General features: G+C 28.3%; 52 protein-coding genes. 13 read left to right on the top strand and 39 right to left on the bottom strand.

Annotated elements, in window-relative coordinates; translation table 11 throughout:
- Positions 1-502: GNAT family N-acetyltransferase (locus tag ACRCYC_RS12430; protein WP_438619462.1), on the top strand; the 502-nt coding region annotated here is incomplete at its 5' end.
- A gap of 130 nt (positions 503-632) precedes the next feature.
- Here ACRCYC_RS12430 and ACRCYC_RS12425 read toward each other — a convergent pair.
- Positions 633-1,397 (bottom strand): nucleoside phosphorylase, encoded by a 765-nt coding sequence (locus ACRCYC_RS12425; RefSeq protein ID WP_438619461.1) that lies wholly within the window; start codon positions 1,395-1,397, stop codon positions 633-635.
- A 168-nt stretch (positions 1,398-1,565) separates the two neighbouring features.
- Between ACRCYC_RS12425 and ACRCYC_RS12420 the strand changes: the two genes are divergently transcribed.
- The 3 genes from ACRCYC_RS12420 to ACRCYC_RS12410 all read left to right on the top strand — a co-directional run bounded on the left by ACRCYC_RS12420 (position 1,566) and on the right by ACRCYC_RS12410 (position 3,367).
- Entirely contained in the window at positions 1,566-2,102 is a 537-nt protein-coding gene (locus ACRCYC_RS12420) for a GNAT family N-acetyltransferase (protein ID WP_438619460.1), read from the top strand.
- 41 nt (positions 2,103-2,143) lie between these two features.
- Positions 2,144-2,605 (top strand): GNAT family N-acetyltransferase, encoded by a 462-nt coding sequence (locus ACRCYC_RS12415; protein WP_438619459.1) that lies wholly within the window; start codon positions 2,144-2,146, stop codon positions 2,603-2,605.
- 243 nt (positions 2,606-2,848) lie between these two features.
- Entirely contained in the window at positions 2,849-3,367 is a 519-nt protein-coding gene (locus tag ACRCYC_RS12410) for a VanZ family protein (RefSeq protein WP_438619458.1), read from the top strand.
- Between the two features lie 31 nt (positions 3,368-3,398).
- Here ACRCYC_RS12410 and ACRCYC_RS12405 read toward each other — a convergent pair whose 3' ends face one another.
- Together ACRCYC_RS12405 and ACRCYC_RS12400 are read right to left on the bottom strand one after the other, a co-directional pair.
- Positions 3,399-3,914, bottom strand: a complete 516-nt coding sequence (locus ACRCYC_RS12405) for a GNAT family N-acetyltransferase (RefSeq protein WP_438619457.1) — start codon at positions 3,912-3,914, stop codon at positions 3,399-3,401.
- Positions 3,915-4,101: 187 nt separating this feature from the next.
- Positions 4,102-5,139 carry an L-threonylcarbamoyladenylate synthase gene (locus tag ACRCYC_RS12400; protein ID WP_438619456.1) on the bottom strand — a complete coding sequence of 346 codons (1,038 nt, stop codon included), beginning with the start codon at positions 5,137-5,139 and terminating at the stop codon, positions 4,102-4,104.
- A 375-nt stretch (positions 5,140-5,514) separates the two neighbouring features.
- On the opposite strand from ACRCYC_RS12400, the gene ACRCYC_RS12395 reads away from it, so the two are divergent.
- Positions 5,515-5,733, top strand: a complete 219-nt coding sequence (locus tag ACRCYC_RS12395; RefSeq protein ID WP_438619455.1) for a hypothetical protein — start codon at positions 5,515-5,517, stop codon at positions 5,731-5,733.
- Between the two features lie 55 nt (positions 5,734-5,788).
- Here the strand turns inward: ACRCYC_RS12395 and ACRCYC_RS12390 are convergent, their stop codons facing one another.
- The 5 genes from ACRCYC_RS12390 to ACRCYC_RS12370 all read right to left on the bottom strand — a co-directional run bounded on the left by ACRCYC_RS12390 (position 5,789) and on the right by ACRCYC_RS12370 (position 8,412).
- A complete protein-coding gene (locus ACRCYC_RS12390) occupies positions 5,789-6,376 on the bottom strand; it encodes a hypothetical protein (RefSeq protein ID WP_438619454.1) in 588 nt (195 codons plus the stop codon).
- 72 nt (positions 6,377-6,448) lie between these two features.
- Positions 6,449-6,673 carry a hypothetical protein gene (locus ACRCYC_RS12385; RefSeq protein WP_438619453.1) on the bottom strand — a complete coding sequence of 75 codons (225 nt, stop codon included), beginning with the start codon at positions 6,671-6,673 and terminating at the stop codon, positions 6,449-6,451.
- A gap of 87 nt (positions 6,674-6,760) precedes the next feature.
- The gene (locus ACRCYC_RS12380; protein ID WP_438619452.1) at positions 6,761-6,931 is read right to left on the bottom strand and encodes a hypothetical protein; all 171 of its coding nucleotides are present in this window, start codon (positions 6,929-6,931) and stop codon (positions 6,761-6,763) included.
- Positions 6,932-7,000: 69 nt separating this feature from the next.
- Positions 7,001-7,819: a class I SAM-dependent methyltransferase gene (locus tag ACRCYC_RS12375; RefSeq protein WP_438619451.1), complete on the bottom strand. Its 819-nt coding sequence runs from the start codon at positions 7,817-7,819 to the stop codon at positions 7,001-7,003.
- 149 nt (positions 7,820-7,968) lie between these two features.
- Entirely contained in the window at positions 7,969-8,412 is a 444-nt protein-coding gene (locus tag ACRCYC_RS12370) for a GNAT family N-acetyltransferase (protein ID WP_438619450.1), read from the bottom strand.
- Positions 8,413-8,644: 232 nt separating this feature from the next.
- Here ACRCYC_RS12370 and ACRCYC_RS12365 point away from each other — a divergent pair, with 232 nt between their 5' ends.
- From ACRCYC_RS12365 to ACRCYC_RS12355, 3 genes are all read left to right on the top strand, one after another.
- Positions 8,645-9,427 (top strand): hypothetical protein, encoded by a 783-nt coding sequence (locus tag ACRCYC_RS12365; protein WP_438619449.1) that lies wholly within the window; start codon positions 8,645-8,647, stop codon positions 9,425-9,427.
- Between the two features lie 221 nt (positions 9,428-9,648).
- On the top strand, positions 9,649-9,894 hold the full coding sequence (locus tag ACRCYC_RS12360; RefSeq protein WP_438619448.1) for a hypothetical protein: 246 nt from the start codon (positions 9,649-9,651) through the stop codon (positions 9,892-9,894).
- A gap of 393 nt (positions 9,895-10,287) precedes the next feature.
- Entirely contained in the window at positions 10,288-10,863 is a 576-nt protein-coding gene (locus tag ACRCYC_RS12355; protein WP_438619447.1) for a hypothetical protein, read from the top strand.
- Between the two features lie 326 nt (positions 10,864-11,189).
- On the opposite strand, the gene ACRCYC_RS12350 is transcribed toward ACRCYC_RS12355, so the two are convergent.
- The 12 genes from ACRCYC_RS12350 to ACRCYC_RS12295 all read right to left on the bottom strand — a co-directional run bounded on the left by ACRCYC_RS12350 (position 11,190) and on the right by ACRCYC_RS12295 (position 25,663).
- Positions 11,190-12,569: a peptide MFS transporter gene (locus ACRCYC_RS12350; protein ID WP_438619446.1), complete on the bottom strand. Its 1,380-nt coding sequence runs from the start codon at positions 12,567-12,569 to the stop codon at positions 11,190-11,192.
- A 507-nt stretch (positions 12,570-13,076) separates the two neighbouring features.
- Complete coding sequence (locus tag ACRCYC_RS12345; RefSeq protein WP_438619445.1) at positions 13,077-13,832, bottom strand: hypothetical protein; 756 nt, start codon at positions 13,830-13,832, stop codon at positions 13,077-13,079.
- A 130-nt stretch (positions 13,833-13,962) separates the two neighbouring features.
- Positions 13,963-15,273 (bottom strand): DEAD/DEAH box helicase, encoded by a 1,311-nt coding sequence (locus ACRCYC_RS12340; protein ID WP_438619444.1) that lies wholly within the window; start codon positions 15,271-15,273, stop codon positions 13,963-13,965.
- Between the two features lie 774 nt (positions 15,274-16,047).
- Complete coding sequence (locus ACRCYC_RS12335; protein WP_438619443.1) at positions 16,048-17,121, bottom strand: hypothetical protein; 1,074 nt, start codon at positions 17,119-17,121, stop codon at positions 16,048-16,050.
- A gap of 313 nt (positions 17,122-17,434) precedes the next feature.
- Positions 17,435-18,991: a Na+/H+ antiporter NhaC family protein gene (locus ACRCYC_RS12330; RefSeq protein WP_438619442.1), complete on the bottom strand. Its 1,557-nt coding sequence runs from the start codon at positions 18,989-18,991 to the stop codon at positions 17,435-17,437.
- Between the two features lie 72 nt (positions 18,992-19,063).
- On the bottom strand, positions 19,064-20,179 hold the full coding sequence (locus ACRCYC_RS12325; protein ID WP_438619441.1) for an ATP-NAD kinase family protein: 1,116 nt from the start codon (positions 20,177-20,179) through the stop codon (positions 19,064-19,066).
- A 184-nt stretch (positions 20,180-20,363) separates the two neighbouring features.
- Complete coding sequence (gene gcvPB, locus ACRCYC_RS12320) at positions 20,364-21,926, bottom strand: aminomethyl-transferring glycine dehydrogenase subunit GcvPB (protein WP_438619440.1); 1,563 nt, start codon at positions 21,924-21,926, stop codon at positions 20,364-20,366.
- A gap of 22 nt (positions 21,927-21,948) precedes the next feature.
- On the bottom strand, positions 21,949-23,346 hold the full coding sequence (gcvPA, locus tag ACRCYC_RS12315; protein ID WP_438619439.1) for an aminomethyl-transferring glycine dehydrogenase subunit GcvPA: 1,398 nt from the start codon (positions 23,344-23,346) through the stop codon (positions 21,949-21,951).
- A 30-nt stretch (positions 23,347-23,376) separates the two neighbouring features.
- A complete protein-coding gene (locus ACRCYC_RS12310; RefSeq protein WP_438619438.1) occupies positions 23,377-24,156 on the bottom strand; it encodes an SDR family NAD(P)-dependent oxidoreductase in 780 nt (259 codons plus the stop codon).
- 281 nt (positions 24,157-24,437) lie between these two features.
- The gene (locus ACRCYC_RS12305) at positions 24,438-24,962 is read right to left on the bottom strand and encodes a dihydrofolate reductase family protein (RefSeq protein ID WP_438619437.1); all 525 of its coding nucleotides are present in this window, start codon (positions 24,960-24,962) and stop codon (positions 24,438-24,440) included.
- Between the two features lie 24 nt (positions 24,963-24,986).
- Positions 24,987-25,154, bottom strand: coding sequence for a hypothetical protein (locus ACRCYC_RS12300; protein WP_438619436.1), 168 nt, complete (start codon positions 25,152-25,154; stop codon positions 24,987-24,989).
- Positions 25,155-25,327: 173 nt separating this feature from the next.
- Complete coding sequence (locus ACRCYC_RS12295) at positions 25,328-25,663, bottom strand: hypothetical protein (RefSeq protein ID WP_438619435.1); 336 nt, start codon at positions 25,661-25,663, stop codon at positions 25,328-25,330.
- 250 nt (positions 25,664-25,913) lie between these two features.
- Here ACRCYC_RS12295 and ACRCYC_RS12290 point away from each other — a divergent pair, with 250 nt between their 5' ends.
- Complete coding sequence (locus ACRCYC_RS12290) at positions 25,914-26,240, top strand: PadR family transcriptional regulator (protein WP_438619434.1); 327 nt, start codon at positions 25,914-25,916, stop codon at positions 26,238-26,240.
- Positions 26,224-26,889: a hypothetical protein gene (locus ACRCYC_RS12285; RefSeq protein ID WP_438619433.1), complete on the top strand. Its 666-nt coding sequence runs from the start codon at positions 26,224-26,226 to the stop codon at positions 26,887-26,889. The genes ACRCYC_RS12290 and ACRCYC_RS12285 overlap by 17 nt, the downstream gene beginning before the upstream one ends.
- A gap of 121 nt (positions 26,890-27,010) precedes the next feature.
- Here the strand turns inward: ACRCYC_RS12285 and ACRCYC_RS12280 are convergent, their stop codons facing one another.
- The 10 genes from ACRCYC_RS12280 to ACRCYC_RS12235 all read right to left on the bottom strand — a co-directional run bounded on the left by ACRCYC_RS12280 (position 27,011) and on the right by ACRCYC_RS12235 (position 38,707).
- Complete coding sequence (locus ACRCYC_RS12280; protein ID WP_438619432.1) at positions 27,011-27,412, bottom strand: DUF1667 domain-containing protein; 402 nt, start codon at positions 27,410-27,412, stop codon at positions 27,011-27,013.
- A 2-nt stretch (positions 27,413-27,414) separates the two neighbouring features.
- Positions 27,415-28,659 carry an NAD(P)/FAD-dependent oxidoreductase gene (locus ACRCYC_RS12275; RefSeq protein ID WP_438619431.1) on the bottom strand — a complete coding sequence of 415 codons (1,245 nt, stop codon included), beginning with the start codon at positions 28,657-28,659 and terminating at the stop codon, positions 27,415-27,417.
- Positions 28,649-30,109 carry an NAD(P)/FAD-dependent oxidoreductase gene (locus ACRCYC_RS12270; protein ID WP_438619430.1) on the bottom strand — a complete coding sequence of 487 codons (1,461 nt, stop codon included), beginning with the start codon at positions 30,107-30,109 and terminating at the stop codon, positions 28,649-28,651. The genes ACRCYC_RS12275 and ACRCYC_RS12270 overlap by 11 nt, the downstream gene beginning before the upstream one ends.
- Positions 30,110-30,244: 135 nt before the next feature.
- Complete coding sequence (gene glpK, locus ACRCYC_RS12265) at positions 30,245-31,789, bottom strand: glycerol kinase GlpK (RefSeq protein ID WP_438619429.1); 1,545 nt, start codon at positions 31,787-31,789, stop codon at positions 30,245-30,247.
- Between the two features lie 51 nt (positions 31,790-31,840).
- Entirely contained in the window at positions 31,841-32,611 is a 771-nt protein-coding gene (locus tag ACRCYC_RS12260) for an MIP/aquaporin family protein (RefSeq protein WP_438619428.1), read from the bottom strand.
- Between the two features lie 202 nt (positions 32,612-32,813).
- Complete coding sequence (locus tag ACRCYC_RS12255) at positions 32,814-33,365, bottom strand: glycerol-3-phosphate responsive antiterminator (RefSeq protein WP_438619427.1); 552 nt, start codon at positions 33,363-33,365, stop codon at positions 32,814-32,816.
- Positions 33,366-33,548: 183 nt separating this feature from the next.
- Positions 33,549-35,408 carry a molecular chaperone HtpG gene (htpG, locus tag ACRCYC_RS12250; RefSeq protein ID WP_438619426.1) on the bottom strand — a complete coding sequence of 620 codons (1,860 nt, stop codon included), beginning with the start codon at positions 35,406-35,408 and terminating at the stop codon, positions 33,549-33,551.
- Positions 35,409-35,583: 175 nt separating this feature from the next.
- Positions 35,584-37,320, bottom strand: coding sequence for a methyl-accepting chemotaxis protein (locus ACRCYC_RS12245; RefSeq protein WP_438619425.1), 1,737 nt, complete (start codon positions 37,318-37,320; stop codon positions 35,584-35,586).
- A 308-nt stretch (positions 37,321-37,628) separates the two neighbouring features.
- Positions 37,629-38,414 carry a 5'-methylthioadenosine/adenosylhomocysteine nucleosidase gene (locus ACRCYC_RS12240; protein ID WP_438619424.1) on the bottom strand — a complete coding sequence of 262 codons (786 nt, stop codon included), beginning with the start codon at positions 38,412-38,414 and terminating at the stop codon, positions 37,629-37,631.
- Positions 38,415-38,536: 122 nt separating this feature from the next.
- Complete coding sequence (locus tag ACRCYC_RS12235; protein WP_438619423.1) at positions 38,537-38,707, bottom strand: hypothetical protein; 171 nt, start codon at positions 38,705-38,707, stop codon at positions 38,537-38,539.
- Between the two features lie 139 nt (positions 38,708-38,846).
- Between ACRCYC_RS12235 and ACRCYC_RS12230 the strand changes: the two genes are divergently transcribed.
- Positions 38,847-39,128: a hypothetical protein gene (locus ACRCYC_RS12230; RefSeq protein ID WP_438619422.1), complete on the top strand. Its 282-nt coding sequence runs from the start codon at positions 38,847-38,849 to the stop codon at positions 39,126-39,128.
- A 163-nt stretch (positions 39,129-39,291) separates the two neighbouring features.
- Here ACRCYC_RS12230 and ACRCYC_RS12225 read toward each other — a convergent pair whose 3' ends face one another.
- From ACRCYC_RS12225 to ACRCYC_RS12210, 4 genes are all read right to left on the bottom strand, one after another.
- A complete protein-coding gene (locus tag ACRCYC_RS12225; RefSeq protein WP_438619421.1) occupies positions 39,292-40,947 on the bottom strand; it encodes an ABC transporter substrate-binding protein in 1,656 nt (551 codons plus the stop codon).
- Between the two features lie 147 nt (positions 40,948-41,094).
- Positions 41,095-42,396: an alpha-glucosidase/alpha-galactosidase gene (locus tag ACRCYC_RS12220; RefSeq protein WP_438619420.1), complete on the bottom strand. Its 1,302-nt coding sequence runs from the start codon at positions 42,394-42,396 to the stop codon at positions 41,095-41,097.
- 218 nt (positions 42,397-42,614) lie between these two features.
- Complete coding sequence (locus ACRCYC_RS12215) at positions 42,615-43,085, bottom strand: MarR family winged helix-turn-helix transcriptional regulator (protein WP_438619419.1); 471 nt, start codon at positions 43,083-43,085, stop codon at positions 42,615-42,617.
- Between the two features lie 334 nt (positions 43,086-43,419).
- Complete coding sequence (locus ACRCYC_RS12210) at positions 43,420-43,815, bottom strand: HsmA family protein (RefSeq protein ID WP_438619418.1); 396 nt, start codon at positions 43,813-43,815, stop codon at positions 43,420-43,422.
- Between the two features lie 187 nt (positions 43,816-44,002).
- Between ACRCYC_RS12210 and ACRCYC_RS12205 the strand changes: the two genes are divergently transcribed.
- Positions 44,003-44,665 (top strand): TetR/AcrR family transcriptional regulator, encoded by a 663-nt coding sequence (locus ACRCYC_RS12205; protein ID WP_438619417.1) that lies wholly within the window; start codon positions 44,003-44,005, stop codon positions 44,663-44,665.
- Positions 44,666-44,845: 180 nt separating this feature from the next.
- Here ACRCYC_RS12205 and ACRCYC_RS12200 read toward each other — a convergent pair whose 3' ends face one another.
- The gene (locus ACRCYC_RS12200; RefSeq protein ID WP_438619416.1) at positions 44,846-46,834 is read right to left on the bottom strand and encodes an ATP-binding protein; all 1,989 of its coding nucleotides are present in this window, start codon (positions 46,832-46,834) and stop codon (positions 44,846-44,848) included.
- A gap of 283 nt (positions 46,835-47,117) precedes the next feature.
- Between ACRCYC_RS12200 and ACRCYC_RS12195 the strand changes: the two genes are divergently transcribed.
- Positions 47,118-48,359: a peptidoglycan-binding protein gene (locus ACRCYC_RS12195; protein ID WP_438619415.1), complete on the top strand. Its 1,242-nt coding sequence runs from the start codon at positions 47,118-47,120 to the stop codon at positions 48,357-48,359.
- Between the two features lie 57 nt (positions 48,360-48,416).
- On the opposite strand, the gene ACRCYC_RS12190 is transcribed toward ACRCYC_RS12195, so the two are convergent.
- From ACRCYC_RS12190 to ACRCYC_RS12175, 4 genes are all read right to left on the bottom strand, one after another.
- Positions 48,417-48,539, bottom strand: coding sequence for a hypothetical protein (locus tag ACRCYC_RS12190; protein WP_438619414.1), 123 nt, complete (start codon positions 48,537-48,539; stop codon positions 48,417-48,419).
- Between the two features lie 3 nt (positions 48,540-48,542).
- Positions 48,543-49,358 (bottom strand): sulfurtransferase, encoded by an 816-nt coding sequence (locus ACRCYC_RS12185; RefSeq protein ID WP_438619413.1) that lies wholly within the window; start codon positions 49,356-49,358, stop codon positions 48,543-48,545.
- Complete coding sequence (locus ACRCYC_RS12180) at positions 49,351-50,055, bottom strand: TVP38/TMEM64 family protein (RefSeq protein WP_438619412.1); 705 nt, start codon at positions 50,053-50,055, stop codon at positions 49,351-49,353. The genes ACRCYC_RS12185 and ACRCYC_RS12180 overlap by 8 nt, the downstream gene beginning before the upstream one ends.
- A 193-nt stretch (positions 50,056-50,248) precedes the next feature.
- On the bottom strand, positions 50,249-50,398 hold the full coding sequence (locus tag ACRCYC_RS12175; protein WP_438619411.1) for a hypothetical protein: 150 nt from the start codon (positions 50,396-50,398) through the stop codon (positions 50,249-50,251).
- Positions 50,399-50,633 lie beyond the last annotated feature (235 nt).

Below are 50,633 nucleotides of genomic sequence, written 5' to 3'. Positions count from 1 at the left end.
TATAATACAAGGTAAATATTTAATTAAGCCAATAACACTTTCAAATTACAATGAAATTGAAAAGTTATATAAACTCTGTGATGATTATCATATAATGTGTGGTGGAAGAAAAGCAAATAAGAAAGATATAGAAGATATATTTACATATACAGAAAAGAAAACAATAGAGGATTCTTTAACCCTTGGTATTTTTGAAAAAAATGTTCTTATAGGTCTTGTAGATATATTTAAAAATTATCCAGAAGATAAAATATGGATGATAGGACTACTTTTATTAGCTCCTAATAAAAGAAATCTTGGTCTAGGTAAATTAATTCATACAGAAATAAAAAATTATGCACTGAGTATAGGTGCAAATTCATTTCAAATAGGTGTATTAGATGAAAATACAAAAGCTCTAAAGTTTTGGGAATCTATCGGATATAAAAAATTAAAATATACCACTATCAAACTAGGCGATGTAGATCATAAAGTAATTATTTTAAGATTAAGCTTGAAATAGTACCTTATTTTCAATGAAAAATTATCTATCAATAGGCACATTTTTTAATTAAATCCTGTACATAAAAAGTAATTTCAATTTTATGTACAGGGTTAATTTTTTTATAAATACTTTGAGGCATAAAGTCCAACTATAAATTTATAGCGCATTCTAACGCAACAGCCATATAAGTTTCTTTTTCACTTAATTCAGTATTTCCTAATCCTCTAGGTTCCCATTTTACTGCATCTAAGTTATCTGCTGAATATAAGAACTGAGCAAACTGTATATTTCTAAATTGTGCTACAGCTGCCATTGCTGCACATTCCATTTCTACAGCTATACAACCTTGATTTTTCCTATTATTTAATTTTGTTATAGTTTCTCTATATGGTGCATCTGTTGTCCATACTTTCCCCTTTACATATGGATAATTCAGTTCTTCTAAAGTATTTGTTATTGTTTTTATAGAGTCAGCTTGTAGCCCTATTTCATCTGATGAAGGAATGTAATGATAACTAGTCCCTTCATCTCTTATTGCACAAGTTGGAACTAATATATGTCCATTAGGTATATCTTTGCTTAAAACACCACAAGATCCAAATAAAACTAATTTCTTAATTCCCATTGCAATTATTTCTTCAAAATCAACAGTACATGCAGGAGCTCCAACTCTAGCTAAAAAAAATGCTACATCTATATCTTTATAGTTTATCTTATAAATTATATTTTCTCCATTTGCTGATTTCATTTTACCTATAACTTTTACATTTTCTAATTTTGAAAATTTTTCAATCAACTTATATGAAAATGTAGCTACAGCTACCTCTGGCATATCATCATTTTTACTTGCACAGTATGATGGTTCAATTATAGCACTTCTTTCATTATCAAACTCTCTTATCAATATACTCATATTTTCCCCTATTCCCCCTTATAATTAAATATCTTTCATCTTATATAGTATTTTTATTATTTTTATAATTATAGCAGAATACATAACTGGTCTCTATATTAAAATTTTATAGATTTCAATAGTAAGTACTGATAGAATTTTATTAAAAGCAATATTGGGGGATGGTATATGTATAGTTTATTCAATGAATTTATAGAAATAGAGTCTAGTAAGTATATTCTTAAGAGGATAGTTCATACCGATTCAAAAGATATTTTTGAAATGTACGGAAATGATGATGTTATGAAGTTTAACTTAGAACATAAAATAAATTCTGTAGATGAAACTAAAAATCTTATTGATATTATACATGCAGGATTTGAAAATAAATGGTTTATACGATGGGGAGTAATTGAAAAAAATACTAATAAATACATCGGAGACCTTGCTTTGCATCATTTTGATGAAAAAGAAAACAAAGTTCAAATTGGTTATATGTCAAAAAAAACTTATTGGAATAAAGGTATCATGAGCGAAGTATCTCAATTATTAATTGATTATATTAATAAAAACACATCAATTCAAATAATCGAAGCATCTATATATCCTGAAAATATAGCATCTATAAAACTTGCTGAAAAATTAGGTTTTCAATTTAAAGAGTTTTTAGAAGATAAAACTAATCAAAATAAAAGTAGAGTTATTTATTCTAAAAAATTTAAATAAACTATTCTCACTAAAACAATTATATTAGGGTGGAGGTACTTATGTATGAAATAGTTGATATAAGTCATAGTATAAAAAATGATTCAACACTAGAAATCCTCAAAGAAAGTATGTTTAATCCAACAGAAGAAAAATTGATACAAAGGGCTAATTTCTATGAAAACAAAAAAGGTATTGTTTCCTACGGGTATATTTATGATGATATTATTTTAGGTTTAATAGTTTTAGATACTACAATTAAAGATGAAATTATAATATTAGATATCGCAGTCAGAGTAGATAAACAAAAACTAGGAATAGGAAGTACATTGATAAATTATGTAATTCACCAGCTTAAACCTAAAGCTTTAGTTGCAGAAACAGATGATGATGCAGTTGATTTTTATAAAAAGAATAAATTTAAAATAGTTAATTTAGGAGAAAAATATTCAAATATCAATAGATATAAGTGTACATATTTTAATATGAAAATCAAAAATCTTATATTTCAAGATGTACTATAAAAAATATATTTATTAAGTTAACTTAAAACAATACTTTTTAAATTGAAAAAGAAAACGATATCAAATATAATTATTATTTAAAGGTCAACTTTGTCATATAAAATTAAATTTAATTAGGAGGGGATTGTAATTCAAATATTAGGACGTGATATTTTAATAAGCATAACTATTATAGTCATAATATTAATGCTACATGCTAAACGTAAAAATGAAAGGATAATTTCTTTATACAATATAGGAATTATGTTGTTTTCTTTATCTATGGTTATTATATTTTCCCTAACAGGTATATCTCCAATAAGTGGATTTCATCTTGATATAAAAATTAATGAAATATCTTTGATTCCATTCCAAGGTATTATTGAAATGTTTCAATCTGGTATAACCTCATATTGGATTATTAATATAATTGGAAATATAGTAATGTTTATACCGATTGGATTCTTAATTCCGTTATTATACGATAAATTAAATTCGTGTATAAAAGTAGTGTTATTTGGATTTGTAACTTCGTTAATTATCGAATTAACACAATTGTTTTTAATTAGGGGAACTGATATTGATGATTTAATACTTAATACAACGGGAGCATTGCTAGGATACTTGGTATTTATTATTTTCAAAAACATATTCAGTGGATTTACCGAAAAAATTGTTACACAATCAAAAACTGTTCAAAATAAATTTATTTTATTAGTAGGAATGCTAGTTCCATATATCGTTACTATTATATGTGGATTCTATGACAAATTTGTATTTTAATTTTATTAAATATCAAAGTCAGATTATTAATTTAATAATCTGACTTTGATAAATCAAGAATAGACATATTTTCTTCAATTCCAATTTCTTTAAATCCTGCTTTTTTATGCCCTCTTATCGCATATTCCCTTTCTAATGGGATAACATTTCGTAATTTTTTTATATCCAAATCATAAAATGCTGTATCTGCAAGCTTAGTTAATGCCTTTGAGCAATACCCTTTTCCTCTATGTTTATTTTCAATAACTATACCTATACGGTGTAAGTCATTTTGCTTGTCATAATAAAAACACACTTCTCCTAAAAAATCACTAGTATTACTATTCACAATATAAGCATAATACCTATCATTATTTTCAGAAATCCACTTAGCATACCATTCATACCAATACTTTTTAGAAAAATCAATACATCCAGTTTTATTATTATAGTTTTCTATTTCCAGATTATATTCTTTATTGTAAGACATAGTTTTTTCTTGTGATAAAAGTTTTTGCCTATATTCAAGTTCATTAAACGATGGAACATGTAAATGTAATTCGTTCATAATTAACATAGGTATTTACTCTTATTCTTTTGTTGTTGAATTAATCTTATTTTCTAAAACTGACAATATACCTTATTCCCTATTAATTTTTCAAAATACATATTACCCCTCCTCTTTCTGAATTAGTTTAAAATATAGTATTAAACTAATTCAATAAATATCCTCTAAAATATTAAATTTTATCAATCTATATTCGTATAATATTTCCTCCACTTGCTTTTTCTAATCTATTGATTATAGAACTCCCTAACCCATCATCATTTGGAGATTGAATGTAAACATGATTTACATTCAATAATTGGTCACATTCTCTAAGTAAGTCAAATATTTTTTGTGCTGCTATATTTAATATTTTAAAGCTACCTAAACTATATACAAATTGATATTCATTAAATTCACTTAAAAACTCCTGAAAACAAATTATAACATCATTATGATTTGCATTTTCTCTAATCCAATTAGAAGTATCTATATACGCGCCTTCAACTAGTGTTACAGGAACATCTGGTGCATAGTGTCTATATTTCATGCCTGGAGCCTTTGGTATATCACTATTACCTACACTTAATAACTCCTTTTTATATATAAGATTTGGAATTATGTTACATATTTCATCCACACTTACTGCCCCTGGTCGTAGAAGTATTGGGTCAGAAGTCGACATATCTATAATTGTTGACTCTAATCCAATTGAAGATGAGCCTCCATCTAAAATACAGGGAATTTTTCCATTTAAATCATTGTAACAATGCTCAGCACTAGTAGTAGATGGTTTTCCCGATAAATTTGCAGATGGTGCAACTAATAAAGTTCCACTTTCTTTAATTATAGCTCTTGCTATTTCACTTTTTGGAAATCTAACTGCTACAGTTTTCATTCCCGCTGTAACTAAATCTGATATACAGTCTTTTTTATTAAAAATCAAAGTTACTGACCCTGGCCAAAAAGCCTCAAATACTTGTTCTGCTTCTTTTGGAATATCTTTGCATATATCATAAACTTGTTCTAGTTTATATATATGTACCAATAATGGATTATCCTGAGGTCTTCCTTTCACCTCAAACACTTTTTTTATAGCATTTTCATCAAATGCATCTGCCGCTAATCCATAAACTGTTTCTGTAGGAATAGCGATTACTCCTCCTGATTGTAAAATACTTGCCCCCTCAATTATTTTTGCGTAGTCTTTATCTAAATCAAGTATCTTTAGAATCTTAGTATTCACTTTTCATCATCTCCTCTGTTTATTAAATCAATACTGCAAATCATTTAGTCTCAAAATTTTACTAGAACTAACTTAACCTCATATTTAATACTTCTTATTTTTCAGATAATAATATCATAAAAATAAAATAATTTGTATAAAATGGACTAACATATCTTTTTTTAGGAACAAACTCCGATTTATAAATAATCTTTCTTAATTTACATCTAAAAAATAAAAAATTATCTTTAATGCTTGTATCATAACATTCCATAATTATTTTAAGACTTGTTTATATTTCAGTTCCAAATTCATAGATTTCACTCCATTTAACTCTTTTAAAAATACAATAATGTTAAGATAAAACTAAAACTTAAAGGGGAAGAGGTAAGATCTATGAAAAATAAAAAAATAACTTTAGAATTGGAACACCGTTATTTTAATAAAAGGGATTTGAGTAATGCTACATATGAATACTTAGTAAATAAAGGCCATGAATGTTACTTAGTCGATGAAGATACAATAATTATTGATGGTAAAAAATATATGATAAATGAATGGAATATAAATAATATTGTTCCACTACAACAAGTAATTTTAAAATTAATGAAATAAAGCAGTATATATTAAAAATAGAGGTATTAATAATATATTAATACCTCTTCTAGCTTTATATTTCATCTATAAATTTTCTATACTTGCATATAAATTCCTCTATATTTCTTGATTTTTCCCAAATCTCTATTGCACTAGGATCAAGTAAATAAAGTATAGAATCATTTAAAAGCTCAACATATTCTCCATCTTCAGATCCGAGTGCATCTCTTCTAACTTTCAAGCCTTTATTTTTATAAAATTTTTCTGTTTCTCTATATAATTCTTCTCGTTTTGTTATATAATTTTTTACTTCATTATTTGAAATACTATAGGCATCTACGATTGTATCACCTTCTATAAAGGTTTCTTCCTTGGCTACCTTTCCATCCCAACTATGGATTTTTGTCCAATTAAAATATATCTCACCTTCATCTGGTATAAATGAAAACTTTGAAATAACATACAAATAATTATTATAATTTAATTCATAGTAATCAGGTATATCTTTGAATTTCATAAAATAATTTGTATAATCATTTAAAATAATTTCTTTTTTTACAAATGGAATACTTTCAATAAATTTATATATTGATTCTTCACTTTCAAAAACTCCTATATCATAGCTTTTTTCATATTGTTCAATTTTTAATAAATATGACATAAAATCTCCTTAGTTATAACTTATTTTATTTTTTTAATCTATTAAAATAATATTTTTTATGAAAATCCACTCCTAATGCATAAAATTCAAATCATATAATCCTATACCTAAATTGCCTAAGGCAAATATAATTGTTAAAAAAATCAAACTCAATTTAATATTTTTTGATTTACGTATTTTAAATCCTTCATAAGCTATAAGTAAAAGCATGATTGATAATATAATAAAACAATTAAAACTTAAAAATACTAAATATAAAATTAGAACTAAAATAGCCACTAAATTTTTATTATACATTTATAAGATCCCCTCTAGTTTTAAAATTGAATATATAGTAAAAAAGCCTATAAAATCCACTTATTTAAATTTTATAGGCTTTTTTACTTAAACCATTCTATGATTTTTTATATTCCTTTTTACACCATACTTATCAAGTAAATCATCCCATATATCTCCAAAACTACAACCTAATATTAGTTCAAAGATAATTATATAAATAGTATATATAGGTATTATAATTAAGTATTTTTTAAAATTTGTAAACATCTTACTCATTTTACCACCACCAAATTATATATTTGACTATATATCTATTATACAATACTTATTTAAAATAGATTTGATTTATTTCTGAGAAACAATCATAAAGTGAGGGCTCATTCCCATTATTTCTATCTCATGCTCTGTTATTTCTAATATATTTAACAATACATCTCGAGTCTTCATATCTTCCCATTTTTCATTTAAATCTGGAGTAAACCATATAGTCCCTTCTATAGCGTGTTTATTCAATGTTTTAAATCCTACAGTTTCAATTTCACTTTGTAACTGTAATGGAGTATGAAAATAAGCCTGTGTAATCAGATTTGGATACTCTTTTGGTCTGTCATGAATCCCTTCTTTTAATTCCCGTTCTACCATATCCACAAATGGCTTTTCAGTTAATAATTCATTTTTAGTTCCAAATGTAGATAATGCCCAAGTCATTGTACTAAACTTAGATATTCCTACTGAAAATAAAAGTCCACCTTTTTTTAAAACTCTATAACATTCATTTAATACTTTAAGTCGATCATCTATATTTTGTAAATGATATAAAGGCCCCATAAGCAATATAATATCAGCACTTTCATTATCTTTATCAATATTTCTAGCATCACATACTTCAGAAACAAAAGTATTGTAATTTGATTTAGCATACTCTACAGCATTTGGTGAAAGATCTAGCAAATAAACATTATTATTTTTACGTGCTAACCAATCAGAATAAATTCCAACCCCTCCACCAATATCGTATATTACATTTGAATCCTTATTTATGTATTTACTTAAAATTTGTTTTGTTCTATAAAACTCGATAACACCAAGCCCTCTCTCAAGTCGTCCTTTTTCAGATACTGAATTATAAAAATCCAATACCTTATTTATCATCTCTTTACTCATAAACATCCCCACCCCTAAAATAAGTTATTATAAAGTGTAGTGTAAAGTATTTCATATATCAACTTAACAATCAAATATATTAACCAAATCATATATTTTTCAACACTAAAAAAGAGCATCCAACCTTAATGCCCTTATTTATAAGTATATTAAAATTCTTTTTTTAAATATACCATATCAATTAATTGATTTCCACATTCATAAATTGGAGTATCATAATTATCTATAAAGAAATTTTCAACTCTATGAGACTCTATAAATCCACACTTTTGGTAAAAAGGTATAGTTAAAGGACTATCTCCTGTTCCTACATACATGGTATCACAGCCATTTTTAAAGTATTCAAAAATATGCTCAATTAATTTTTTTCCATATCCCTGTCCATGAAATTCTTTATATGTAGCAATATTTTTTAGTTCATAAACCCCGTCATCTTCTTTTGTAACTACACAAACTCCTTTTAAACTATCATCGTATATCGCAAACATAAATCCTCTTTCAAGATATTTATCAATCATATTTTCTTGCTCATCTGCTAATAGTAATAAATCCAAAAACTCCTTTTTATTTTCTTTGATTATTTCTACTTTCATTTTACCCCCTGCTTAATATGTTAATTTTAATATATAACTTAATTATAGCTAAATTCATAAAACAATCAATTCTTCAAAAAGTAAAGTATTCAATTAGCTTTTTACAAACTGAAAAAGATTTGTAAATTTATGTAAAAAACGTTATCATATTCTTTAAACAGATAAAAGTTTAAATAATGTGTTTATGCTTAGGAATAGAATTTTTTTATAATAGTTTAAATTAGGAGGAAATATGTATAAAAGTGTAAAATTTTTCAATTTAATTGAAGAAAGTTTTTTATTATTTAAAAAAACAACAAAAAAAACATGGATAATAGCTATGATAATTTCTGTGTTATCAGGATCATTTATGGTTTCTGAATCAGTAGATTACAGTGTTTATCCAGAAACGTCTTATACTGATACAGCTTTTTCTGAAGAAAGTGCAACATTACCAGAAGTAAGTATTATTGAATTCGGTATATTGGGGTTATTTTTTGGAGCTATTATTTTAATATTATGTATAGTTTTTATATTGGGAGTATCAATCAATTCAGTATTCTATTATTTATATAAATCTATATATGAAATTTTATATGATAAGGAAATAGACAGAGCACCATTAGGATTGGTTTTTAAGGTAAATAGTATTGTATTATTAAAAATTATATTAGGACTCATACTATTTGTAGTTCCTGGAGTTATACTGAGTTTTAAGTATGCACCATTAAACTATATTTTATGTAAATATCCAAACCTTTCATCTAAGGAAGTATTAAATAAAACAAAAGAGATGAGTAAAGGAATTAAATGGAAGATGTTTATATTTACTATATCACTAGTTTTTATAGAATCAGTAATTATATTATTAACATCTCCAAACATGCTTATTTCAGGTTATATTTGGTTAGATATAGTTACAAGTATTTTAACATTTATTGTATCAACAATTATGATAGTTTTTACTGCCTTATTTAGTATGAATCTATTTATATCTGTAGATAGTATTAAGAATTCAAATACTAAATGTAATTAAATAAAAATAAAGTTAAATCGTTACATAATTAATAAATTAAATAACAACTTCACTTTAATAATTAAAGTTTCGTAGGAAACTAAAAAACCTAAGAAGAGTGAATATATTAGATATAAGTGATCACAATATATTCACTCTTTTTAGGTTTAAACAGATCTCTAAATGCAAGTTTAAGGTGTAGTTATAATTTCTCTTTTATATATTAAGGAGGGTGGAATATTATGGATAAAAGCTTGAGGATTTTATATTGTCTTATTGGTAGTTTAACCTTAGCTATATTAAGGGCTCCATTCTTAGAATATGCGAAATATGCGTGGTATGATGGAGTTAGTCACACAACATTTTCATCATTATTATTCAGTATAAGTAATTTGATTTCTATGATAGGTTTTTGGTTGGCTGTTATATTTTCAATTGCTTTAATAATAGTTAATATAATTGAATTGAAAAATAAATATTTTAACTAGTTCTTAAAAAGTCATTTGAGTACATTAATTTGGATTTCAAAGGCTTTGACTTTATCTCAAATACGTAACACATCTCTAACTATTCACTAAATTTAAGTCTTTGTCAAATTCAATTACCTTTATATATTTTACTATCTAGTTTAATCTTTATTGACTTAACATATGCAATATATAATAATCACGAATAATATAACAAATAAGTATTATATATATAATACTTATTTGTTATATTATTCTTTATCTGTGTATTACAATAATATGCATGGAATTATATAAATAATCTTTTGCATTTCATACCCTCTTTAATTTGCACCTTTGAATTTCCTGAATATTTCGGTATTATAAATGAATTTGCATTATATTTATACTATAATTATTAGAAAGTAGGTTATTATGAAAAAATTAAGAATTCTATTATTATTAGTAGTTTTATTTTTGTCCGCTTGTGGGATTAAACCTTATGATTTACCTCAAGATGAACTACCTAATAAACTCAATGTAGAGGATAGTAATCAACTTGATTTAGGTAGTAAATTTGGATATCAAGATTTTCAATTATCAAACTTCAAAAAAGATGTAACAGATGAAAATCTTATCTATACTATTGATTATGAATTTAGTAAAGATACTTTTGATTTTTTAAAAAAACATAATATTGAATATAGTTTTAACCTTACATGCTCCGAAGAAATATACAAAATCATACGAGAGCTTGATGATACTTCAATTGATACCATTCAAGGCATTACTAATTTTCCTAAAAATATTTCTGGGAGAATAACTTTTAAGATAACAACATCAAAGGAATTAGCATCTAAACTTAAATCTTCTAGTTTAGATAACCATATATTTAAAGTAACAGATATGACAAATTACCCTATTTGTATAATAGATGGAGTTAATGAAATAGTTAATTCTCAAAATAATGTAAGGTATATAGATTTAGACAAAAATACTAAATCTAAATAATCTTTTCATTATAAATTTTTATTATTTTAGAATATCTTTAATAACATTAACATTGTCAGGTTCAAGGGGATTAACCTTTACAAGGTTGGGTATACCATCATTCATCAAAATCAACATATTTATGTAGATTTTGATGAATGTAGAAGTAAAAAGTCTTGTTAAAGAGATAAAATGCAAAAATATTATTAATGATGAAGCAAAAAAGGTTACCTATCAAAGGTAACCTTTTTCATTCCAATTTATTATATCAAATCTTATCGAGTGGGAGCTTAGGCAATGTTGAAGCGACATTTACAAGCATAATAACCAAACTATAAAATCTAAATTTACGCTACTTTTGAAGTTACCTTATCATCCTCATCTTCAACAAGAGTACTTAACTTCTTATCAAATACAAACAGTAAAACTGCTGCAACAAACAAAATAGCAGGAATCACAGTATAAACAGTGATCATATCAAACTTAAGAGTAAATGCATAAATATATCCGTAACTTTTACCAGCTAAGAAAGTAGCAAATGTCCAAACACCCATTAACACAGCTAACACTCTCTTAGGAGCATACTTACTTACAAATGAATTTCCAAGAGGTGAGAAGAACATCTCTCCCATACTTAATAAAACACCAAATGCAACAATCCAAAGTATACTAGACTTAACAGTCTCAGGAGCCCCAATACCTCTACTAAATTCAGCTCCAACAAGAGTAAGGAATGCAAGACCTAAGAATATAAAACCAAGACCAGTCTTTTTAAATAAACTTAAATCTCCTTGAGGTCTCTTAGAAAGTTTTAACCAAAGAGCTGCAAGCACAGGCCCTAAAGCTATACAAACTAAAGAATTTAAAGAGTCAAACCAAGAAAGCGGAACTTCAAATCCACCAACATTCATATCTACAAATGCTGCACCATAATCATAAACTGCAAGGTAAGTTAAATACCAGAACACCCAGAATAATACAGAGAAAACAGAAACAAGAACTATAGCCCAAACTCTTTTCTTCTCAGTATGAGTTAAAGGAGATTGCTCTTGAGCATCAGACTTATCAGCAACAATACCTTCCTTGAAAGGTCTTTTTCCTGCATTTCCTAAGAATCTCCATCCGAATATAAACCAAAGCCCACCAATTACACATAATATAGCTGCAACTAAGAAACATTGAGAAAATCCAAGTACACCATTTTTTGCAAATGTATTAAGATAAAGAACCCCAACTGATATAGTTCCAATAAAAGAACCTAAGTTAACAAAAGAATATTGAACAGAGAAAGCTGAATCTAACTCTTCTGGATCATCAAATAACTGACCATTTACAGCTGAAACATTTCCCTTAAAGAAAGCAGTACCAATGGCAACTAATAATATCATTATATTTACCATTGAAGTGGAATCTGCTATTGAACCTACATAATATCCAGCACCCATAATAAACATTCCTAAAGGAATAGTATATCTAGCACCTATCCATCTATCAGATATATATCCACCTATTATAGGTGAAAAGTAAGTAAATGCAACAAGATTGGCTTGCATCATTGCTGCCTCTCCTTTGCTTATCCCAAGACCACCATTAATTACAGCTGCAGTAAGGAATACATAAATTAAAAACTTTGAAGAATAATATGCTGCTCTCTCAAATGAGAAAGTTGTTGCACAAATATAAAATCCCATAGGGAACTTATTTTTCTTTTTTACTGTTGTACTCATAATTTCAAATCCTTTCTTAATTATAATGATAATTTCAAATGTTACTTGCTTATGTCTATATCCCACTTTTATTTTAAAAATGTGGTGACAATCTTAAGATAATTGCGTTCTTGTTTGTTAAGCTTAGTAACAATATAGGAGTTAACGTTTGCCATAACTTAAAATGTCACCACCTCTACTTGTTATTTAATCCTCATATGCTTACTAAAAAAGCCCTTTGTAAATTCAGTTGCAAAACGTTTGCTTAAAGTGCAAAATTAAATTTTGAATTTACTTCGACAAAAACCCCTTTTTTTATTTATCTTCTTATGTCAAATATTATCATATAGTTTGTTTTTATACAATACCTTAATATATAAATCATTATTTTTTTCACAATCTTTTAATTATTCCAAATATTGATATCATTTTAGTTTTCACTTTTATAGAATCCTTAACTATAAAAATAAAATTCACTAAGCTTTATAAATAAATAAGGTGTGCTTCCTTGCAAAATGGAAGCACACCTTATTTAACTTTATATTTATTATATATAATTTTGTAAGTTATAATCAATCCAATTATTGTAACCGTACCTAATATTCCTGTAACTACGATTCCAATATTATCTCCTAAAATTGGAATTAATAAAAATAATAATCCATAAAAAATCCACATAATTCCATTAGCTCTATTATAGCTTTTAACATCACTTATTTCATCACTACTTACAGTACTTCCCGCCCAAAAGAACATAGGTGTTTTCTTTTTAAAAGAGTAAATTCCTAAACAAATAAAAATAAAAACTGCAGGAATAACGCCTAAATAACTTATTATGCTACCCTTATGTTCATATGAAAATTTTGCTTCATCAACTTTAGAGTTTCCTTTTATATCATATTTGCTTATTAAATCCTTATATGTTTTTATAGTGTCAGTTCCTTCTTTATCATTGTATATGTAAAGCTTCTTTTTACTTACAATCTTTATGTATGGCTTACTATTATTATAAACATTTACTGTTGCTTTTTTACCATCGTCAACTTCAAAAATCCCTCTTAAATAAGTATAAGTATTAGTTCCATTTATTTTATTCCCAATATGAATATCTTCTAGCAGATTAACACTTTCAATGTCATCTATTTTTATGGTCTCCCCATTAATTTTTATACTATTTTCTTCAAACTTCATCTTATGCCCTGTAAAATCCATATTAAAAATTACTATAAAAAATGTAATCATCGTTATAGTAATTCCCAATAATATTTTTTCATACTTTGCCATATCCTATTCCCCTTTATTAACCATCTTTTAGTAAATTATAGCAGAGTAGTTCCAATGTATCTATATTTTTCCAAATTATAAAAATAGGCTGCTTTTTTATTAAAAGCAACCTATTATCATCTATATATAATTATCTTGGATTATTATTTTTTTGTTTATTTCTTGAATTATTACTTCTTTGTTTATCATTTCTTTGATTATTGTTTCTATTATTACTTCTTTGATTGTTTCTTGATGGCTTTCCATTTCTCGAAGAATTGTAATTTCTTGAAGGTTTTTTGTTCTCTGAATTTACAGGCTCAGCCACAACTTTAAGCTCCGGATTTTCCTTAACTTCTATCTTTTTGTTTATAAGTTTTTCAATAGCCTTATGACGGTCTATTTCTTCTGGCGAACAGAATGATAAAGCTATTCCACTACGCCCAGCTCTTCCTGTACGTCCAATTCTATGAACATAAGTCTCTGCACATTCTGGTAAATCGTAATTTATTACATGAGATAATTCATCTACATCTATACCTCTTGCAGCTATATCAGTAGCTACTAAAACTCTTAACTTACCTTTTTTGAAATCATTTAAAGCAATTTGTCTAGCATTTTGTGATTTATTACCATGTATAGCGCTAGATTGTATTCCAACTTTATCAAGTTCTTTTACAATTTTATTTGCTCCATGCTTAGTTCTTGAGAAAACTAAAACAGATTTTATACTCTCATCCTTTAATATATGCACAAGTAATTCATTTTTCTGTCTTTTACCAACAAAGTGTATTCCTTGTGTAACAGTCTCTGTCGTAGATGATACTGGTGCAACTTCTACTCTTACAGGATTTTTACAAATAGAATCTACTAATTTTGAAATTTCTTTTGGCATAGTTGCTGAGAAGAATATGTTTTGACGAACTTTAGGAAGAAATCCTATTATTCTTTTTACATCATGTATCATACCCATATCTAACATACTATCTGCTTCATCAAGTACAAAGTACCCTACATTTTTTAAGTTTAAAAACTTTTGGTTATATAAATCAATCATTCTACCAGGAGTTGCAACTACTATATCTACTCCATCATGTAGTGCTCTTGTTTGAATGTTTTGTGATACTCCACCAAATATAACTGTAGTTTTTATATCCATAAATCTTGAATAAGAGTTAAAACTATCTCCTATTTGTATTGCTAATTCTCTAGTAGGTGCTAATATAACAGCTTTTATAGTTCTTTTTCCTTTTGAACTTCCCTTTTCCTTGGCAATATTTTGTAGTATTGGAATAGCAAAAGATGCAGTTTTTCCAGTACCCGTTTGAGCACATCCTAAAAGATCTTTTCCTTTTAATAATTCTGGTATTGATTTTGCTTGTATTGGAGTCGGATTTTCGTATCCTTCTTCTTTTAATGCCTTTTGTATCGGCTTTATTATATCTAAATTTTCAAATAACATGTATACTCCTTTAATTGTTTCTTGTATTTTATCTAATATTAAAAAAGACACTTATTTTTAATTGACAAGTCAACCATCGAAAAAGTGTCACTCTTATCTATTATACACATTTTTCGACAAAATAGCATTATATTATTTATATTCTAATAAATTCCTATTATTTATTATTTTGGGTGTATGCTGTTTTAATAAATAAATTTTAACATTAGATTCTTTGCTTTCTTATTTTTAAATCCATTTTTGATTAATCAAGCATTTTATTTTTCATTTTCAGTTGACAATTTACATTTTTAAAGTTAGTTTATAACATTAATTGAAATTTAATATTTTAAATTTTCATTTTTTAGAAAATATATTTTTAGAGCTTTTCTAGATTTCATATTTTTTATATTTTAATGACCGAAGGGAGATTACGACATGTTTAAATTTTCAAATGAATTAGGTATGCTTACAATGAATTTAGATATGATTCAAAGTATTGCTTTTACTACTATCGTATTATTAATAGGTTCTTTCATAAAAGATAAAGTTAGTATCTTCAGTAACAAATTTATATGGTCCATCACCTCGTGCATTCTTTGTACTTCCTTTGGTGGGTGCATTATTCATTGAGTTTTTCAATTCCGCTGTAATAACTACATTTTTAAATATATTATAAACTCGCTAATATTTGAATAATTTTAATTAAAAAAGCAGGGTATTTTGATTGATATACCCTACTTTTTTGTTCGTATTCTATTAACAATATAAATTAAATCAAAGTGTTATTTCACCCTAATTAAAAGGATTATTTAAATGCTTAATAAACTCATCCCTTTCAGATTCACTATGAAAAACATGAGTAGGTATTATTAAAAGAAGCAAATTCATTTTTCCAAGTACTACAATAGTATCATTTTTCAAAACAACCTTCTTAATATCACTAAAATTAACTCTATTAGTTGTGTTATTAATATGATGTAGAACACCATCATCTTCTATCTTTACTTGTTGCTCATTAAAAAAGTGTGGATTTTCCTTAAAATATTTTTTCCCAGCTTTTGAATAACTTTTTTTTAAGAACAAATCACTTTTTATTATTATACAAAAAACTATAAATATCAAAGGATAAATAATTGCATTAAATATAGCTATTTTATAATTTCCAAATTGCATGATGCTTCTTATTACTTGGTATCCTCCTATAATACCAATAAAAATTACTGCACAAACTTGTACTTTCTTATTAAGTTTAACAGAATCATTATATGCCATTATATAGTTTGCATAATCATCAACATCAATTTTATATGAATAATCCATTTTTTCATCAAAAACAGAATCTTTTTCTCTCATATCTTTTATAATTTTTATAAATTCTTCTTTTTCATTCTCATCTTTAAAAACACTAACAGGAATATATGCACACAATGTATCTTTTATTGATACTATTCCAATAATATTCTCATCCATTACTATATCTTTTATAGCCTTTCCACTTGTAGCTTGAGATGATGATTCTCGATGTAATATAATTTCACTATCTTTTATTTCTAAATGCCTATTTGCAAATATTATATCAGGATTCTTTTTTGCCATTATTTTAGCAATAATCTTTGGATTAGTTGATAAAACTTTATTTGATAATATAATAGAACAAAAAATAGACAAAGCACCTACAATTATCATAAATAAATTAGATAAAAGTTTAAGTCCTATTACCCTTAGACACATACCTGTACATATATATACTAGTATACATCCTATTATCACCCTTTTATCAATTTTATCTTTACCTTTACTTAATTTAAAGTACATTTTTAAGTAAGATACATAATCATCAAAATTAAATTTATATTCATACTTCATAAAAATATGCTCTCCCTCTTATGTGTTAGTTTTTTTAATTTGTTCTATATATTAGTCTTAAACCCCTTTAAAACCATTTTAACTTTTTTACTTCATCAGCTAACTTTGCGATTAATATACTCTTGTGCTAAATATAATTTATGGCTATCTGTGCATCATATAGAACTTTCCCCTATGTCTCCTTTATAAAGATTATATATTTTAAAATATCCATTTTCAACATTTAGTTAAAACATAGCCTTAATTTAAAATAAGGAAGCCTTCTAGCTACCTTACTTTAAATTAAAATATATTTATTAATTTTTTAAATGAGTTAATTATCTTCCTTTGAATTTAAACTTTTTTCATTTATTTTATTCATAATATATACAATCATAAATAAAATAAATATTCCCAGTGGTATAAATACTATTGGTGATAATCTAAATATACCTACTAACAATAAAATAAAAAATACAACACTAGCTACTGTTGCTCCATAAGGTATCTGGGTTTTAACGTGGTCTATATGATCAGCCCCTGCAAATATGGATGCCATAACCGTAGTATCTGAAATAGGAGAACAATGATCTCCAAATACAGAGCCAGATAATGCAATTCCAGGTACTGCTAAAGCCAGTCCCATATCTCCTGTAATTTCATAAACTAAAGGTATTGCAATAGGTGTAACTATAGCCATAGTTCCCCAAGAAGTCCCTGTTGCAAAAGATACCACCATTCCCAAAACAAATATAGTTATTGGAAGTATCCATCCTGGAATACTATCACCTAAAATAGTAATCAAGAAACTAGCTAACCCCATTTGTTTAGTTACTGCTCCCAATGACCAAGCCATTAAAAGTATTGCGGCAGTTAATGTCATAAGTTTCATACCATCTATAAATGTATCCATACTTTCTTTAAAGCTCATTATCTTATATCCAATAGATAAAACTACTCCACTTATTGCCATTGCAAAAGCTCCCCAAAGAAGTGCTGTTACTGCGTCTGCATTTTCCAAAACTCCCATAAATCCTACGCCTTCTCTACCAGTATACATAAATCCGAATATAGTAGTTGCTATCATTGCGATAAATGGAACTATGAAAGTTATTAATCTTGGTTTTACATCCTTAGGTTCTCCTAATTCTGATGAAACATCTAACATTGGTTGAGCTTCATCACTACAAAACTTACCTGTTTTTATAGCTCTTTTTTCTGCTTTTAACATAGGTCCATAATCAAGACCTGTTATAACTATCATTCCTACAAATGCTAATGTGAATATACTATATAGATTATATGGAATACTGCTTACATATGCTGACATTGGACTTATATTTATAAGCCCTGCTGCTATAAGTCCTTGACTTATCATTCCTATTTGAAAAGCTATCCAGTCGGATATAAAAAGAGATGCTGATGGAGCTGCTGTTGAATCTAGTATATATGAAAATTTTTCAGATGATATTCTTTGTTCTTTTGCTATATCTCTAAATACATTTCCATCTATTGCTGCTATTAAGCAATCATTTACACTTATGCACATACCTAATAGCCATGCCCCGATTCCAACTGATCTTCTATTTTTTATTTTATTTCTAGCCCATATAGAAAGTGCCTTGCTTCCTGCCATTTTCCATATGAAAGATATGCCTACACCCATAAACATTGTAAATAATATTAATTTAGCATTTCCTGGGTCACAAAGTTGCTCAATTATCGTTTCTAATGAAAAAGATACTGCTTTAAATATATTTCCTTTTGAAATTATAACTCCGGCTGTAAAAACTCCAGCAAATAAAGATGGTATAACCATCTTTGTTTTAAAACACATAAATATTGCAATTAAAGCTGGAAGTAATGCCCATATTCCGTAGTTGACTTCCATACAAACGCCCCCTAATATTTTTTTAGCTATCTTTAGTGTTTTAAAATTTCTATCTATTGTTAATTTTTGGGGCTAACTTTTAACGGGATACATTATTTCTTCTTTATAACCAACTACTACTTTCATATATCCATTTAACAGTTTATTAACTTCTTCATTTGAAGTGTCTATGTATAAAGGCTTGAAGTTTAAATTTTGCAATTTGTAAGCTGTTGATACAACTGTTATATTTTCTTTTCCTATAGCTTTAATAACTTTATCGCTTATTTGTTGATTTCCCCTTCCTAGTAAGTATCCTTGTCCACCTGTTGGGGTTATTATTAGCTTTGCTTTATTGTTATTTATAGCTTTTAGTATGTCACTTTCATTTGCATCATTTTTTATTATTTTTTTATTTTTAAAAATGTCTACTCCTAAAAGTGTGTTATTTAGATTTAAGGTATCCATTATAGCTCTAGTTGTAGTTCCTGGTCCTATTATATAAACTGTATCATCTTTCATGTTATCTAGTATATACAATCCTATAGCCTTTTGTGAGGCTTCTTCACTTAGTGGTGTTGGTGCTTTTTTGTTTTGCATAAAATTTTTTTCTCTAGGAACTTTTAGATATCCATATAAAGCAGTGTTTACTCTGCCACTTCTATACATATTTTCATCCAAATCAAGTACTTCTTGCTCTACGGTTGATTTGACCTCATTATTTATGTATCTAAGTGCCAAAGTCCCCCCTGCTTTTGGATTTATTGCATATACTGGTGAGTGGATTTTTACTCCTGCTGGAATTCCTAGGGTAACTACTTTGTCTTCTACAGCAGTGTAGATGTCTCTTGCTGTTCCATCTCCTCCAACAAATATTAGAAGTTTAACTTCTTCTTTTATTATATCCCTGGCAATGTTTATTGTGTCTGTGCTACTAGTTTTTTTTTTGTTTTTTGATTTTATAATTTCTACGTTAAATCCTAGTTTTTTTGCTTCGTTTTCACCCATGTTTCCTTGACCTGTTATTATTTTTATATTGTTTTTTATGCTTTCTAGTTGTTGAAGTGCATTTATTGCTTTTGTTGAGGCTTTTGGTTTTGATCCTAGTTCTAGTGCTTTTTCTAATATATATTCTCCATCTGTTCCTTTAAGACCAACAGAGCCTCCCATTCCTGCTATTGGGTTTATTATAAGACCAACCTTAATCAACTATCTCCCCCCTCTTTAGTTTAGTTTATGTTAAAGGAGTTGTACCATCGTCAGGTCGCTCGGGGTAAAGAGGTAAGTTTCGCTCCCAAAGCTGAAGTGATGCTTTGAAATGTCGCTGAAACTTACCTCATTCCCCCTTCGCTGTCTCTGGTTTGACAACTCCTTTAATGGTGTGGTGGTTATTTTATTTTTGAGCTTTCTTTTGGTAAGCTCTCCATGTTATTGCCCATTTGTCACTATCATCTAGTTCTGATTCGTCTACTTTGTGTATGCTACTTTTGTATGGTGCGTTTATTGCTATTGATGGGTCTTTGTAGGCTTCGTCTATTACGTGTGTTAGTGTAGCAATGTATTCGTCTAGGTCTTCTTTAGATGGTGTTTCTGTTGGCTCTAGTGTGAATGGCTCTGGTATGTAGTATGGGTGGTGACTAGTCCAGTAGTGCATTCCAAAGTCCATCATCCTTCTTTGTATGTCTCCTGTTCCTACTCCTGTTTCGTCTTTTAGTGTTTCTAGAGTATATCTTGCTTGTTCTATTCTTTGTTTTCCTTTTATGTATGGTGCGTCTATTGATTGGTGTTCCATTAGTTTTTTGAACATGTAGTTGTTGTTTAATACTGCTATTTTTGCTACTTCATATAGTCCTTCTGCTCCTAGGCTTCTCATCCATGCGTAAGCTTTTAATACTACTTGTGGAACTCCTGTAAACATTCTTACTTTTCCTATGCTGTTTTCTAGGTCGTAGTTTAAGAAGTATTTATTTTCTTCTTTGTCAAAGTCTACTAATGGTGCTGGTAGGAATGGAACTATTTTTTCAACTACTCCTACTGCTCCACATGCTGGTCCTCCACATCCATGTGGTGCTGAGAATGTTTTGTGTATGTTAAAGAAGCACATGTCAAATCCTGCTTCTTTTGCTCTTGTTACTCCTAGTAATCCATTTGCGTTTGCTTGGTCGTAGCAACATAATCCTCCAACACTGTGTACTAGGTCTGTGAATTCTTTTACTTTTGGGTTGAATACTCCTGTGTCTTCTGGGTTTGCAACTATAAATGCTGCTGTTCTTTCAGATACTGCACTTTTGAAAGCTTCGTAGTCTGGGTATCCATTTTCATCTGGGAATATTTTTATTATTTTATATCCTTTTAATGCTGGTGCTGCTGCATCTGATGGATGTGAGTATATTGTAGTTATTATTTCATCTTTAATGTCAGAGTCTTGATTTTTATCATGATATGCTCTTACTAAAGATGCCATAGCCATTATTGCTTGACTTCCTCCACTTGGTTGGAATGAGAATCTATCCATTCCAGATACTTCTTTCATATATTCTTCTGTTTTATTCATTATTTCTAGTATACCTTGAGTAGTGCTTTCATCTTGATGTGGATGAAGTTCACTCATTTGAGGTAGTCTAGCTAATTTTTCATTTATTTTTGGACTGTACTTAACTGTACAAGTTCCTTGCCCTATTTCTATGTTTAAATCAGCTCCTAGTGTTTGTTGAGATAATCTTAGGTAATGTCTTAATACTCTGTGCTGAGCTATTTCTGGAAGGTTTAAAGTCTTTCTTTGCATAAAATCTGGTAATATACTAACTCCATCACCTACTACACTTTCAACTTCTTCATTTGCACTAGGTGGTATTACGCCTCTTTCTCCAGTTTGTGATAATTCAAATATTATTGGCTCATCCCATTTTGCTTGGTGGAAGTTTCTAACTTTATAATTTCTATCTATTCTTTTCAAATTTCATCATCCTTTCTTTAAATTAGTTTAGTATTTCTTTTAATTCTTCTACTAAAGTATCTATCATTTCTTGAGTGTGGATTTCTGTTACACAGTAAAGTGCACATTGACCTAACTCTTGGTAATCTTGACTTAAATCTTTTCCTGCAAATATTCCTTTTTCAAGTAAAGCTTTGTTTATTTCTTTTACAGTTTTGTTTGTAGAATTAAAATCTAATATAAACTCTCTAAAAAATGGTGATTTAAATTTTAAATTAACTCCATTAATTTCACTTAATTTCTTAGCTGCATATTGGCTATTTTGCATTATAGCTTGCCCTACTTCATACATTCCATTAGGTCCCATTAATGATAAATAAACTCCTGCTGTTATTCCAAGTAATGCAGATTGCGTTCCAACAAACTCTTTTCCATCTTCTCTTAGATTCCCAAAAGATGTTCTATCATAAGCTACATCTCCAAATCCATATTCACCATCTACATCTGTTGGTGCTATACCAAACAATCTAGATGGATATTCCATAACAAATTTTTCTTCATCTCTAGTAGATATAAACCCTGATTGTCCTCCACCAAAGTTCATGTGATTTCCTAGAGTTTGAACATCTCCAACTACTATATCAGCTCCATAATGACTTGGTGGAGCTATTACACCTAGTGATATTGGATCTACTCCTACTATACTTATAGCTCCATTTTCATGAGCTATTTTTGATATTTCCTCACCTTGAGTTTCTATAAATCCAAGTGCTGATGGATTTTCTATGTAAACTGCGCATACATTTTCATTCATCTTAGCTTTTAAATCTTCTAAATCTAATAGTCCCGTTTCTTCATTGTAGTTTACAAAAGTAAAACTTACATTTGGATGGCAGTAGTTTTTCATTACTAAAAATCGTTCCATATGTATAGTCTTTGGAACTAAAGCTTCTTTTCTACCATTTATTCTAGATGCCATTCTTACAGCAGTTGAAGCCGCTTGTGCCAAATCAAATGTCGGAACACTTACAACGTCCATATCAACAAGTTCAGCTACTAAACTTTCATATTCAAATAAAGTCTGAAATCTTCCATGATCATTATATGGCTCTCCACCATAAGCTGTTAAAAACTCAGCTCTCGTGTTTACTTCGTCACATACTGCTGGCACGTAATGTTGATAACAACCATAACCTAGAAAGTTTAAATTATCTTCGCATGTAATATTTTTTTTAAGTAATTTTTCTATATGAGTTTTTAGTTCATATTCAGAGTGCATAGCTTTAGGTAAGTTCATACTTCTATTTAATCTAATTTCCTCAGGTACCTCTTTATGTAAATCATCTAGTGAATTTAATCCTATTTCTTGTAACATTTCATCTTGTACTTCTTTAACTGAATTTGGAATATATGGATGTGAATTTAATCCTTTTATAGACATTATTTTTCCCCCTTTATAATAATAATTAATTTAAGCTATTCCCCCGCCGTCTACAACTACTGCTGTTCCTGTTACCCAAGTTGATAAATCACTTGATAAAAATAACACTGCATTTGCAATATCTTCAGGTACTCCTATTCTCTCTATTGGTCTGCCTACTGCTGAATCCTTGAAAAATTCATCTTTAGCAAATCCCAATTGTCTACCTTCTTCTTGTAGCATATTTGTCGCCGTATCCCCTGGGTTTATAGAGTTAACTCTTATATTATCTTTTCCATGGTCTATTGCCATAGCACGAGTTAAGTTAACAATACCACCCTTAACAGCACAATATGCAGCAGCTTTATCTCCACCTTTTAGTCCCCATCCAGAACCAGTGTTTATTATGCTACCTCCACCATTTTTTCTCATAACAGGTATAGCAAATTTTGATAATAAATATGTACCTTTAAGCCCTACATCAAGAACAAAGTCCCATTCTTTTTCTTCTAACTCTTCTACAGTTTTTCTAACAGTAACTCCTGCATTATTAAATAATATATCTATTCTTTCATAATCTTTTTCTATATTAGATATAACTTCTCTACAATTTTCAAAAGAAGTTACATTACATTTATAAAACTTAGCAACTCTTCCTTCTGCTCTTAACTTTTCTGCCTCAACTTGTCCATTTTCATTCACATCAAGTAACATAACCTTAGCTCCATAAGCTGATAAAAGCTTAGCAGTAGCAAGTCCAATTCCTGAAGCTGCCCCTGATACAACAGCCACCTTATCACTTAAATTTAAAACATCTTTTTTCTCTAGCATATTATTCCTCCTATAAATACATTAAGTAAACTTTTCTTTACCTAATATATATATATTGAAAATGTCCAAGTTTAATTACTAATTTTCTAAAAATTTTAAATATTTTTATATTTTTATTTTCATATAGGTAAAATAATTTCATATATAAAATCCTAATTATATTGCTAAATTGCTCCTTTAAATCAAATTAATATACTATGTTATAATTAAAATAAAAAAAGGGCTGTTTCAACATAGGTAGCTCCTAGCTAAATATGTTGAGACAGCCCTTTTATTTATGCTTATCTTTTTGAATATCTTAATATAACAACTCCATTATCTGTTAAGTATTCCTCTAAATGTAAATCTATTTTTGGATTATTTCCTAAAAACAACGGTCTCCCTTTGCCTAATATAGTAGGAATTATCCCCACTATATACTCATCTATAACATCAGATTTTATGAAATTATCCACAAGACTACCGCCACCGAACAAGAATATATCCTTACCTTCATTTTTTCTTTCTTCCTCTATTACCTTTACTATATCCCCATTTATAAAATGTACATTATCATAATTCTCTAATTTCTCAGAGGTTGCCACATATACTTTCTTATTCTCATAATCCTTATGAAAATTTTGGTCATAACATTTTTTACCCATAACAACCACATCTACATTTTCTAAAAATTCACCAAAGTCCCATTTTTTATCAGTATTTAATGTATCATCACCATCTCCAACAATCCAATCAAAACTTCCATCTTCTGAAGCTATATATCCATCAATACTTATTGCTAAGTTTAATATTATTTTTCTATCCATTTAAAGTACCTCACTTCACTGTAATTAATCTTCTTTTCTTTTTTTTAACATAAATTGAATAACTGCAACCAATATAAGAACTATTACAAATCCAATTGCAAAGTAATTGGCATTAGCACTATCTATTATCGTTTTTTTACATATAAAATATCCTATAAATAATAAGCAATAAATTGCTTCAAATGTTTTCATCCTTTATTCCTCCTAGCATTTTCTCAGTAAAATAAATAATACCTAGTTTCCATAAATGCTTAATGAACTTATAGGCATAACTATATATCAATTGTAACAAATTTTTCAGTAAATATCCTAACTAAAAAATTTGTTACAATTGATATGTAAATTATATAGTAATATACATACCTTTACTCTTGAAATTTTGGAGCCTTGAAGATAAGTTTATAAAAATACACAAAAATGCTTAACATCATAACAGTACTTACAACTCCAGAAATATTTTTGATAGGTTCAAAGTATTTGGATAATATAAAAGTTATCCCATAAATAAGCTCCGTAATACCTATTGTTAAATTTATTTTAAAATTAAACTTTAAATACCCCTCTTTGTCTTTAATTTTTTCAATCTTGACCATGTTGTTTTTAACTAGATTTATATCCTTACTTTGTTTTAATTTAAACGCTACATTTATATAATTTATTCCAAAAACAACAAATAACACTCCAATACCTAAGTCAAACATAATTTCGTCTCCTTTAAAGTTCTATAAATTAAATATATCATATTACATAAATTAAATTTAAAATAAGGACTAAGATGCTTAAATTATGGACTAACCTATAAAACTGTACATCAGCTTGTTTTAAGTATTTAAATATATGTTAAATCACGATATGGTTAAATTTGACACTTATACTATCTTGTATTACAATATAGAGTATCTTGTAATACAAGACATATAAAAGGAGGGATTTAAAATTATTCCATCACAAATGCTTAAAGGTATGTTAGAAGGATGTATCTTAGAGATTATTAATAAACAAGAAACATATGCATATGAAATATCAGAAAAACTAGGAAAATATGGATTTGGTGAAATCTCAGAAGGAACAATATATCCTATCATATTGAGGCTCCAAAAAAATGAAATGATAAAAGCTACTTTAAGAGATTCAAACAGTGGCCCCAAAAGAAAATATTACTCACTTACTTCTAATGGCATAAATGCATTAATGCAATTTAAAAATAATTGGAAAGAATTAAATACTGCAGTAAATAAATTATTGGAAGGGGACAATAAAGATGAAAAAACAATGTAGAGAATTATTGAAAAAAAATAACAAAAGTGAAAAAGAGATTCATAAAAATAATGATACAATATATACAGATATGATAGTATACCTTCGAGGTTCAGATATGACTTCATACAACCAAGAATTAGTTCGTGAAGACTTAATTCAAATGATTCTTGACGGTCAAGATAGAGGGGAAAATATCGAAAAAGTTATAGGAAAAAATTACAAAGAGATTTGTGATGAAATCATAGAAACTATGCCTAAGAAAACAAAGCTTCAAAAAATAGTTAGCTCTTTAGAATTATCACTTTCAATTATATGGATATTAGGAGCTATTTCTATAGCCAAAACAATAATAATAAATTTTGTATCTAAAAATAAAAATTGGGATTTTGTTCTTTCTATAGGCGATATTATCAATATGATTATTATAATATTTATAGCTAATCTATTAGTCGAATATACTTGCAAAACAGCTCTTAATAATACTAATAAAAATAAAATACTATCATTTTTAAAAACATGGCTTGGATGTATGGCTGTTTTACTCACTATGATTATGAGTTCATACTATTTAAACACTACTATAATAAATCTCTCTCTACTACTAGTAAGTATTATTATAGGTATAGTATTTATTTTAGCCAAGATAATATCTAGATATGTAGCTTAGAAAATAAATATAAAACAAAAAATGCTACTCAAAGTTAGCTCGGATGAATATATAAGTTGTACTTATATATTCATCCGAGCACCCCCCTCTTAAAACACGAGGTAGGGTATTTAAAAATTATTTATATACAATGTTTTAAATCATGACCCTTAAATCCATCATTTAAATGTAGATGTTCCATGCTCTTAGCACTAACAATATCCACACCAGTTCCTAAAACATCTTTGATAATAACATCCCCAACATTAACAGGAGCAGTAATAACAACTCCATCTAAAAGCTTCATAATATCAAACATAAGCTCCTTAGGAACAGAATCATTAGTTTTTACAGGAAGTAAATTCAAATAAGATCCACTAAGCTTAACAGTAGTAGTTATAACCCTTCTAGGATTAGTAACCTCATCTACCCCATACTTAGCTCCTCTCTTACACGTATTACCTTCAACTATATACTCACCATCAACCTTACTAACAACTAAAGCACATCCCATTGGACAAACAGTACAAGTAATATTTTTCATAACTACGCCTCCTCAACACTAACACTTATATTTCCATCAATATCTTTAAAAAGTTCCTTACCAATTTTCACATTCTCCATCTCAGAAGGTATCATATGAAGTCTCTTTTTCTCTAAAATAACTTTATCACCACTTCTAACAACCAACTTCTTATTCTTATAAATTTGTCTTACTCTCATAAACAAGTTAACATCTTCTTTACAATCTACATCCACACTTTGAGGCACAATATATATAATACCCTCACCTGCTGATGTACTTACTTCATCATTTTTACTTAATTTATTTAAAGAATACAATGCAGCATTTTTTCCTGCTATCTTACTTTCCTTAGTAACAAAATCAACTAAATCATGAACATGAACAACATTACCACAAGCAAACACTCCATCTACATTAGTAGCCATTGAATTATTAACAATAGGTCCACTAGTCTTAAAATCCAAATTAACTCCAGCCTCTACACTTAATTCATTTTCCGGTATAAGCCCTACTGATAAAAGTACAGTATCACAACTAACATACTCCTCTGTTCCTTTTATAGGATTTCTTTTCTCATCTAACTTGCAAAGTGTAACCCCTTTAACTCTTTCTTTTCCATCTATATGAGTTATCCCAGTACTTAGCATTAAAGGTATATCAAAATCATCTAAGCACTGAACTATATTTCTAGTTAAACCACTTGAGTGTGGATTTACTTCAACCACAGCTTTTACCTTAGCGCCCTCTAGTGTCATTCTTCTTGCCATAATAAGTCCTATATCACCTGAACCATATATAACAATTTCTTTTCCTACCATAAATCCTTCCATATTAGAAAGTCTTTGAGCTGCACCTGCATTGTAAACTCCTGCTGGTCTATAACCTGGTATATCTATCGCACCTCTTGTTCTTTCTCTACATCCCATAGCTAAAACTATAGCATCAGCTTGTATATTTATTATTCCTTCTTCACCTAAAGCTTCTATACTCTTATCTTCACTTATATTTAAAACCATAGTATCTAGCATATACTCAATATTTTCTTTTTTAACCATCTCTATAAACTTATGAGCATACTCAGGTCCAGTTAATTCTTCTTTAAATTCATGTAGCCCAAAACCATTGTGTATGCATTGATTAAGTATTCCGCCTAGCTCTCTATCTCTTTCTATTATAAGTACATCTTTTGCACCATTTCTCTTAGCTTCAACTGCTGCACCTAAACCTGCAGGTCCTCCTCCAACAACTACTACATTATATTTCAACTAACTCACCCCTTAATTCTTTTGATTTTCCTACAACTGCATTAGAGTTTTTATAGTCTTTTAACACATCTTCAACATCTATATTAAGTTCTCTTGCTATTATTTCTATAACCTTAGGTCCACAGAACCCGCCTTGACATCTTCCCATACCTGGTCTTACTCTTCTTTTTACTCCATCTACTGTCTTTGCACCACATATAGAATTTATAGCATCTACAATCTCACCTTCTGTTACACTTTCACATCTACAAATTATCTTTTTGTATCTGTCATCTTTTTTAGTTATTTCAGCTTTTTCTTCTTTAGTCATTTTTATAAATGGCTTAGTTTTCTTTCTTATAGGATTAAAGTTTATTTTTTCTTCTAAATTCAATCCTTCTTCTTTAAGTATATTTAAAACATGCTTTGCAACTGCTGGTGCTGAAGCTAATCCAGGGGATTCGATACCACCAACATTTATAAAGTTTTTACATTTCTTTGAAGCAAATATCATAAAATCTCCTGTATTTGGAGTTGCTCTAAGTCCTGCAAAGCTTGTTATTGTTTTTCTAAAGTCAATATTTTCTATACTTTTTCTAGAATCATTAATTATCTCCTTTATTCCTTCTCTTGAAGTTGATATATCTCCTTTATCATCAACTACTACAGCATTTGGTCCAATTAATAAATTCCCATGTACAGTTTGTGTAACTAAGACACCTTTTCCTTTTTCAGTTGGACATTGGAATAAAACATGATTTGCAATTTTTCCTTCACTTTTATCTAATATTTTATATTCACCTTTTCTAGGTATTATAAAGTACTCATCTCCACCTATCATGTTATTTATTTTATCAGCATAAACACCTGCTGCATTTATAACGTATTTAGCTTTTATATCTTCTTTATTATTTAGCTTTATATCAAAGTAATCATCTATCTTTTCTATATCAACTACTTCTGATTCTAATTTTAAATCTACTCCGTTTATCATAGCATTTTCCATAAGTGCTATATTTAAATTAAATGGACAAACAATTCCTGCACTCTCGCAAAGAAGTGCTCCTACTATATTTTTATTCACATTAGGTTCAATTGCCATTACTTCTTCACTATTTAATATTTTTAATCCTGTTGCATTATTTTCAAGTCCTCTATCATATAAATCTTTTACATGATTCATTTCTTCATCACTAAATGCTAAAACCAAAGATCCTATTTGTTTAAATTCTACATCTAAATCCTTACATAAATCTTTATATAATCTATTTCCTTCTACATTCAATTTAGCTTTTAAACTTCCAACATGTGCATCATATCCACCATGTACTATAGCACTATTTGCCTTAGTAGTTCCTTGGCACACTTCAATGCCTTTTTCTATTACTACAACATTTAAATTATATTTTGATAATTCTCTCGCTATAGAACTACCACTTATACCTGCACCTATTATTGCTATATCATACATAATATTGCCTCCCTTGAAAAAAAAATAGAGAGCCCCCTATACAGTGTATAGAAGGCTCTCTCATCTCTTAGCCATAATGTTTAATTTTTAAAAATCGTTTTCCTAATTTGTGTCTTTATTATATCACATCAACTTCTATTTGTCACTACTTTTTGCTAATTCTAATTCTCTTTCAAATTCTTCATCTTCCTTAGCCCATAAAAGAGATCTATTTACTGCTCTTTTCCATCCCTTGTATAATACATTTCTTTTTTGTTCACTCATATCTGGTTCAAATTCTCTCGCCATTATTACAGATTTCTTTATATCTTCTTTATCTTCATAAAAACCTACAGCAAGTCCTGCAAGATATGCCGCACCTAGTGCAGTAGTTTCAAGTACCTTAGGTCTATTTATATTAACATCTAATATATCTGATTGGAACTGCATTAAGAAGTTATTTGCACTAGCTCCTCCATCTACCTTAAGATTTTTCAAATTAAGACCAGAATCTTCTTGCATAGCATTTAATACATCTTTAACTTGATATGCTACAGACTCAAGAGTAGCACGAACTAAGTGAGCTCTATTTGCCCCACGAGTAAGTCCCATAACACACCCTCTAGCATACATATCCCAGTAAGGTGCCCCAAGTCCTGCAAAAGCTGGAACTACATACACTCCATTAGTATCTTCTACACTTTGAGAATAGAATTCACTTTGTTTTGCATCATATAATATTCTAAGTTCATCTCTTAGCCACTGTATAGCTGCACCACCTATGAATATACTTCCTTCAAGTGCATACTCAACTTTTCCATCAACTCCCCAAGCTATAGTTGTTAATAATCCATTTTTAGATTCAACCATTTTTTCGCCTGTATTCATAAGCATGAAACATCCTGTTCCATAAGTATTTTTAGCACAACCTTCTTCAAAACAAGTTTGACCAAATAAAGCTGCTTGCTGGTCTCCTGCACATCCTGCTATTGGAATTTGAGCTCCTGATAACATACCTTCATCAGTATATCCATATATATAACTAGATGGGCGTACATCTGGTAACATGCTCTTTGGTATATCTAACATTTCTAATATTTCATCATCCCACTTTAAATCTTTTATATTATATAACATTGTTCTTGCTGCATTTGAGTAATCAGTTACATGAACCTTACCACGAGTTAAATTCCATATTAACCAAGTATCAACTGTTCCAAATAACAAATCTCCATTTTCTGCTCTTTCCCTAGCTCCCTCAACGTTATCTAGTATCCACTTTATTTTAGTTCCTGAAAAATAAGCATCTAATATTAATCCTGTTTTTTCTTTTATTGTATCTTTATAACCTTTTTCTTCTAATTCATCACATATTTGAGATGTTCTTCTACACTGCCAAACAATTGCATTATATACTGGTTTACCTGTATGTTTATCCCAAACTATAGTTGTTTCTCTTTGATTTGTTATACCAATACCACATACTTGTTCAGGTTTTATACCATTAGTTTCTAAGACTTCTCTCATTACACCACTTTGACTTCCCCATATTTCCATAGGATTATGCTCTACCCAACCTGGCTTTGGATAAAATTGAGTGAATTCTTTTTGCGATGTTGCCACTAAATTTCCCTCTTTATCAAATAATATAGCTCTTGAGCTTGTAGTTCCTTGATCTAATGCCATCATGTATTTTTTCATTGTATGCCTCCAGTAATTATTTATTTTAAACATTTGTTTGAATGTAACTTTTTACTTCATATATTTTTTAATTCCTTTGTCAAACACAAACCCTGCAAGAATAGCTCCTATTATAGGTCCAACTATCGGTACCCAAAAATACATATCAGGTCCTAGGGCACCACTTCCCCATCCTGCTAAAGCAGTAAATAACTTAGGTCCAAAATCTCTTGCTGGATTCATTGCAAATCCTGTTAGTACTCCAAAACTAGCGCCTATTATAGCTATCGTTATACCTATAAAAACTGGTGCTAAGTTTGACATAGGTTTATTTGAATTTTTCTCATCTCCTACTGCTAATATTACAATGACTAATAACATAGTTATTACTGTTTCTACAAGTAATGCATCAAATGAATTTAATGCTGCATTTGGATAAGTAGAAAATATTGAAGCTGTTGAAAGTCCATTTGCACCTGATCTTACTATATTATTAGCACCTTCAAAAGATACAAATAACTTATTAAATAATAGATAAACCGTTGCTGCTCCTGCGAAACATCCTAATATTTGAGATACGATGTATGGCAACACTTTATTTTTTGGAAAATCTCTATGAACCATTAAAGCAATAGTCACAGCTGGATTTATATGAGTTCCTGATACTGCTCCAGTTACATATATAGCTATCGTAACTGCTAACCCCCATATTATACCTATCTCCCACTGTGAAACACTTGCACCACTTAATACCATAGATGCGACAGCCCCACAACCTATAAATATAAGTATCCATGATCCAATAAACTCAGATATGCACTCTCCTAATAATGTTTTCTTCAACTCAAATACCTCCTCATGTAATTAGTCAATTTGGCAAAAAAACAGAGAGCTCCTATATTTTTTTATAGGGGGCTCTCTCATCTCCAGCCAATATTAATTTAATTAAATGCTATCACGAAAACATTTTCCCGTCAATACAATACTTCGTTAGATATTTAATAAACTAAAAGCTTGTAACAATTGAAAAATGCGCTTTCCTAACTTACCATATATTAACATCTGTAGTAGAAATTGCCATAGCCCCCGCTGATAACCCAGCTATTATTTCTTCTTTTTTATCAATAAGTCCACCACATATTATAGGTATATTTGGGTATGTTTTATTCATCTGTTTAATTACTTTTTGAATTACACCAGGCATGATTTCGATAGCGTCAGGTTTTACCCTTCTTAAACTTTCAATCGCATTTTCAAGAGACATAGAATCTATAAAGAAAAACCTTTGCACGACCTTTAAATCCAGCTCTATAGCTCTTTTAACTATATTTGTTTTAGTAGTTATTATTCCATCTAAATTCAATTCTTTTTTCATATAATCCACAGCTATAGGACTTGAAGAAAGACCTGTTATCATATCTATATGAACAAATACTGTTTTATTATGTTGATGTAGAAAATCTATCTTTTTCTTTAAATTAAGAATATCTTCATTTAGTAAAAACACAACATCTCCATCTGAATTTGAAGCATCTTCCAGATGTTCATCACTTTTTATAGCACAAATTATAGGATTTAATTCTAATAAGTCTTTCATATGTTCCTCCACACTTTGCTTTTTTTACTTATTATATCACTTTTTTTTACTATTTAATTGTTATATTTTTACCATATACTATAAATAAATCCATTTATTAATAGTATATTTTCATCGTTAATTTTTTACCATTAATTCAACATAAAAAAAGACGCCCTTTAACAGGCATCTTTTATATAAACTCTATAAAGATATTACCATATTCATAAGTTTATTATTTCTTTGTATAAACTCATCTAACTCTTTTGCATCTAATTCTTTATTAGCAAGTAATGCAACATCAACAATTTGATTACAAATTAAAGCAATATCATCTTTTTTACTTTCATCATCTTTTAAAGTCACAAGCTTCTTAATTATAGGACTATTATCATTTATAACTAAAGTCTTTTCTTCATCAAAACTCATGCCAAGATCCATTCCAGCAAACTGAGACTTCATCTCCGCCATTCTTCTTGATTGTTCTGATACTAATATAATTGCTGTAGTATCTTCACTTTTTAAACTCTCAACAGAGTAAGTTTTAATCTTATCTCCTACAATATCTTTAAATAAATTTTCTAAAGCAGTCTTTTCTTCTGTATTCTCCTCAGACTTACTATCTTTTAAAACATCAGATAAATCTGCATCTATTCTATTAAACGTAACACCTTGATTTTTAAACTCAATAAATGATATAAAATGATTATCTATACTAGAATTTAAAATAACAGCATCTAATGAATAATCTTTAAATAATTTTACATACTGAGATTGTTGTTCTTCATCACTTACATAAAATACTTTATTTTCATGTTTTTCCTTGCAGTTTTCAAGATATTCATTTAAAGTTAAATACTCATTATTTATTGTTTTAAATAAAATTATATCCTTTATCTTGTCATAGAAACTTTCGTCTTTTAAACATCCAAATTTAATAAATACTTGTATGTCATCCCAGAATTTTTCATAATTTTCTTTTTCATTTTTATATAAAGCTTTTAACTTATCAGCAACTTTCTTAACTATGTGCTTAGAAATTTTACTTACATCTTTATCATTTTGTAAGAAACTTCTTGAAACATTTAGTGGTAAATCAGGGCAGTCTATTACACCTTTAAGTAATAATAAAAACTCAGGTATAACTTCTTTTATATTATCTGCCACAAAAACTTGGTTATTATATAATTTAACCTTACCTTCTATTAACTCAAACTCATTTTTTAATTTAGGGAAGTATAATATTCCTTTTAAATTAAATGGATAATCCACATTTAAATGTATCCAAAATAGTGGTTCATCAAATGTTTTAAACACTTTTTTGTAAAACTCTTTATACTCTTCATCAGTACAATCCTTTGGTGATTTTAACCAAAGTGGATAAGTATCATTTAAAGGTTTTTTGTCTTCTTCAGTTTCTTCTTTTCCATCTACATTTAAATATATATTCACTGGTAAGAATGAACAATATTTATCTATTATATTTCTTACAGTATACTCTTCTAAGAACTCTTTACTATCATCATCTAAAAATAAAGTTATTGTTGTTCCTCTTACTTTTTTTGTATCACTTAAACCTATTTCGTACTCGGTTTGTCCTTCACTTATCCATCTTACAGCTTCAGCATTTTCCTTATATGATAAAGTATCTATTTGAACCTTTGTAGATACCATAAATGCTGAATAAAAACCAAGTCCAAAATGACCTATTATATCACTTTCTTCACTCATTTTATCTTTATACTTATTTACAAAATCTTCAGCTCCAGAAAAAGCTACTTGATTAATATATTTTTGAACCTCTTCCTCAGTCATACCTATCCCGTTATCTTCAAAGATAAGTGATGAATTTTCTTTATCTATAGTTACATTAATTTTATAGTCTTGTTCTTTATTGTCAGTCACTTCACCTAGAGAAATTAACTTTTTATATTTGTTTATAGCGTCACACCCATTACTTATAAGCTCTCTTACAAATATATCTTTATCTGAGTATAACCATTTCTTTATTATTGGAAATATATTTTCCGTATGTATTGATATGTTACCTTTTTTATTTTCCATTTTATCTCCTCCTAAACTTATCTATTAAAATAATTCGGGATAAAATCTTTCCCCATACCTATTATTTTAGCACGTTTGTTAGCACTGTCAAGTTTAGAGTGCTAATTTTTTTATTTTTTTATTAATCAACTAAAAAAGACAGGTATAAGAACCTGTCTTTTTTTATATTTTATTATTAAAATTCATTCATATTAAAATAGTTTGTTTCATCTTCATTAAAGTTTATAGATTTTTTAAACCCGTTATTACTTTTTAAATTAAAGTTTCCAATCAATGATTTTAACATCTGTGCTTGTCCACTTAATTCTTCACTACTAGCCGCACTTTCCTCTGAAGTTGCAGAGTTAGTTTGAACTACCTCTGAAATTTGTTCTACTCCTAAAGAAACTTGATTGATAGCACTTGCTTGTTCTTCAGATGCTTTAGCTATATCATTAACTACTACAGTAGTTCTATTAGTTGTATTAATTATCTTTTGAAGAGACTGTGCTGTACTATCTACAATACCAGTTCCCTTTTCAACAGCTCCTATTGAGTTTTCAATAAGTGTAGCTGTATTTTTAGCAGCCTCTGCCGATTTAGCAGCAAGGTTTCTTACCTCATCTGCGACAACTGCAAATCCCTTACCTGCTTCACCTGCACGAGCAGCTTCAACAGCAGCATTTAAAGCTAATATGTTAGTTTGGAATGCTATATCATCTATTGTTTTTATAATTCTTCCTATTTCACTAGAAGTAAATGAAATTTCTTCCATAGCAGTAACCATTTGTTTCATCTGTTCATTACCTTCTTTAACTTGAGTAGCTGAGTTTGCTGTTAAAGAATTTGCTGTTCTAGCATTTTCTGCAGTATCTTTTATTTTATTAGATATATCTATAATAGTTGCAGATAACTCTTGTATTGCACTTGCTTGTTCAGTTGCACCTTGCGATAACATTTGTGATCCACCTGCAACTTGATCTGATGCTGCTCCAACTTCTTCAGCAGCTACATTTATTTGAGCCATTGTTTCACTTAAATCGTTAGTTATACTCATAACTGATGTCTCTATTGCTTTGAATACTCCTACATATTCAACTTCTGGTTCAACATTAAAGTTACCACCTGCAACCTCGCTTAATACACGAACTGTATCATTTATTATTTCTTTAGTATTATTACTCATTTTACGCATACTAGCCGCTAGAGTTCCTAATTCATCTTTTGATTCATATTCTATATCAATATTAAAATCACCTTCTGCCATCTTATCTGCAGCTGCTTCAATTTCTTCAATTGGATCTTTTAAACTCTTTGTAATATATAAGCATATAACTATTCCTGCGATAATAGTAAATGTACTAATTACTACAGAACCTATAGTTGCACTGTCTGATGCTTTTATTATATCTTTATTAAATTGATTACCAAATTCTTCAGATTTATCATTAACAGCGATTGAGTCTTCTACACATTTTTCATATGCATCGTAATATGGAGTAGCCTTTACTGTCATATCTTTTGCACCTTTATAATTTCCTTGTTGCATTACTACATAAACTTGCTCATATTGTTGTTTTAAATTTGCAATTGAACTTTCAAGATTATTTATTAAGTCTGCATTTCCAGAAAATGAATTATGAATTGTTTTAAGTCTCTTATCGATACTATCAAAATCTTTCATAATTGTAGTTCTGTATTCCTGTGGGTTTTCTCTAAGTATTGAATTTGTAATATTTCTTCCAATAGAAACTAAATCTCTACGAACACCCATAGATTCAGTTGTTGTTTCATACGGACCTGTAAATAACTCAGCACTTAATTTTTCTGATTCCCTTAATTTAGATATTGTATAAATGCTTGTAAATCCCATAAGTATTAATAATATCATAAAAGATATAATTAACTTTCTACCTATTTTTAAATTTTTCATACGTATTCCTTTCTTTAACCTAATTATTTTTTTAATTAACAAATACTTCAATATTATAGTTAACATTAAAATCAATTTATCTTTTCCATTTTAATGTTATTATTTGTCGTAAATTGTAACTTATCTGTTGTTTTTATACGTACAAATTCCAAATTACTTTAGATGTATATTTAGAAAATTTTGTGATAAAGTTTTATCATAACAAAAAACAGTAATAATTTTTTAAATTATTACTGTTTTTTGTTTATAATCTATTTTATTTTATATTATTTCTAACTATTATATAAATAGTTAAAATAGCTCTACTTTTAATATAATTTTACAAACTCTTCAAGTAATGCACTAGCATTTTTAGCTGCTATTGGTAAAAACTCCTCATATGATAAATCTGCTGAACCATCTGCTTTATCAGATATAGAACGAATTATAACAAATGGTATCTTATTTAAATAAGCAACTTGAGCCATTGCAGCTCCTTCCATTTCAACAGCTGCTACATCTCCAAAGTTTTTCTTTATCTTATCCGCTACGTCTCCCCCTGCTACAAACTGATCGCCAGAAGCCACACGACCTTGTTTTATATTTATATCTGAAACTTTTTTTGCAGCTTCACAAGCTATATTAATCATATTTTTATCAGCTTCAAAAAATCTAATATCTAATCTTGATATCTCTCCTAATGGATCTCCAAATACTGTTGTATCAAAATCATGTTGAACTGCATCTGTTGAAATAACTATATCTCCTTGATTTAAATTTTTATCCATGGTTCCTGCAACCCCTGAATTAACAAGAGCTGTTACATTAAACTTATCTATTAAAATTTGAGTACAAGTTGCCATATTTACTTTTCCAACACCAGAACGAACTAATACTATATTTTTCTTATCAAGAGTCCCCTTATAAAACTCCATTCCAGCAACATCCACAGTCTCTTCTATATCCATTTTATCTTTTAAAATCTTTACTTCTTCTTCCATTGCTCCAATTACACCTAAAACCTGCCTATCTTTTTCTTCTGCTTTTGTTGTACACCCCACTAACATAGTAACTGATAATACCAATACTGCACACATAGCTAATAATTTCTTCATATTTTGTTATCCATCCTTTTTTGTCAACAAACGAATATTATTCGTATTTTTGTTTTTTTATACGTTATATTATAATTTATACCATATCATTCCAATCATTTCAATAACATTATCATTTTATTTCATTTTTTAGTTCGTGTTTTTCTTTCTTTATTTTCTTTTAAATAGTCTTTCGCTTCTTTAATTGGCAATGTAATCCCCTCTCTTATTTGTTTATTATAGTTTTTCCTTCTATCATAACTTTCACATATAAATTTAGAAATATTATCCATAATTTTTTCCATTTTATTCACATTAATCCCTCCCTATAAAACCTTTAATCTTCCCTGTATAAAATTTATTAATAATTACATATCTGTTACTTGAAGTTCATATAAAACTGATCTACCATAATATTATATTATATTTAAAATTAAAAAGGGGTTGAGGTTTATGTTCACTGGATTTGCTGGTATAAAAGCAGTAGTTGGTATATTTTTCATTGTCTATGGTTTAATCGTTTCAGCTATAGAAAAGTTCAAAGAATTACCCTTTGCATACTCTAAAGATCAAATAAATGGTGTAATAAATGGATTTGTTTGTATTATAGTTGGGGTTGTAGTGTTTTCAAACAGCATTAAACAAGGAATAACTTTAGGATTATTTGCCTTAGCACTATATTATCTTGAAAGAGCTTTAATATCTCAATATCTTAAAAAGAAAAAAGCTAAATAATATTTTTTAATTTATGTATTAAGTAACTGTATTTGGATATAATCTTAGTATAAATTTAATTTCTTTTTTCATAATTTAAATTTTATTTATAATATACTTCTTTTAAATAATTTTATCAATCCACTGAAAAAAGACAGGTATCGGAACCTGTCTTTTTTATTTGTTAATGATTACCTCCATTTATTTGTAAGAAAGTAGTTCCTGCTTTTTTACTTGTCTTAAACTCTGGAGAATCTTTATATCTATCTACATTCTCAGATGTTAATCCAACTACATCTATTTGACCTGTTTCATATAAATTTAAAGCTGCATTGCTATCTTTTACTATCTTGGTATTTACATTCTCTATCTTCACAGTATCTTTAGCCCAATAATTAGTATTTTTACTCATTATATATACGTCTTCAAATTTCCATTCTGTCATAGTAAATGGTCCGTTATAAACCATTGCATCTTTGCTAGTTCCATACTCGCTTCCAAATTTTTCTACTACCTTTTGATTTTGTGGGAAGAATGTTTTAAAGAACATTAAACTATCAAAATAATGAACAGGTCTTACTAAATTCACTTCTAATGTATAATCATCTATTGCCTTTATTCCTAATTCATCTGGATTGCTTTTCTCTCCTAAGTTATACTCTTTAGCTCCAACTATGTCATACATAATAAATGCATACCCTGATGCTGTTTCAGGATTTAAGGTTCTCTTCCAAGAAAATTCAAAGTCTTTTGCTGTTACTTTATCTCCATTTGACCACTTAGCATCTTTTCTTATATTAAAAGTCCATGTCTTTCCATCTTCTGATTTTTGCCAATTTTCTGCCATTCCTGGAATAACTTTACCATCTTTATCAACTCTAGTTAATCCCTCCATTACATTAGTTAAAACTTCAGATGATACAGTATCTCCAGCCTTACTCACATCCAAGGTAGGAATATCTGCCGTAGAACTTAAGTTCAATGACGTTCTTCCTTCCCCAAGTTCAACCCAGTTATATCCAGCTGGTGTTCCATAAGGATATAAAACTCTTCCTTTTACATAATCTTTTTCTAAATACGCGCTAGCAGTTTGGCTCAATGGTATTAAAAATACATCATCTAGCATAATTTTTTCTGCCTTTGCATAGTTTTCCCAGCTTTTAACTTGATCTGTTGAATTTTTACCTTCATTGACCAACTTATCGTACTCTAAGTTTGAATATCCACTTGTTAGTCCATACATTATCCCCGTTTGCATAGTTTCTAAAAATGTTAATGGATCTGAATAATCAGGATTCCAGTTTGAATATGTAAAGTGATAATCACCTTTTTCCTCTGACTCAAATCTTTGTTTCATAGGCTGTTGCTTTATGTTTACAGTTAATCCAGGTAATGAACTTTGAAGCTCTGCTTGTATGAATTCAGCCTGCCTTTTACTATTATCACCCTCACCTGTTAGGAAGTCTAATTCTACAATATCAAATCCTAACTCTTCTTTTGCTTTGTCCCAAGCTTTATTAGCTTCTTCATCATTGTGTTCATATCCCATATTGCCTGCAAACTCTCTATAATCTTTTCCTTGTGAATCAAAAGCTAAGTCTTCTGCAACTAAATAGTTCACAGGTGTAGACCCATTATTTAATATACTCTCACACATAAGTTGCTTGTCTAATGCTAATGCTATTGCAGCTCTTGCATTTTTATTTTCTAAAACTTTAAACGCGTCCCCTTTTACAACTTTTTCCGTAGATTTTACCGAATTATTACTACATCCCACTAAACTAACTATTATCATAGACGAAACAACACTCATTTTTAATAATCGTTTTCTAAATTTCATTATGTATTTGCTCCTTTATTTATTTGTACAAGTATATGAGTTTTTTATCAAACTATGATAATTTTTTAAGTCATATAAAAATAAGGATCTTTAAATAACTTTTATAGTTAATTTAAGATCCTTATTTAATATTCAAAATGAAATTTTTTATTTTATATAAAACTTCGGTAACCAATCTCCATGAGCTTTGATTAAATCATCTACTAAATTTTTAATCTCCCCTATACTAAGCTCTGCTGAAGTATGTGGGTCTAACATAGCCGCATGATATATATAATTTTTATTTCCACTTAAAACAGCTTCAACTGCAAGTTGTTGAACATTTATATTAGTTCTATTAAGAGCTGCTAATTGTATAGGTAAATCCCCTACAAAACATGGTGTTACTCCATTTCTATCAGCTATACAAGTTACTTCTACACAACAATCCTTAGGTAAATTAGTAATAAGATTTGTATTTAAAACATTTCCACCAAAAGTATAAGGAACCCCAGTTTCCATAGCCTCTATTATATAAGAAGCATACTCACCTGTTCTTTTATGCATAAGCTCTTTATTATTAACTAAATCATCTTTACGCTTATTCCACGTTTCAATCTGAGATATACATCTTCTTGGATATTCATCTAATGGAATATTATATCTTTCTATGAGCTCTGGATGTGTACTTTTTATAAAATAAGGTAAATATTCTGCATTATGCTCACTAGATTCTGTCACATAATACCCAAACTGATTCATAATTTCAAACCTTACCATATCATCATGTTTCCCTAAATTTTTAGTTTTTTCCTTTATCTCTGGATATAAATCTTTACCATCTTTATTTATCTCAAGTAGCCATCCCATATGATTTATACCTGCAATTTTGTAATTTACATTCTCCGTTGACATATCAACTTTTGATAAAAGATCAGATGCACAAGTTTGAACCGAATGGCAAAGCCCTACCGTCTTTACTTTAGTAGCTTTTAACATAGCTAAAGTTAACATAGACATGGGATTAGTGTAATTTAAAAACCATGCATTAGGGCAAACTTCTTCTATATCCTTAGCAAAGTCAAGCATAACAGGAATAGTCCTAAGAGCTCTAAAAATACCACCTATTCCTAAAGTATCCCCTATAGTTTGTCTAAGCCCATATTTTTTAGGAACTTCAAAATCTGTTATAGTACAAGGATCATAACCTCCTACTTGAATTGCATTAACTATATATTTACTACCTCTTAATGCATCTTTTCTATTAGCATATTTTATAATTTTTGCTCTAGATCCATTACAAGTTTTATTTATAGTACTCAACATATTGTAAGATTCATCTAGTCTATCTTCGTCTATATCGTATAGAGCAATTTCAAAATTATGTAAAGCTGGTGTTAACATGCAATCCCCTAAAACATTCTTTGCAAATACAGTACTACCTGCACCTAAAAAAGTAATCTTGCCCATAAACCCACTCCTATTTTTTAGTATTTTATTCTAATTTATATTTATGATTATGAAGTTTTTTTATGTATAGCTTTATAAATTTCAATCCAATGTTAAAAAACTAAAAAAGGGTAGATATATAATTTTTAGCAACATTGAAAACATTTCTCAAACTTCAGTCGCCAAACTTATATATCTACCCTTCTCCTTATTCAAAATTCAAATAATTTAATAATAAATTATTTTGCTATTTCAATTTGTTTTAAATTACCTAATAACTCATTGTGTAACCTTAATAAAGTATCTATATCTTCTTCTTTCATATTCTCAAGCGCAGAAGTCATAGCTCTATAAGAATACGCTTTTTCTTGAGATCTCTTAGATATTTCAATCCCTGCATCAGTTAACTTTAACTTAACAGCTCTTCTGTCTGTATCTGAAATTTCTCGTTCAACTAATTTTAACCCTACTAACTTTTCTATAATTAAACTTAAAGAACTAATTGAAAGCTGTATAGATAACTTCTCTGATAATTTCTTCAAAGTTATGCCCTTATTCATTCTTAATGTATTTATTATCGATAATTGTTGAAATGTTATCCCTAACTCTTCTGCATTTCTCTTTGTAAACTCAGTCGCAAGCTTTGATACTGAGAAAAAGGAATGTAATACTTCTATAGATTTTTTTATCCTTGTATCCTTGTAATCCATCTGTCTCTCCTTGAAATTCTTTTTATATTAAAACGTTTCGTTATTTAGATTATTTAATATTAAATTAATTTTATCACTCTTTAAAACTTTGTTCAATGCATCCTAAAAAAACAAAAATCTTTTGATTATTCTATATTGTCTTTTTACTAACTAAAATACATTTCCTGGGAAATTTTTCTACACTTCTACCCTAACTGACATTCTTTTTTTAATTTTTTTTACATAAATTAGTGTAAAAAAAATGCCTCAGAGCAGATAGCGAAGGATAAATATATAAGTTTTTTAAAATTATATATTTATCCGAAGCAACCTACTACTGACGCATTTACTTATTTTAGTGAGACATACCTATTACAGCTCCGATTATATAAGGTATTAACCATACACACCAAACAAATATACTAAATTTATGGAATACTTCCTGTTTATTTTTATCATTTTTATAAAGTACCCAAGTAGCCCAAACTGCATGAAATAACATTAATAAAATTGCTATAGTTCCTGTAACCCCATGAATTGCTAATGCTGTAGATGAAATTGGAACAGCCTTTGCTTCTGCTAAAGATTTCATAAGCATAGTACCTGTTGTATCACATACTAGTCCTAAATAAAACATTATTACATGATTTTTCTTTAATATTTTTGCTTTTCTTTCACTGAAAACACCTATTGTATAAAATACTAGTGCTAATGATATTGCTATAATAGCAATTATTAATTTGGTATCCATTTTATTACCCTCCATTTAGTTTGTATGCAAACTTTTATTATTACATTAAATTTATACCTCGTTTTAACAAACTTAAACATTTTTCGTTAAAATTTAAATTTATTAACTTAAATTTTATCAAATCAATTACATAATCAATAAAATATTGATAGAATAATATTATAAATTTAAATAAGCAGGTGATGAAATGGAGTTTGAAAACAAAGATGATTTAAGAAATACAATAATAAAAAATTCTTCTAAACTTTTTTTAGAACAAGGTTATACCAAAACTACTATAAGACAAATTGCACAAGTTTCTCACTTAGGTCGTGGTCATTTGTATTATTACTTCAAAAAAAAAGAAGATATAGTTTTATATCTATATAAAAATCTTATAGAAAGAATCTATTCCTATATAAGTAATTCTTCTATAGAGTCCCTAGACCCGTTACTTAGCTATGCAATAACTCAATATATTTATATAAAGGTGATCGCAACTAATAAACCTTTATTTAGAATGTATATAGAAGCCTCTCAAATTGATTCTATTAGAAAAGAATATCTGAAAATTTTAGGAGATGTTTTAAATAACACCTTAGAAAACTTCAACTGCAATTTTAAAAATGAAGATGTAAGTTTAAGTATTATAATCGGATCTGCTGGGGAGGACGAGCTTTTACGCAGATTTTACAAAGACGATATAGATTTAACTTTAGATGAAATTATTGAAAGCACTATAAAAACAAGACTACTTCTGTTAAATATATCTCACGAAAAAGTACAAGATATAATATTAAAAACAAAACAAGAAACAAAAACTATAAATATCCATGAAATAATAAAAAAAATAAATCTACTTGAAATATAGTTTCTCCCACTCCTACTATATGTATTCAAAACAAATTAGGCATGCCTAATATAAAAAACGGGATTAGTATTAACTATGCTATTACTAATCCCGTCACCTATTTGCTATTTGTCTTATCAAATATAAAAAACTAATTCTAGTTGATTTAGTAAACAATAGTACGTAGATATATAAACAGATTTAAATATCTGACATTTCTAAGTCTACTAAATACTTTGTATTCTCGTCATTTAATTCATCATAATCAGAAATATTTTCTTCTATTTTTATAGGCAAGTAAATTCTAAATGTAGAACCTTCTCCAACGGTACTTTCTACTTCAATTTTACCTTTATGCATTTGTATAATTTCTTTTATTACACTAAGGCCTATACCACTACCCTCATTCTTTCTCGTATACAAATTATCAACTTGATAGAAATTATGGAATATATAACTTATTTTTTCATCAGGTATACCTACTCCACTGTCTATAACTTCTATAACTATATTATCAAATTCAGTCCATATATATAAATGTATATATCCATTTTCAGATGTGAATTTAATAGCATTTGATAATAAATTTAATATAACTCTTTGAATTTGCGATACATCTAATGATGTTTTTATTTCCTCACACTTTGTATCAAATGTCATAGTTATGTTTTTTCGTTTTGCAAAAATTATACTATTTTCAAAAACATCTTCTATTACGCTTACTATATTACAATTTTGAGGATTTAACTTTAACATACCCGATTCAGCTTTTGTCATATCTATTATATTATTTGATATTTTTAGTAATCTAAAAGAATTTAAATTAATATTTTCTAATTTTCCCAATATATATTCATTATCTAAAGTACCTTTTTTAGCTTTAAATTCCAGGACTTTGCTAACTCCTAAAATTACATTTATAGGAGTTCTAAGTTCATGACTTAAGTTAACTACAAAGTCTGATTTTAACATTTCTCTTTCCTTAGCTTTTTCTTGTTCTTCTAATATCCTAGCTTTTTCTTTTCTATTTTTTGATAAAAATCTTATTATAAAAATACTAGATATAATGAAAAACATAAGTAAAAATGTTATTATATACTTCATCCAAGTTGGAACTAATAACTCATATGGCTTCTTATTAATTATATTAATGTCTTTATGAAGATATATAGGATTTATTTTATATTCATAAATACTATTATAATCTACATATCCCTTTGCCTTTGGCTCAACTTGATTTTTAATGTTCTCTATTTTCACTCCATTTTTCAACTGTACTATCATATCTCCAATAATAGTAGCTTGGTCTTGCCCTATATCAATGTGACCTCCAAGTATCCCTGCTTGTATATAGCTTTGATCATTAGAATATATAGGTTTATCTGTGTGCTCTTTAATTAAATTTATTGTATCTTTAGGCCTTAAATAATTTTCAGATTTTTTATCTTGAAATTCTCCTGCTATAATATTTACAGTATTTTTCAAATCTGGGATTTCATTTAATTCACTACATATATCTTGTATGTAATTACTTTGTATATACCTTACTTTTACTTGATTTTTCAAATATGTATCTATTAAGTTATTTATTTCAAATTTTATAGATTCCCCATACTTAGAATTTTCAATTATTACATTTAATGTTTTTGTATTAGCATTTAATGAAGTAATCAAATTCATTAAGCTTAAACTGTCATCTCCATGGTAGATTCCTGCCATGTACTTTTTTTCATTTGTATTTCCACCAGGTTTATTATCTACTCCACTAAATAAAAGAGGTATTTCATAAAAATTGCTTTCTTCATTTAAAACTTCTTTACTAAAATTTCCATAAGCTTCATCATCTATTGTATATATTGCATCTATACTCCCTCTAGGGTACTTTTCATTTAACATATATTTAAATGATTCTATATATCTTTTATCATAATTATTTCTAAAATCTAAATATTCCACTTTAAAATTAATTCCAAATTCTTTATTTTCAGTTACATATTCTTCTAATCCTTCTAATATAGATGACTCCCATTTGTGACCTTGATGATATGAGTTCAAAACTAAAACATTAAATCCATCATCTACCATATTATGTGAATATGATTTATCTCCCACCCCACTCGTGGTAATTATTAATATAAAAATAAATACAAATAAAAACCCAAAACTAAATTTCCCCATCTTTTTGTGCATTAATAAAATCTCCCCAAACTTAAATGTTTATGATTATATATAATTCTACATAAGTTGTTTTTTACCTTCACTTTTTTTCATGTTTTTTACCTTTTTATGGTAATTTTACCCATTTTACCTTTGTAATTGTAATAAAACAAACTATTTTCTGTTTTATATTATCGGCATATTAATATAAATTTCAATTGTAAATATGTTAATTTTTTAATTTATATATTTGTACCATTAAAGTTTGTATATCATATTATGAAATAAATATTTTTATAATATGAGGGGTGATGTTTTGTTTAAGGGATTTTTAACTATTAAAGTTATTGATGAAAGTACAAACTTTCCTATAGAAGGTGCTACAATAAAACTATGCACACTTCCAAAAGATAACAGTAAAAAAAGTAAAATTATTTATAAAAATTTACTTACAAATTCTTCTGGTCAAATAAAAAAACTTCCGCTTGATGCACCAAATTTTATGTATTCACAAATACCTAATTCCCCAAGAGCTTATGATACTTATTTATTAGAAATAAAAAAAGAAAATTATCAAACAATAATTATTCAAGGAGTTCAAATACTTCCTTGTATAGAAGCTATCCAAAACATTTCACTATCCAAAATATCTGTGCTTACGACTTCTAATAAACAAGTTTTTACTATTGGTGATAATACTTTGTATGGTAATTATCCGCCAAAAATATTAGAACCATCAAAAAAACTTACTGATGTATTTGTACTTTCAAAGGTAGTTGTTCCTGAGTATATAATAGTTCATGATGGTCTTCCAAGTGATAAAACCGCACCTAATTATTGGATTCCATTTAGAGATTACATTAAAAACGTTGCCAGTTCTGAAATTTATGCAACTTGGCCTACTGAAACAATTTATGCCAACGTGGTAGCTATCGTTTCTTTTACTTTAAATAGAGTTTATACAGAGTGGTATAGGAATATGGGGTATAATTTTACTATAACATCTACAACTACTTATGATCATAAGTTTATCTATAACAGAAATATTTTCAATACTATAAGTGTTGTAGTTGATAATATTTTCAATGTTTATATTCAAAGACCAAAAGGTGCCACTGAACCTTTGCTTGCTCAATATTGTGATGGAGTTCAAACTCAATGTCCAGGAAAAATGACTCAGTGGGGAAGCAAGTATTTGGGAGATCAAGGATATAAATTTGATGAAATTTTAAGATATTACTATGGAGAAAATATTGGTTTACAAGGTACTGATATGATAGAGGGTGTTCCTTCATCTTTTCCAGGCTATACTTTAACGCTTTGGTCTACTGGTGAAAATGTTGAAATTATCCAAAACCAATTAAATGAAATAGCAAAAGCATATCCGGCTCTTCCTAAAGTTGATGTAGATGGTATTTATGGTCCTGCTACACAATTTAGTGTTCGTAAGTTTCAGGAAATTTTTAGAATGAATCAAACTGGGAATGTGGATTTTGCAACTTGGTATGCTATTTCCAAAATTTATGTAGCTGTTACAGGTATTGCCTCATATGATTAAACTAAAAAAGTTATGACAAAATAGTATATCTCTTTTGTCATAACTTTTTTAGTTTTGCTATTTTTCCATAGGAAGACTTGAGTCTCCTCCCCATTCATATATAGAACCTTCATAGTTTTTAACATTATCAAAGCCAACTGCTTTGAGTATCATGGCTGCATAGCCAGATCTTATACCCATAGTTCAGTATACAACAAAGGTATCATCTGGTTTAACTCCATATGAAGCCATAATTTTTGTAATTTCTTCTTTACTCTTTGGAGTTCCGTTATCGTTTAAAAGTTCTAACCAAGGCATATTTATAGCACCTTTTATATGTCCGCCTCTTGGTTCTCCTGCTTTTTGAGAACCTTCATATTCACCTTTTGTTCTAACATCTATAATAACTTCTTTTCCTATATTTTCTTTTACATAATCTTTTGTAGCTATATAACTTGTATCATAGTCTTTTAATTTTAATCCCTTTGTAGGTGTTGCTTTTTCTGGTTTATCTGTTGTTTCATATCCTAAATCTTCCCAGTAACTTAATCCACCTACTAACATTTTCACATTATTCATTCCTGCAACTTTAGATTGCCATACAGCTCTTCCATCTGCTCCAGGACCTTTAAATACATCTGAGTAAAATACTACAGTTTTAGTATTATCTATTCCTAATGATTCCATCTTCTTTTGTAAAGCTTCTTTATCTAAAATAGTTCCCCATCCTGGATCTCCTATTTTATTTGATATATCTGAGAAAGCATTAATACCTATACTAACAGCACCTGGTATATGCCCTTTCTCATATATATTAGGCTTGTTACAATCTAGTAAAACAAGATCCTTACTTCCTATCATTTTCTTTAACTCTTGTGGAGTTATAAAATAGTCTACATTTTTATACTCTGCTTCATCAAAAGTTTCATTGCTGCTAGTTTTCTTTGAATCACAACCAACTAATAGTATTGCACACATGCATACTATTGTAAGTAATAATACACTAATTTTCTTAGCCAATGTCTTTTCTCCTTTGTGTTTTTTTGTCTTTCATTATGCTTTTTATAAGTACTATTATTGCCGATAGTGCAAATAAACATAATAATCCGGTAACGAATGTTTTTGCAGTTCCTGTTAGCATCCCACCTATATAAGAATATATAATTGTTGCTGGTAGCTGCCCTATTCCTGTTGCTATGAAAAATGTTGAGAATTTCATTGAAGTTAATCCTGCTGCATAACTAACTATATCAAAAGATATAAATGGTAGAAGCCTAGCTATTAATATTGCATAATTTCCGTATCTACCAAAAAAATTATCAACTTTGTTTAATGCTTCATTTGAGGTAAGTTTTACTACCACATCTCTACCTAAAAACTTAGCAATATAAAAACAAAGTGCTGCACCTGCCATAGAACTTGTCCATGATAATATTGCCCCATTCACCCATCCAAATAACCCAGCATTTGCAAATGTAATAATAAAAGCCGGTATTGGAGCCACAATAGATTGAAGTACCATTAGTATAAAAGATACTGTAGGTGCCCAAATTCCAAAGCTTAATATATAATTTTTCACCATATCTACATCTACATTATTTAAAACAAATATAGCTTGATTTACATTTACTTTTATAGTTGGTATGAAAAAATACAAACTTATAACTGCTAAAACTATTAGTACTTTAATTAAATTTTTATTTTTCGATTTAGTCACAATAGTCTCCTTTATCTTAATATTCTTTTTTCACTTCGCCTTTTAATTTTACTACATTCGACATTTTTCTAGAAATAGTTTATTTCTATACATAAACACAGTATTATAGTTTTTATCTATAAAAAAAGGTACAGAGTATATTTTTATAAAAATACACTCTATACCTTTTGCATTTGTAAATTCTATTTTAATTTTATAAATGTTCTAATGGATTTATTTGCTCTTCTATTTCAAAATCTTTATGTTCTTGTTCTAATATTTTTTCTCCAAATAATTCTCTATCTTTCTCTTCTTCATCTTTTTTTATTTGATCGTATTGTTTGTCTTTTAAGTCTTTGCTCACTTTAAGCATCTCCAATCTGTGATATATTTATGTTTATAATATACCCTTTATTAAAAAGTTAAACCTAAAAGTTTCATTTATATTATTTATTTTAGCTTGAGTTTTTATTTTTAAATTCTTTTAATAAAAACTATCGGAAATATAATAAGTATTGCACCACTTATAAAATATTGTGCATCAGTAAATTTTAAAGCATTAGCAATTAATATTATAACTACGGATAATAATAAAGATA

The sequence above is a fragment of the Paraclostridium sp. genome, from assembly GCF_051657365.1.
Lineage (GTDB): Bacteria > Bacillota > Clostridia > Peptostreptococcales > Peptostreptococcaceae > Paraclostridium.
This window is presented reverse-complemented; position numbering and strand designations above follow the sequence as displayed.

Coding starts and splice junctions, on each gene's coding strand:
- ACRCYC_RS12350 (WP_438619446.1), bottom strand. CDS start 12,569: ATGAGTACAACAGTAAAAAAGAAAAATAAGTTCCCTATGGGATTTTAT.
- ACRCYC_RS12245 (WP_438619425.1), bottom strand. CDS start 37,320: ATGAAAAATTTAAAAATAGGTAGAAAGTTAATTATATCTTTTATGATA.
- ACRCYC_RS12305 (WP_438619437.1), bottom strand. CDS start 24,962: ATGGATAGAAAAATAATATTAAACTTAGCAATAAGTATTGATGGATAT.
- ACRCYC_RS12385 (WP_438619453.1), bottom strand. CDS start 6,673: ATGTATAATAAAAATTTAGTGGCTATTTTAGTTCTAATTTTATATTTA.
- ACRCYC_RS12215 (WP_438619419.1), bottom strand. CDS start 43,085: ATGGATTACAAGGATACAAGGATAAAAAAATCTATAGAAGTATTACAT.
- ACRCYC_RS12410 (WP_438619458.1), top strand. CDS start 2,849: ATGTTGTTTTCTTTATCTATGGTTATTATATTTTCCCTAACAGGTATA.
- ACRCYC_RS12295 (WP_438619435.1), bottom strand. CDS start 25,663: ATGTTTGACTTAGGTATTGGAGTGTTATTTGTTGTTTTTGGAATAAAT.
- ACRCYC_RS12230 (WP_438619422.1), top strand. CDS start 38,847: ATGTTCACTGGATTTGCTGGTATAAAAGCAGTAGTTGGTATATTTTTC.
- ACRCYC_RS12330 (WP_438619442.1), bottom strand. CDS start 18,991: ATGGAAGTCAACTACGGAATATGGGCATTACTTCCAGCTTTAATTGCA.
- ACRCYC_RS12335 (WP_438619443.1), bottom strand. CDS start 17,121: ATGAAGTATGAATATAAATTTAATTTTGATGATTATGTATCTTACTTA.
- ACRCYC_RS12255 (WP_438619427.1), bottom strand. CDS start 33,365: ATGAAAGACTTATTAGAATTAAATCCTATAATTTGTGCTATAAAAAGT.
- ACRCYC_RS12205 (WP_438619417.1), top strand. CDS start 44,003: ATGGAGTTTGAAAACAAAGATGATTTAAGAAATACAATAATAAAAAAT.
- ACRCYC_RS12225 (WP_438619421.1), bottom strand. CDS start 40,947: ATGAAATTTAGAAAACGATTATTAAAAATGAGTGTTGTTTCGTCTATG.
- ACRCYC_RS12380 (WP_438619452.1), bottom strand. CDS start 6,931: ATGAGTAAGATGTTTACAAATTTTAAAAAATACTTAATTATAATACCT.
- ACRCYC_RS12425 (WP_438619461.1), bottom strand. CDS start 1,397: ATGAGTATATTGATAAGAGAGTTTGATAATGAAAGAAGTGCTATAATT.
- ACRCYC_RS12200 (WP_438619416.1), bottom strand. CDS start 46,834: ATGCACAAAAAGATGGGGAAATTTAGTTTTGGGTTTTTATTTGTATTT.
- htpG (WP_438619426.1), bottom strand. CDS start 35,408: ATGGAAAATAAAAAAGGTAACATATCAATACATACGGAAAATATATTT.
- ACRCYC_RS12210 (WP_438619418.1), bottom strand. CDS start 43,815: ATGGATACCAAATTAATAATTGCTATTATAGCAATATCATTAGCACTA.
- ACRCYC_RS12270 (WP_438619430.1), bottom strand. CDS start 30,109: ATGTATGATATAGCAATAATAGGTGCAGGTATAAGTGGTAGTTCTATA.
- gcvPA (WP_438619439.1), bottom strand. CDS start 23,346: ATGTCTATAAAAGGATTAAATTCACATCCATATATTCCAAATTCAGTT.
- ACRCYC_RS12395 (WP_438619455.1), top strand. CDS start 5,515: ATGAAAAATAAAAAAATAACTTTAGAATTGGAACACCGTTATTTTAAT.
- ACRCYC_RS12190 (WP_438619414.1), bottom strand. CDS start 48,539: ATGGGTATAAGATCTGGCTATGCAGCCATGATACTCAAAGCAGTTGGC.
- ACRCYC_RS12280 (WP_438619432.1), bottom strand. CDS start 27,412: ATGAAAAATATTACTTGTACTGTTTGTCCAATGGGATGTGCTTTAGTT.
- ACRCYC_RS12390 (WP_438619454.1), bottom strand. CDS start 6,376: ATGTCATATTTATTAAAAATTGAACAATATGAAAAAAGCTATGATATA.
- ACRCYC_RS12375 (WP_438619451.1), bottom strand. CDS start 7,819: ATGAGTAAAGAGATGATAAATAAGGTATTGGATTTTTATAATTCAGTA.
- glpK (WP_438619429.1), bottom strand. CDS start 31,789: ATGAAAAAATACATGATGGCATTAGATCAAGGAACTACAAGCTCAAGA.
- ACRCYC_RS12360 (WP_438619448.1), top strand. CDS start 9,649: ATGGATAAAAGCTTGAGGATTTTATATTGTCTTATTGGTAGTTTAACC.
- ACRCYC_RS12370 (WP_438619450.1), bottom strand. CDS start 8,412: ATGAAAGTAGAAATAATCAAAGAAAATAAAAAGGAGTTTTTGGATTTA.
- ACRCYC_RS12220 (WP_438619420.1), bottom strand. CDS start 42,396: ATGGGCAAGATTACTTTTTTAGGTGCAGGTAGTACTGTATTTGCAAAG.
- ACRCYC_RS12365 (WP_438619449.1), top strand. CDS start 8,645: ATGTATAAAAGTGTAAAATTTTTCAATTTAATTGAAGAAAGTTTTTTA.
- ACRCYC_RS12405 (WP_438619457.1), bottom strand. CDS start 3,914: ATGAACGAATTACATTTACATGTTCCATCGTTTAATGAACTTGAATAT.
- ACRCYC_RS12285 (WP_438619433.1), top strand. CDS start 26,224: ATGAAAAAACAATGTAGAGAATTATTGAAAAAAAATAACAAAAGTGAA.
- ACRCYC_RS12290 (WP_438619434.1), top strand. CDS start 25,914: ATGCTTAAAGGTATGTTAGAAGGATGTATCTTAGAGATTATTAATAAA.
- ACRCYC_RS12345 (WP_438619445.1), bottom strand. CDS start 13,832: ATGGCAAAGTATGAAAAAATATTATTGGGAATTACTATAACGATGATT.
- ACRCYC_RS12310 (WP_438619438.1), bottom strand. CDS start 24,156: ATGCTAGAGAAAAAAGATGTTTTAAATTTAAGTGATAAGGTGGCTGTT.
- ACRCYC_RS12355 (WP_438619447.1), top strand. CDS start 10,288: ATGAAAAAATTAAGAATTCTATTATTATTAGTAGTTTTATTTTTGTCC.
- ACRCYC_RS12415 (WP_438619459.1), top strand. CDS start 2,144: ATGTATGAAATAGTTGATATAAGTCATAGTATAAAAAATGATTCAACA.
- ACRCYC_RS12240 (WP_438619424.1), bottom strand. CDS start 38,414: ATGAAGAAATTATTAGCTATGTGTGCAGTATTGGTATTATCAGTTACT.
- ACRCYC_RS12340 (WP_438619444.1), bottom strand. CDS start 15,273: ATGTTATTTGAAAATTTAGATATAATAAAGCCGATACAAAAGGCATTA.
- ACRCYC_RS12420 (WP_438619460.1), top strand. CDS start 1,566: ATGTATAGTTTATTCAATGAATTTATAGAAATAGAGTCTAGTAAGTAT.
- ACRCYC_RS12300 (WP_438619436.1), bottom strand. CDS start 25,154: ATGAAAACATTTGAAGCAATTTATTGCTTATTATTTATAGGATATTTT.